The organism is Rhodococcus sp. D-46 (genome assembly GCF_011290655.1).
Lineage (GTDB): Bacteria > Actinomycetota > Actinomycetes > Mycobacteriales > Mycobacteriaceae > Rhodococcus_F > Rhodococcus_F qingshengii.
In genome coordinates, this window is sequence record NZ_JAANTF010000002.1 from 172,391 (window position 1) to 229,563 (window position 57,173).

A 57,173-nucleotide genomic window follows, 5' to 3' on the forward strand; every position below is an offset into this window, starting at 1 on the left:
CGCCCAGTCATACGACAACTCCCCCGCAGTGCGGTCGAAGCATCAGCCACCCTCGGTTGGACAAGGACGTGTTCGAGGTTACAAAGCTCCCGCTACTTCGGCTCGGCGGCTTCCCGCCAGGCGGACACATACCAAGAACTTCGGGGTCCTGGTGACACCTGGCACCCCACTCCCCCTGATTTCGCACCGTGCAACCTGCGAATCGGCCTACTGATGCAAGGGAGTTCCGACGTAGTTCTCGGCGATCAGCGTTCGTCCTGCCACGGAACGCGTGACCATGTCCAACTCGGCCAACTGTCGGCGATGCCCGAAACCGCTGTCGTCTGGCAAGCGATGGAGCATCGACGACATCCACCACGAGAAGTGCTGCGTCCGCCACACACGCGGCAACACCGTTTCGGTGTACCCGTCCAGCATCTTTCGGTCGGACGAGGTGAAGAAACCGTCCATTGCCTTCGCCAGTGCGTAGACGTCGGCGATCGCGAGATTCATTCCCTTCGCGCCGGTCGGCGGCACGGTGTGCGCCGCATCCCCGGCAAGAAACAGGTTGCCGTGCTGCATCGGCTCACACACGAAGCTGCGGAACTGGAGGATCGACTTCTGAAAGATCCTGCCGTCCTTGATCTCCGCCCCCTCACCGTCGACGCGCATGTGCAGCTCGTCCCAGATTCGATCGTCGGACCAGTTGTCCACGGAGTCGTCCGGATCGACCTGAAGGTAATGACGCTGTACCTCGGGCGTCCGTGTGCTGATCAGTGCAAACCCGCGCTCATGGTTGGCATAGATCAGTTCTTCGGACGACGGCGGCGCCTCGGCCAGGATGCCGAACCACGCGAAGGGATACTGGCGGAAATGATCTGTTCGGATCGACGGTTCGGGAATCAGCTTTCGCGTTCCGGTGCGTGAACCGTCGCAACCGGCCACCAGGGCGCACTCGAGCTTCTGATCATTTCCGTCCGAGTCGACAAAAGTGATACTCGGGCGATCCGATTCGTGATCGTGTACTTGCGCGTCGGACACTCCGAATCGAATGTCCCCGCCGTCAGCGAGACGCCGCGCGATCAGATCCTTGAGCACCTCGTGTTGCGGATAAACCGTGACTGCTCGCCCGTCGGTCAGTTCGTCGAACGCGATTCGGTGCCCTCGTCCACCGAATCGCAACTCGATTCCGTGATGTTCGAGGCCCTCCCGCTTCAGTCGATCACCGAGTCCGGTCTCGACCATGAGATCAACCGTGTTCTGTTCGAGCACGCCGGCACGAATGGTGCCTTCTACCTCTTCGCGGGTGCGGCATTCCAGGACAACCGAATCGATTCCCTTCAGATGCAACAGATGCGAGAGCATCAACCCGGCGGGACCACCACCGACGATTCCGACCTGGGTGCGTGAAGAAGACATACAGAGAGCTCCTGAGGTGAATGACGATTGAGACCACCCTCGACCACGATCACTCCTCTGAACAGCTGCAATTTCACTCAGTGAAAGACCGAAACGAGCTATCGAAACCCACCGCTACCAAGCCCGCGTGATATTCCACGGGCGGCCGCGACCAACGCCGGCAGTAAAGGAGCCGGATCCTGCTCCACCGGAACAACTGTCGAGACCGCTGCCACGACACTGCCCCCGGCTTCGCGGACAGGAGCGGCGACGGCAAGGGTTCCGACGTTCAGATACTCACGACAGACCACGAATCCGGCGCGCCTGATCTCGTCGAGAGTTGCTCGCAAAATCCGCTCGGAAGTAATGGTTTTGGGAGTGAACGACTCGAGGCCGGCGCGAAGGACGTCGTCGAGAAGCTCGGTTCCGCCGTGCGCGAGGAGAATCAATCCACCGCTGGACGCGTGCAACGGCAATCTTCCGCCGGCACGGCCGACCACGGTGACGGCGCTACGCGAGGACAAGCGCTCGAGGTACAGAGCCTCGGTGCCCTCACGAACGACCAACTGCACGTTCTCTCGGGTGACCTCGTACAGGTCCTCGAGGAACGGCAACGCCACCTGCCGTAGGCCGTGAGCGCCGGGAGCAAGAGCGCCGATCTCCCACAACCGGACTCCGACCTGGTACTTGCCGTCACTCCGACGCTCGAGTGCGCCCTCAGCCACCAACTGCCCACACAGTCGGTGGACGGTGGGCAGAGGCAAGCCGCTGCGACGACTGATCTCCGACTGCGTCAACCGCGGCGATTTCGCGTCGAAGGCACCGAGCACGATAAATGCCCGGCCGATCAACGAACGCTCGCCTGATGCCATTCACACAGTGTGACTGACATCAGGCGAAACGTGTTCAGGCGGTGCGGAGCTACGCGGAGTGCGCCAACTCCGGTTCGCGTTCGGTCACCGGCGGCGTGGCCTCGATCTTCATCGGCTCCTGCGCGTAGTGGAAGTGCGGACGACGGTGACCGATAAACGAACCGAACCACGACATCACAGCGACATACCGGTTGCGGAAGCCCACCAGATACATCACGTGCACGGCCAGCCACATGAACCAGGCGATCGTGCCCTTGAACTCGACCTTGCGGACGCGACACACAGCGCTGAATCGGCTGATGATCGACATGCTGCCCTTGTCGAAGTACTTGAAAGGCGTTCCGGCCTTGACCTTTCCGTTCACAGTCTTCGCTGCGTGACGGCCACCCTGCATTGCAACGGGCGACTGACCCGGCAGACCGTTCAGCGAAGTCATGTCGCCGATGGCAAAGACGTTGGCAAACCCGCCGACGGTCAAGTCCGGATTGATGAGCAGACGACCTGCACGGTCACTCTCACAACCGGTCGCCTCGCCGAGCACTGCTGCGAAGTCGTTGGCGCGAACACCGGCCGACCAGATGACGGTCTCGGCGTCGATGCGCTTCTCTTCCTTGGTCTTTGCCGAAGAGACGGTGACACCGTGCTCGTCGATGGCGGTGACCATGGTGTTGAGAACAACCTCGACACCCGACTTCTCGAGCGAGGCCTGTGTGTACTCACTGAGCTTGCCGCCGAAGGCCGGAAGCGCAACGCCCGCGCCCTCGACCATGGTGACCGTGACCTCGTCGGCGCTGATGTTGTTAATGGACTTGGCGAAGTAGCGACGCGCCAGTTCCTTGATCTGTCCGGCGAGCTCGACGCCGGTCGCGCCTGCACCGACGACAACGAAGCTGAGCAGGTTGCGGCGAACCAGCGCGTCGTTGGTGGTGTGAGCCTCTTCGAAGCAACGCAGGATCTGCTTACGCAGGACCTCGGCATCCTCGACGGTCTTGAGCTTGTAGGTGACCTTTTCGAACTCGTCATGACCGAAGTACGCCTGGGTGGCACCGGTGGCTGCGATGAGCGAGCGGTATCCGAGAGTGTGGCGGGTGCCCGAAGCCTCGTAGACGACGGTGTTCTCTTCGGCGTTGACCTCGACGACGCGACCGAGACGCACGTCGGCGTTGGGGTACTTCTGCAGGATCGTGCGGATGGGCGGAGCAACTTCGCCTGCCGACAGAACACCAGTCGCCACCTGGTAGAGCAGCGGCTGGAAGAGGTGCTCGGTGGTGGCGGAGATGAGGACGAACGGCGTCTTGGACTTCGCGAGGGTCTTGGCCGCGGCGAGGGCTCCGAATCCCGAACCGACGATGACTACCTGAGTCTGCTCGTGTCCAGTCGCGTCGATGTCAGCGCGACCCGCAGCTGTTCTATCCACAACAAATCTCCTCAACCAAATTGAAAGTATGACTATTACGGTATGGACTGATCATGGGTCGGGTCCAGCTAGCTGGAGTATTCGCAAGACTGTTATCTCGATTGCTCATAAGTAAGCTGTCCTCATGGACTTCCGCCAACTCAAGTACTTCCTCGTCGTGAGCGAGGAACTGAGCTTCAGTCGCGCTGCCGAGCGCTGCTTCATCTCGCAGTCGGCGATCAGCCATCAGGTCGCCCGACTGGAGAAGGAGCTTGGCGCGACACTCTTCGAACGCTCGACCCGAGCCGTTCGCCTTGCCCCGGCAGGATCGCGACTCGTGCCCATCGCGCAGCAAGTCCTCAGCCTCGAAACGATGGCCTACTCCGTCGCACGGGACCCACGAGCCCGGATCCGGATCACCGGAAACATGAGCTTCGCCGCTCAGACGCTGGACGCCATCGCACACGTGCGCGAACTTCATCCGGACCTGGACGTCGAGTTCGTCATCAAGAGTTTTGCCCACCGCATGGACGCCGTGGCCTCCGGTGACGCCGACATCGCGCTGATTCGCGGCGGCGTCGACCGCCCCGGACTCGAACCCTTGGACCTCGGCGTCGAAGATCTCCTGGTCGTCATGTCGAGCCGGCACCCCCTGGCCGGCCAGCAAAGCGTCGACCTCAATGATCTGGCCGCATACCCCCTGCTCCTGCCGCCGCGCCAAAGCCAGGTGCTCATTCACAAGGTGGTCGAGGACGCGTTCCGCGAGATAGATCGACGCGTCCAACTGGGCCCTGCAATTCCGAGCGATCACACAGCCACGCTGGACGTGATCACCAACCCGCGCGCCTGGACCCTGCTGTATTCGATCACCGCAGGCGAATCTCCACGCGCCGGCATCAGCTTCATGCGAGAATCGAACGGCCGCTTGCGAATTCCCGTCTCGGGAGTGACCCGCAGCGGCGCCACCCACTCGACCGAGTTCGCCGATCTGATCCAAGCGCTCAAGGACGCCATGAATCCGTCTTTCACTGAGTGAAAGTGCGATGGCGATCAACTCCCCTCACGGAGCAACGTGCTCCACAACCATGTGATGCGGCGCGCGGTTGCATCCCTTTACCGAGGAGCGGCCATGACGCGTTTGCTGAGCGAACCTGTGTGGGAATCGAAGATCTTCGACGGCGAATGGGTTCGCGGTAGCGCCGACGATCGCATTGTCGTCGAGCCGGCCACCGGCAAGCAGTTGACGACGGTCGGCATGGCAACACCAGACGACGTAGCAGCCGCTGCAACAAAAGCTACTGCCGCTCAGAAGGATTGGGCAGCAAGGCCGTACACCGAACGAGCCGCCGTTCTACGCCGCGCCGGTCAACTGTTCGAGCGGTACGCCGACGAAATCGGCGAATGGGTAATCCGCGAGGCCGGCAGCATTCCCGCCAAAGCCGGACTGGAAACCCACACCGCTGCCGAAGAGTGCTACAACGCAGCAGCTTTGGCCGCACACCCCGTCGGCGAGGTGCTGCGCTCGGAGCAACCGCGGCTGAGCTTCTCTCGTCGCGTCCCCGTCGGCACCGTCGGCGTCATCGCACCGTTCAACTTCCCGATCATTCTGTCGATCCGTGCAGTCGCTCCCGCACTGGCACTGGGTAATTCGGTGATCCTCAAGCCTGATCCGCGCACGGCGATCTGTGGCGGTGTGGTTCTTGCCCGCATCTTCGAAGAAGCCGGTCTGCCTGCCGGAGTGTTCGGCATGCTGCCGGGTGGCGCTGACGCCGGTGAGGCAATCGTGGTTCATCCGAGCGTTCGCGTCATCGCATTCACCGGGTCGACCCGGGCAGGACGCGCTGTCGGTGAACTGGCGGGCCGCCATCTCAAACGAGCACACCTCGAACTCGGGGGAAACAACGCACTGATCGTCATGGACGACGTCGACCTCGAAAAGGCCGCATCTGTAGGCGCTTTCGGATCCTTCATGCACCAGGGGCAGATCTGCATGACCACCGGCCGCCAGCTCGTCCACGAAAGTATCGCCGCCGACTACACCGCACTCCTTGCCGAACACGCCGACAAGCTTCCGGTAGGCGACCCGTTCACCGGTCAGGTCGCACTCGGACCCATCATCGACGCCGGACAACGCGACCACATCCACTCCCTGGTCACCGGAAGCATCGCGGCCGGAGCAAAACTGGCGGCCGGCGGCACCTACGAGGATCTCTTCTACCGGCCCACCGTGCTGGCCGACACCCCACTCACCGCGCCGGCATTCGCCGACGAAGTCTTCGGGCCAGTCGCACCGGTCACCTCCTTCGCCACCGTCGAACAAGCCGTCGCCATAGCCAACGATTCCGAGTACGGACTGTCACTGGGCATTCTGACCTCCGACGCCATGCGAGGGCTCGAGCTCGCCCAACAAATCCCCACCGGCCTCGTACACATCAACGATCAGACCGTCGGCGACGAAGCAGTCATCCCGTTCGGCGGTATGGCGTCTTCGGGTAACGGTGGCCGCGTCGGCGGTATCGGCGCAAACCTCGACGCCTTCACCGAAACGCAGTGGGTGACTGCGCAGAGCGCACTCCCGGTCTACCCCTTCTAGTCCGGAACACGCCGAGTTGGTCCTGAATACACCGAACTGACCCCAGGGGCTCACTGACCAGCATTGACGGGATCGATCTCGCGGACTTACCATCCAGAGAAAATTACTTCGGCACATTAAGCAATTTCTCTTGTAATTCCCGAGAAGGACCCACTTGACGAATTCAGTGACGACCGACAGCGCTGCGCAGCCAACGGTCCACGACACCCCGGATGTATCCGTCGTAACATCGCCGCGCCGCGAGGCCGTCATCATCGGGGCGCTCAGCCTGGCCGCGATGATCGTCTCGATGATGCAGACACTGCCCGTCCCGATTTTGGGGCGTATTCAGTCCGATCTGGGCGCATCCGCGGCCGGCATCAGTTGGGTGACGACGGCGACGTTGCTGTCGGCCGCCGTTTTCACTCCCCTGTTGGGCCGCTACGGCGATCAGCACGGCAAGAAGCGCACGCTGGTCGGCGTTCTGGTCGTCATGGTCATCGGTTCGATCGTCGCCGCACTGGCACACAATCTGCCACTTCTCATCCTCGGACGCGTCCTCCAGGGGACCGCCACCGCCATCTTCCCGCTGGCTCTGTCGGTCCTGCGCGAAGAGGTCCGCCCACACAAGCTTCCCGGCGCGATGGCATTGGTCAGCGGAACTCTCGCATTCGGCAGCGGGCTCGCCCTCGTAGCCACCGGACTTCTCACATCGGCTCCGGATGCCGACTACCGCAACGCCTTCTGGATGGCCACCGGGTTCGCGTTGCTTGCCCTCGTCGCCGTAATCACGCTGGTTCCGGCAACCAAGCACAAGAGCGGCGGGCGCGTCGACGTCATCGGCGCGCTGAGCCTGGGCGCTGCACTCCTTCTGCTCCTGTTGTCGATTTCGCAAGGCCACCAATGGGGTTGGTTCTCACCCGTGACCATCGGTGTTTTCCTGGGCTCGATCGTGATGTTCGCAGTCTGGGTCTGGATCGAGAAGATCGTCGACGAACCACTGGTCGACATGCGAATGTTCGTCCACCGGCCCGTGATGATGGCGAATCTGGCGGGGGTCATGCTGGGCTTCGGAATGTTCGCCAACTTCCTGGGCATCTCCTATCTCGTGCAGCTTCCCCACGCCCTCACGGGATACGGATTCGAAGCCAGCATTCTGCGTGCGTCGGTGGAATTCCTGCTGCCGGGTGCGATTGCCTCGCTGATCGCAGCACCGATCGGTGGGCGGCTCATCAGAGTGCGTGGGCCACGCTTCGTCCTGGGACTCACCGCCATCTGTGGTGCGGTGCCGTTCGCCTGGCTCGCGTACGACCACACGCACACCGCGTCGGTCATCGGTGCCGGCATCGTGATCGGCGCCGCCGTGAGCCTGGGCTACGCGGCCATGCCCGCGATCATCATGTCGAGCGTTCCGCGACACCAGAGCGGAATAGCCAACGGCATCAACTCGATCTCCCGTTCCACCGGCAGCGCCATGGGCAGTGCAGTGGTGACTACGATTCTCGCCTCGATGACCATCGCGAACCTGCCAGAGGGCGTATCCGCTCTGCCCAGCGAATCCGCCTTCACCGTCACCTTCGTCACTGCCGCCGTAGCTTTCGCTCTGGTCGGCCTGGTGGGTTGGTCAGGCCTCCCCAAGAGTGCGTCGACGTCTGTCAACGGCAGCGCGTGAACAGGCCTGCTCCGAACAGCTCCGCATTCACGAGATGCCCATGCGTGTGAGCATTGTGCGAGGATCGGCGGGAGGTAGCAGGTCTCGAAGCTGAGCGGCTCGGCGGTCGGTGAACTGCCGACACGCGTCGTCGTCGGAGAACACCCAGAAGTCCCCACGCGCTATTGCTTCGGTCATGTGCTCGGCGGCATCGAGCGGGTCGAGTCCGGATTCGACGTTCGCCTGTTGCATTGCATCGAAGACAGCGTTTGCCGTGACGTTCGTAGTCGGCGCGTCACGCTGGGCCGCACGAAAGATCTCACTCCGGATCGAGTGTGGAACAACAGCACTGACCTGAATCGGAGAGTCGACCAACGACAGATCTTGGTGCAAGCTCTCGGTCATCGCCAGCACCGCGAACTTACTGACGATGTACGGTCCTTGCACCGCGGCGCTGTTGATCCCGCCGACAGAAGACAGATTGGCCACACACGCCGGCTTACCCACCTTCAACATCAATGGCACGAAAGCACGAAGGCAATAGAAGACGCCGTCGACGTTGATCTCCATCAACCGTCTCCACCGCGCACCACTGACTTCCCACAGCAACCCGGCCGTCTCCACTCCGGCATTGTTGACCAGCAACTCGACGCTGCCGTGACGATCGAACACATTGTCCGCCATCCTCTTCACGGCATCGGCATCCGCTACGTCCACTCCATGAACGTCAGCTCTCCCACCGGCCGTGCGAATGTCCTCGGCGACGAGCGACGCACGCGCCTCGTCGATGTCGGCAACGACCACCGTCATTCCCAGCCGCGCAAGGTGACGGGCGAACCCTGCACCGATACCGGCCCCCGCACCGGTCACGACGGCCGTGCCGGTACCGAACCGGCGTTCAGCGTGGGACATCTCCACTCCTCGGGTTGTGTCGCCGAAACTATTGCTCGACAAAGACTTCAGATTCCTTCGGGCAGAATGTTGGGATTGCACCACGTCGGTGGCTCACGTCTGGGCATCAGCCCTTGCCCGTCGAGCGCCTTCACGACCAGATCCTGATACCAGGGAAAATGAAGACTGAACGCTAAAAGGCCGGTCCGCTCGGCCGCGGGAAGAGAACACATGGCCAGTACCGTCTCGGCAAGATACTCGACGGGCTCGGTTTCGTATCCATCCGGAATGAGTGCGTCGGCGCCGGGAGTCGAGATCGCAGTGGAAGGCCCCACCGAGTTGACCGCGATATTGTCGTCCAGCACCTCCGCGGCGAGGCCCTGTGTGAACCTGTGCAGTGCTGCCTTCATCGACGCGTAAATCACGTCACCCGACGTCTTGTTGTAGTCGCGGAAGGGCCTGATCGGATTCAGTCCCGTCGAGGAACCGATGTTCACGATCCAGCCTGCGCCGCGCTCTCGCATGTAGGGGATGGCTGCCTTCGACAGGGCGAACGGCGCGCGAATGTAGTGGTCGAGGGTCCGATCGAACGTCGCCAGCGACATCTTCTCGATCGGCGCGTAGTCGGCAAACCCGGCATTGTTCACGAGGATGTCGATACCTCCGGTCCGCGAGACGACCTTCTCGATCAATCCGTCGCGAGCCTCGGAATCCTCGAGATCGGCCGGAATGGCAAGTGCACGACCGTGTTGCGACTCGATCATCTCGACGGTCTCGGACAACGTACCGCCGATGACGACATTACTGTCGGCACGGACTGCCGCGGTAGGCCGAGTCGACCGTGCGGTGACGACCACGGTTGCCCCCTCTGCCGCCAGTCGCCTGGCGATCGCCCTGCCGATGCCTCGACTGCTCCCGGTCACCAGCGCGGTCTTCCCTACCAGCGAGTGATTCAACTGCTCCTCCAAGGCTCTTCCACTTCACGACATCGAACACATGACGTATGTGTTCGACCTGAGTTCGACTGCATTTCACGCAATCGTTGTCCGCCATGTTGCATCATCCGATTCTGTTGCACAGCAACGATTCCCGCCTGACGGGAGGTGTCGAAATGCCGGGCACATGACCAAATCCGCTATCTCCCGCTGTGTGAGATCGAAAGCATCACAACGGGTTAGGGGAAAGTAATCTTCACCAATGGCAGATGAAACGCTCTACGTGATCGATCGGATAGTCACGAAACCGGGATGCGGTCGACAGTTCGTCGACGCGCTACTCGACCAGTATTTGCCGAGTGCACAGCGTCGCGGCATGACACTCGCCGACGTACTCGTCAGCCCTCCGTTGTGGTGCGATCAAGACCCGAACACCTTGACCGTCACCTGGACGGTCGACGGCACGGCCGGCTGGTGGTCGATGACGCGCCAGGGCCGCAGAGACTCCACCCTCAGGCAGTGGTGGGATGCAATGGCTCCGCTCATAATCGAACGGAGTCGCTCCATGGCCGCCGCAGCAAAGGACATCGAAGGACTGAGCAATGTATAACGTGACAAGAGTCGTGCACGCCGCCAACGGGGCGGGCGCCGACGAGTGGACCGCTGCAGTGAAGAACATTGCCGCAGTTGCCGAATCGTCGAACGCGCTGCGTCGTCTCGTCTGTACGACACTTCCCGGCGTCATCAACGGCGGAGATCTGATCGTCCATCTTCAGTTCGAAGACGAGATGGCTTGGCAGACAGCCCGAGATGCGGTCGACGACAGCCTGCGCTGCGCCGCCGTCGACCACTTCCACGGTGCCGAGTACTCGCCCGGGACCACGGGACGTTCCGGCGCCGAAGCCGCCGGTCAGGTGTACCGAGCGCTGTTCATCCGGGTATCCCCCAGCACACCCCAGGACGTACTCGAGGAATTCGAACGGGATCTGCTCAGGATGCCTACCCATATCTCGTCGATCTGCGCCTGGCGTCTCAGCCGAGTCGACGCAGCGACCGGGCACACACCATGGACTCATGTCTGGGAGCAGGAGTTCACCGATCTCGGCTCACTGCAGACCCAGTACCTCGATCATCCGATTCACTGGGCAGTGGTGGACCGGTGGTTCGACCCCGAATGTCCCGAGGCCGTGGTCCACGACAGAATCTGTCACACGTTCGGCAATCTCACCGAGAGACTCCTGACAGTGAAGTGATCTGCCTACTCGATACCGAGCGCCTCGCGCGTCATCGCCCAAAGCTTCTGTCGCGCAGGCTCGGTCAGCGACAAAGACGGGATAGTGAGGAAGCCGTGGAACAATCCTTCGAAGCGATGATGGCGCACCGAAACGCCAGCCGTCGCGAGCATCTGCGCATACGCGTCACCTGACGAACACGGCGGATCGAGTTCGGCTGTCACGACGACAGCAGACGGAAGACCGGCGAGCGTCTCCGCACGCGTAGGAATCACACGGGCGTCGTCGCGACCTTCAGGCGCGTATTGCTGCCAGTACCATTCCATCGCTGCGGCTGTGTTGTAGTGACCCGTGCCGTAGAGCCGGTACGACTCGGTTTCGAAGTCGTCGTCGATCACTGGGTAGATGAGAACCTGAAGGGCGATTTCCGGACCACCCCGATCCCGAGCGGCAATAGCCACAGTCGCCGCGAGGTTCCCTCCCGCACTGTCGCCCACAAGTGCGATTTTACCTGCGTCGGAACCGTATTCGGCAGCATGCTTGCTGGCCCACGCCACCGCGGCGTAGACGTCGTCGTGGGCTGCCGGTGCCGGATGCTCCGGCGCCAACCGATAGTCGACGGCAACCACTACTGCGCCGACTCCCTGCGCCATCGATCGACAGAATTCGTCGTGACTGTCCAGATCGCAGAACACGAAACCGCCCCCGTGAGCGAAGACCACGAGAGGAACGTCGTTCGAGGTTCCATGCGGACGAAAGACGCGAATTGCCAGATCTCCACCGGGACCGTCGATTACGTGATTCTCGACTGAAAGCATGTCGGGAAGACCCGTCAGCGGCGCACGTCGGTTCCGAATCAGAGTTCGTAGCTCCGACGGCGGGACACTGGTGACATCCGGGAATCCAGCGTTGAGGGTTGCGAGCATCGTGGTGACTTCCGCTTGAATCGTCATATCGTCTCCTGGTCTCTCAGCCCGGCGGGTGGCGCTACGTCTGCGCCGGCATCCGCGTTTGTCCACTTGGCGTGTGATCACGTCAACGTAGATCGCCCACCACCAAGCAAGGAACCCGCTCTCCCGATCAGTGGTCCGTTTCCGCCGACGAGCACCGGAGGCGTCCGATCCACAGGGTGGCCTTCTTCACAAAGCAGAAAAAACATGTCATCATTCCTAATCGAAATAGCCTTGTCCAGGGCAGTTGTCCAACTTGACTACGGGATAGCAGAGGGAACACATGTCGCTCCAGCTCGAGGTCGATCCCGCAACGCCGAACGCCTTCCTCGACCGAGTCTCTCTGCTACTGGATGCGTTCGGCGGTCGAGATCGTCTCACCCTCGCCGAGATTGTCCGACGAACCGGGCTTCCAAGGTCTTCAGCCCACCGCATACTCGACCATCTGGTCCAACTTCGGTGGCTGCACCGCAGCGGCCGCGATTACACGCTCGGGTTGCGGCTCGTGGAACTCGGCTCGTTGGCCGTGTACCAGGACAGACTTCACTCAGCTGCGCATCCGCACCTGTACGAATTGCACCGGCGTACCGGACTGATCGTCGAGATGACGATTCTCGACGGCTCAAATGTGGTGTGCCGCGCCCACATGGCAGGTCGTTTCGCCAGCATGATTCCGAATCGGATCGGTTTCAGCACGCGCGCAGACGGAACTCTCGTCGGCAGGGTCCTCCACACCTTCAACAACGAGCGAGGAGAGGCGGCCGACGAGGTCCGAAAAACCGGCGTGGGATACGGCCGTGACACGCCGATCGACGGATTCGGCACGATCGCCACTCCGATCGGCCCGATCGGCGTCGCGACCTCCGCGCTGTCGATCTGCGGACCGCTCCGACAAATGCCGCTCGACGAGCGGAACTCGCCTCTCACCGGGCTTCTTCGGGAAACAGCCGCTTCCCTGTGGCGAAATGCGGGCGTCCGGACCACCGAAAGCATGCGAGCTCAGTAGGCACGAAGACTAGGCACGAAGACTAAGCACGAAGACTGGGCACGAAAACCTCGACAGCACAATTCTATTGGCGTGGGGCAGAATCTGGAGAGTTGTACCTCCGCACGCTCAGATCAACTTCCAACTACCGGCATTGACGGGCTGCGGCAAGCCGAGAGCGTTGGCGTCGCCTTGCGCGAATCGAGCGGCGGCCTCATCGATGTCATCGAGCAACTGAGCGGCGAGGTCGATCTCCATCTGAAAATGGCGGCCTATCCATCGCAGACTCATCTCGGTAAATGCCCAGGCGGGTTCATTCTCCGAGTTATCGGCGTGTTCGATTGCCTTGAGCTTCTTTGCCTCGAGGTTGTCGATGTGATCGAGCACTATCGACTTGAGCTGATCGGGGTCGTTGAGGTGGCCGACCCACAGTCTCAACATCACTCCATGTTTGAGAACGGGGGTTTCGATCTCCGATCGGCGTGACCATGATCTGAGAGCCTCGATACCGGATTCGGTTATCGTGAACACTCGTCGACGACGCCCACCTGATTCCGAAACCTCCCGCGAACTGACGAATCCCAGCGTTTCCAGCTTTTTGAGCTCGGTATAGACCTGGCTCACCGACGGGCTCCAGTAATAGAACCCGATGCTCCAGTCGGCCCAGCTTTTCAGATCGCTGCCACTGAGTTCTTCTCCGAATGTGAGCATTCCCAGCACTGCCCAACTTGTCGCGGGCAATGCCGGGTAACACGCAGTTGCGGGATCAGGCACCGGCCCAGACTAACAAGACGTCGACCATCTGACACCGACTTGCCCACCGAGTGGTCTGTTCACGAATTCGTGCAATCAGAAAAGGTTCAATCGCAGTTCGGAGACACCGCGGATAAAGGCCGTGCCACCCCACGTCACTCCACCGTCGACGAGCTCGGTATTCGGCGCTTTGTCGATCAACGCATTCAGGATGGTCTTGATCTCCAGCCGGGCCAACCACGCACCGAGGCAAGCGTGCGCACCGTGACCGAACGTGATGTGGTCCCGGACATTTGACCTCGACCAGTCCAATCTGTCCGCGTTCGGACCGAATCGAGTTTCATCGCGGTTTGCCGACGCCAGCCACGTCACAATGTGATTTCCGGCCGGAATCACCGCATCTCCCACCGCGTAATCCTCGGGAGCAATGCGAATCATCAACTGCGCCGTCGGCTCATAGCGCAGGACTTCTTCTACCGCGTGATCGAGCAGTGCCCTGTCGTCGACGAGTCGTTCCCACTGATCACGATGGCCCATAAGTGCATTCATGGTGAGACCGACCTGATTGACTGTGGTGTCCAGTCCGGCGATGACCAAAGTCTGCACGGTAGCGGCAACTTGATCCGGCCCGATTATCTCGCCTTCGTCGCCGGCGGAGATGAAGTCCGACAGGATGTCGTCGCCAAGATTGTTGCGCTTCCAAGCGATAACGTCCTGAAGGTGTGCCGAGAAATCACGCTGAGCGGAAATGTAGTCGCTGGTCTGCTCGGCAGTCAGAAACGGATCGAGTAGGTTGAGTCCCTTACGGGTCCACTCGAACATCGTATCGGTGTCGGCAGGTACGGGGATACCGAAAATTTCGCAGACAAGGCGAATCGGTAGCGGATGAGCAACTTCCGTCACCAGCTCGATCTCGGAGCCCCGTCCATGATCGGCAAGCAACTCGTCGACGATTTCCTTCGCCCGCGCGTCGTAACGCTTGATTGCCCTGGGCGTGAACGGGCGCGCCAGTAGCTTGCGCAATGCCAGATGGTCCGGTGGATCCAGCTTCGACAACGATGGGCGCAACAAGTAGGCGTCGCTACCACCGGCCGCCTTGATCCGCATATTGCGCGGTGCCTCGAGTGCATACTGTTCCGACGAACTCAGCGACTTGTCCGCCAGTGCGCGTTTCACGTCGTCGTAGGCGAAAAGCATGTATACGCCATTCGAATGCTGTTGTACCGGAGCAACTTCTCGCGCAATCGCGTACCGCGCGTACGGATCGGACAGGAAGCCTGGCTCCGTTGGATCGACCAATCCCGTTCTGAGCCAATCCGTTGTGTCATGAACCGCACGCTCCGAACCCACCGGCGAAGTCATAGTCAACCTCTCGTCCTCGACAAAATCACTCACACAAGATCTGGCAGATCATTGACGCCCTCGTAAAAATCCACAGCCGAATACCACTGGTGACGAGCGTCAGCGCTGCGCTGAACTGAACTGAACTGAACTGAACTGCGCAGAGCTTCACAGTCGGACTACGAGGCAACCAACAAACCGCCCGCTGTATGGGAAATGAAGTCGCGCTCCGGACGTCGGGTTGCCACATTCTCACTGAGCGGGCGGGAAGGTGCGCTCGTTGCTGCTCGAGGACAGAATTCCCAGACGTCTTCGCCGTGAATCAGTAAGGCGGCGAGATCAATTCCGGGCAATCGTCCCGAGAAGTGATGCGAACCGGTGTCGAAGCAGATTGGAAATTGCGCATGACCGAATATGTGAACCGCGCTGTGCGAGTCGTTCGAGCTCCCCGCGGCTTGCCTGTCGTAGAAGATTTTCGGATCGACGAGGTTCCGATCCGGCCGCCCGCGGACGGCGAAGTTCTGTTCCGCGCCCACTATCTTTCGATCGATCCGGCGATACGAAGACGCCTACCGTCCACCAGCTCTGCCCCCGGGCCGTTGGGAGCTGTTGCCGGTATCGGCGACGTCGTCTTGGCTGGCGTGGTGCCTGCGCACTCCGGTTTGGACGGCATCGCAGTCGGCGAAGTGATTTCTTCGCGGCATCCTGACTTTGCGGCAGGTGATTTGGTTCGAGGCGGCACGCACTGGCAGGTTTATCACACAATCAAAGGCGCTGCCCTGGACCGCATACCGAGGGAGAATCGAGCTTCCCTAGGAGATGAACTCGGAATTCTAGGACAGCCAGGATTTGTCGCACACTGCGGAATGCGGTTGGTCGCCGACGTCCGAGAGCGAGACACAGTCGTGGTTTCGGCGGCCGGCGGAGCAGTCGGCATGGTTGCAGGCCAAATCGCGAAGCTGGCGGGCGCCCGGGTGATCGGAATCGCCGGGGGTGAGAAGACCGAATACGTTGTGGAGGAATTGGGGTTCGACGCCTGCATAGATAGGAAGACGGCGAACATCGGCGAGCAGTTGGACGAATTGTGTCCGAAGGGCGTCGACGTCTATTTCGACAACGTCGGAGGCTCGATCACGCGAGCGGTTTTCGATCGCATGGCCGATTTCGGAAGGGTCGTCGTGTGCGGAATGATCAGCGAATACAACCAGGATGAAAGCGAAGTCGGGCCTCCCCTACGCCCTGTACTACGCAAACGTCTACGCATCGAAGGGTTCGTCTGCTACGACCACTACGACCGGTACCCGGAGTACCGGGCGTGGGCGTCCGCTCGAATCGCCGAAGGTGGACTGCGCTACCGCAACGATGTCACCGAGGGCATCGAAAATGCCCCAGCGGCCTTGATCGGGCAGCTTTCGGGCCACAACCGGGGGAAGCAGTTGGTGATGATTTGACAAAGGGAGACCACACGTCGTTGTGTGGTCTCCCTTTTCGATTCGTTCAGCCGATCAGGCGTCAGCCTCTGGGCCGAGCATCTACCTTGTCGTCATCGTCGTCGCGCTCGCCGGTTGCGAGCTGGACGCCGGATTTCTCGATGCTGCCGTCAGCACCTGACTTCTCGAGGTCGATCGGTGCATCACCGGTCGCAACCTCTTCGGCCTCAGGCTCTTCCGGTAGCGGCTTCTTGAGACTCAGGATGATCGAGCCTGCCAACACCACGATGATCACCGCGAGGCTGACCAGTGAGGGAATCTCGGGGATCGACGTGCTGATCACCTTGTGGCTGGCCTGCATGATCAGCTTCACGCCGATGAAGGCGAGGATGATCGACAGACCCTTGGACAGGTAGTGGAACTTCTCGAGCAGGCCCGAGAGCAGGAAGTACAGGGCACGCAGACCCAAGATCGCAAACGCGTTGCTGGAGTAGACGATGAATGGATCGTCACTCACTGCCAGCACTGCCGGGACGCTGTCGACTGCGAACACGAGGTCGGCAGCTTCGATGGCGACGACGACGGCGAACAGTGGTGTTGCGACGCGCTTTCCGGCTTCCTTGACGAAGAACTTGGTTCCTGCGTATTCCTCACGGACCGGCATGATCTTGCGCAGCAAGCGAACCGCCAGCGAGGTTCCCGGATCGAAGTTCTCGTCGTCGTCCTTGAGCAGCTTGTAGGCGCTGTAGAGCAGGATGGCGGCGAAGACGAACAGAACGGCCGTGAACTTGCTGACCACGGCAACGCCGGCGGCGAGGAAGATACCGCGGAAGATCAGGGCGCCGATGACACCGAAGAACAACACGCGGTGCTGGTATTCACGGGGCACCTTGAAGTAACCGAAGATCAGGGCGAACACGAAGAGGTTGTCGACGGAGAGGCTCTTCTCCAACAGCCAGGCCGTGGTGAACTCGACGCCCGAGTTCACCCCCAAGGTCAGGGTGACGACCACCGCGAATACGAGAGACAAACCGACCCAGAGTGCACTCCACCAGGCCGCTTCCTTGAAGCCGATGACGTGCGCGCCGCGGTGGGCGAGCAGGTCGATGAGCAACATGACGACGATGACTGCGGCGAACGCGGCCCACGCCCACATGGGAACGTTCATCGCTGACCACCTACCCGAATGGCACTGATGACTGCGGTCACGGGGAGCTCCTTCACTGGGTTCGGACGGCCGTCTCGCCGTCTTCTCCAGTGTTCCTTGCCGACTTCTATCCATCCCGGTCGAAATATCGACGACTTTCACACCTGAAGTTGCCGAAACCATGCAATCTGAGGGTGTTGCGTCCGAAACCGCCGCTGGACGGCATCTTGTTCTAGCCTGGCAAGCATGAGCACCTCGTTGTACTACTCCGCCGTCCGCACCACACCGCTGACCGACGACGAGAAGGCCGAAGTCGACCGACTCATCGCCGTCCACAACGACGAATTTCCGTTCGACTACGAGGTCCTGGACCTCTATCCGTCGGATATCCCCAACACTCTGCTCAACGGTTCGACAAAGATCTCGAGCGACCCGACCGAGGTAATCCCTTCGCTCGTCTACTGGTTCAACGCTCTGACCGAACTCCGGCGAGCGGTGCCCGACGCAGACTGGGACGTTTCACTCGACGACACCCCCGCCGATTGGGATGACAGCTCCGGCTATTCGCTCCCCGGGCTCGACGACATGCAGTAGCGAGTCACGGGTTCGCCAGGAGGGCGGCTCCGTAGCTCTCCAGCGCGATGAGCGCCAACTCTGTTGGCAGCCGACGCTGGTCCACGCTGCGGTCTAACAGCTTTTCGGCCTGATCGAGTCGATACCGCACGGTGTTCTTGTGCAGACCGAGCGCCACGGCGGTAGCGGCTGCAGTGCAATTGTTCTCGTAATAGACCCGAACGGTGTCACGGATACGCGTCGTGACACCGTCCGCGCCGGCGAGGCCTTTCAATTCCCGTGCCACCAACGCACGCAGTTCGTCCAGATCTTCGGTGAGCAGACAGGGAACCTGAACATCTTCGTAGACGGTGACCCCCGGTGAACCCGTCGAACGGACCGCGATGCGCTGCGCGGCGAGAGCCTCGCGGTGACTGCGCGCGAATCCTTCCATTCCGTAACCGCTGGCCCCCACCGCGACACGGAGGTCCGAATTCCGAGCACGATCGAGCGCCGCCCACTCATGGTCGTCGAAATGCGCGACCCACGACCACACCTCGCGCGCCCCCGAAGGCAGCGTCAGCACGCGCTCGGCATTCGACTCGTCCACAAAGGAACGCGCATACGAGTCCAATCGGGCCAATACGTCGGCGGCCGGATCGGTGTCGTCCGTCCAGAGAACAAACGCAGTGTGGTGGCGCCGCATCGGGTAGTCGAGAATCTGCGACACCTCATCGGAGTGAAGTGCTTCGCCTGCGACAATCGCGTGCACCGTCTCGGACCGACGCGCAAAAGCGCCGCGCGCCAAGCTCTCACGCTCCTTCGCATACGTTGCCACCAACAATTCGGTGGTCACTTCCAGCCATCTCATCGCCGAACCCCACACTCGGACCAGAAGTGCGCGCTTGAGTTCCGGACCGATCGGAAGTGCTTCTATCGACTCGTCGACGAAGCCCAGCATCGCGAGGCGTCCGGCACCGTAGATCTTGAGCAGGACTCGAAGATCCATACCGCGCCTGGCAACGGTGAGTGCAAGCGCAACCGACTCCGGCGGCGGCGTGACCTCCTGGGAACCGCCCGCGATCGCGGCCACGATGACGCGAAGCTGCGCCGCAGTGCTCGCATCCACATCGCGTCGTAGCTCCCGATCACCCGCCACTTCAGGATTGGCCACCGCAATGGCGTCGTCGATGCGTTGAACGAAACCGTCGATCACCTCCGGCTGGAGATAGATGGGCGCGAGATTTGCAATCCAGCCGTCCAACTCCGATGTGTCCATGGCGCCTCCCCGGCTTGTCATCCTGATTGTGACTTAGTCACAAATCTATCGTCTCACTTCGGCCAATAAGCCCTAGCAACCCGGTTTCGACTGGTCCACAATCACATCTCACTGCAGATTCATCTCACTGCAACCAACCCCTATCTTTGGAGACGCTGGAGTAAATGAACAAACCTTTCGACGGTCAGGTAGTGGTCATCACCGGCGGCGCCCGGGGCATCGGATACGCCACCGCGAAGCGGCTGATCAGCCTGGGTGCGACGGTCGCGATCGGCGACATCGACGAAGCCACTCTCGCGCGAGCAGCCAAGGATTTGGGCATCCGCACGTTCGGGCGCCTCGACGTCACCGACCCCGCCTCGTTCTTCGACTTCCTCGACACCGTCGAAGGTGAACTCGGCCCGATCGACGTGCTGGTCAACAATGCGGGCATCATGCCGGTCGGACGGATCGTCGACGAGGACGACTCCGTGACCAGACGCATCATCGAGATCGACGTCCTCGGCGTGATCACGGGAACCAAGCTCGCATTGCGACGGATGCTTCCGCGCGGACGTGGACACGTCATCAACATCGCTTCGCTTGCAGGCGAACTCCCGTGCCCCGGTTTGTCGACGTACTGCGGCGCCAAGCATGCGGTGTTGGGCTTCACCGATTCTGTCCGCAAGGAAGTTCGTGGCACCGGAGTTCACATCTCGTCCGTGCTGCCGACGCTCACCAACACCCAACTCACCTCGGGCACTTCGGGAATGAAGGGATTCCGAGAGGTTCAGCCGGAGGAAATCGCCGAAGCCGTCGTCGGCTTGATCACCAAACCGCGTCCACGCGTACGTATTACGCGGGTGTCCGGGCTGCTCGTGCAGGCACAGGGCTTCTTCCCCCGGCGGCCGTACGAGGCATTGAGCCGACTGTTCGGCGTCGAGACGCAGTTTCTCGGCGACGTCGACACCGCGGCACGTGCTGCCTACGAAGAACGCGCCCGCGCAAGCTGATCAGGTCAGCTCGGTGGCCGGCCAGTCGAGCAGCTTCGCACCCAGTACGGCAGCGTGGAGCGCGAAGCTGTCGTTGGGATCGTTGACGTTCTGACCGGTGAGTTCACGGATGCGGTCCAACCGGTACGTCACGGCGCGGACGGACAAATGCAGGTCTCGGGCGGTCTTAGCCGTATTGCCGCCGGCGGAAAAGTACGCGAGCAGTGTGTCGATCATCGGTCCAGCGCCACCACGCGCCTCGAGCAGCGGTGTGAGAAGGGTGTGGATCAGGTCGGTGACCGCCGGTCTGTCGTTGACCAGAACCCGGTAGACCAGCAGGTCACGAGCATCGATGATCGGTGCGGTCAACGACAGGCGCTGCGCCAGGTCCAGTGCGTCCAGCGCCTCCCGGTACGACGCCACCACGCCCGAAGCGGTGGTTCGAGGGCGCCCGACAGCGATCTGCCACGTGCCGTCCAAAGGACGCCGCTGCAACTGCACTCGCCCGTCGTCATCGGTCCCCGGCCCGAGAGCCGACCGAATCCCTGCCAGCACGTGGTCGACGGCATCGCGATCCGGCGCCGCGAAAACGACCACCAGTTTGCCGCTCTTGCTGGCGACCAACGCATCGGCGTCACCCTTGCTACCCAGAACGGCACGTTCGACGGCGCGCACCAAAGGGTTGTCGTCGGTGAACTCACGGGCGGCGGTCACTACCGCCACGGCATGCGGACCACTGAGGTGGAGACCGAATCCTGAAGCGCGATCCAACAATCCGACGACGTCAGCGCCGCCGGTCAACAAGTCGTCGACGAACTCGCGGCGTGCCGATACCTGCGAGCGAACCAGAGAACGCCTGGCCAACTGAAACCCTTCGGCCAGTTCGGCGACGGCATCGTCGACGGCACGCAGCATCACTTCGCCGGCCGCGACGACGGCATTCGGATCCGATTGTGCCGCAATAACAGCAGGCAGTTCACGCCACAGACGCCAGGCCGAGGAGAGATACAGATCGAGCAGGGCTCGCAGGGCCACACCCTGCTGCGCTGCTTCTTCCCCGCGAGCGCGGAAGCGGTGCAGCTGACGACGCTGCAGCGGCTTCCCCTCGCATACGGCGACACTGAGCACGTCCAGGAAATCACCCAGCAGTTCGACGGGCAGGCCACCGGCGTCATCGGCCCCCGCCGCGGCAACCCGGCGTATGGCGTCGTCAGGTACCCCGGTTCGGCTCACCCTCGCATTCTCTCACTGCCGGCAGCATTGCCTGGCGTCACGAAAGGCGCATCGAACCCGTGTCGATGTACCGCTGATGGAACGAGAATGCCTCGCCCAGGATGTGCGGCGTCTGCCCCGCACCCGGTTGAGCGTCGGCGCGAGCGATGTAGTCGTGGAGCAGTGGCCGGAACTCCGGGTGAGCACACTTGTCGACGATCAGGCGCGCGCGTCGCCGCGGCGACAGACCGCGCAGATCCGCCAACCCCTGCTCGGTCACCAACACCTGAGTGTCGTGCTCGGTGTGGTCGACGTGCGGAACCATCGGCACGATCGCCGAGATCTCACCGCCGCGGGCCGTCGACGGGCTCAGGAACATGGACACGCAGCCGTTGCGGGCGAAGTCCCCCGAGCCGCCGATTCCGTTCATGATCTTCGTCCCCATGACGTGCGTCGAGTTCACGTTGCCGTAGATGTCGGCCTCGAGCATGCCGTTCATGGCGATGATTCCGAGTCTGCGCACCACCTCCGGGTGGTTGCTGATCTCCTGCGGACGGAGCGTGATGTGGTGGCGGTAGAAGTCGATGTTCGCGGTCAGTTCTTCGATGCCCTCTTCGGTGAGCGCCAAAGCCGTCGACGACGCATGCGCGACGGTTCCGTCCTTGATCAGCTTCAGCATCCCGTCCTGGATGACCTCGGAGTAGCAGGTCAGGCCGCGATACGGCCCCCGATCGAGCCCTCCGAGCACCGCGTTGGCGACATTGCCGATGCCCGCCTGCAGCGGAAGCAACGTATCGGCCGGCATCCGTCCGGCGCGCACCTCGAAGTCGAAGAATTCCAGGACGTGGCCGGCGATCGCCTCACTGACGGCATCGGGTGCAGTGAGAGGGCTCGCGCTGTCACGGCAGTTGGTCTCGACAACGGCCACAACCTTCGTGGGATCCACTCGGAACGTGGTCTGGCCGATCCGGTCCTCGACACGAATGATCTCGAGCGGCTTGCGATGCGGCGGCAGCGCGGTGCCGTAATAGACGTCGTGAATACCTTCCATCGCCTCGGGCACCCACGAGTTGACTTCGAGGATGACCCTGTCGGCGACGTCCAGCCAGGTCTTGTTGTTGCCAATCGACGCGGAGGGAATCAGTTCCCCTGATTCGGTGATACCGGCGACCTCGACCACCGCGACGTCTACGTTGCCGTAGTAGCCCTCCCACACCTGCTGAGCCACGTGGGAGAGATGGATGTCCACGTAGTCCATACGACCGTCGTTGATCCGGCGACGTGCGGTGGCCTCGGACTGATACGGCATGCGCAGCGCGATTCCGTCGACCTCCGCGAGCAGCCTTTCGGTCTCGGTGGACACAGAAGCGCCGGTCAGGAGATTGATCGTGAAGTTCGATCCGTTGCCGCGGGTCCGGTGAATGCGCTCGGCCAGGGCCGGAATGACAACCTTGGGTGTACCGGCGCTTGCGAAACCGCTGATCGCGACGGTGTCGCCCGGGTTGATGAACTTCACGGCGTCGGACGCGGACATCACCTTCGACGCAAACGCTGTGGCGCGAATGCGGTTGGAGGTGGCGTTGTGTCCGGTCTCACCGAAGGTTGAACTCACGGCACCAGGATAAACAGGGCACGTCGAAGCGATTTACGGGGATAACCCAGACAGAATCGCTCCGACGTGCTATGAGCACCGATCAGTTGACGACGCCGTACACGCCTTCGCCGACCAGGCTCGCAATTCGATATTTCTGGATCTTGCCCGACCCTGTCAGTGGGAACGCCTCCGCGCTGAACCACTCCTTGGGCGCCTTGTGGCGCGCCAGTCGCTCGGTGCAGAACTCGACCAGCTCGGCGGCGGTCGGTTGGTCGGACTCGTCCTTCCAGCGGATGACGGCGACAACTCGCTCACCCCACACCTCGTCGGGCACACCCACGACCGCCACGTCGAGAATCTTCGGATGTGTGAAGATCACGGACTCGACCTCACGCGGATAGATGTTCTCACCGCCGCGGATGATCATGTCCTTGAGGCGGCCGGTAACCCGGACGTATCCACGTTCGTCCATCGTCCCCAAATCGCCGGTATGCAACCAACCGTCCTTGTCCACGGTGTCGGCCGAAGCCTCCGGATTACGGAAGTACTCGGTCATGACGAGGTACCCGCGCGCGCAGATCTCGCCTTGTTCGCCGAGCGGCACGCTGTCCCCGGTCACGACGTCGGAGATCTTCACTTCGACCTGCGGCAACGCGAGTCCGACCGTCTCCGACTTGTCCTCGGGGGTGTCGGCCGGGCTGGTCTGTGTGATGACGGGGCTGGCCTCGGTTTGTCCGTAGACGATGCTGAACCCCGCCCCGAAGGCCGACTCCACCGTGCTGACGAGTTCGGGCGGGACCGACGACCCGCCGGATACGACCACCGAACAGGCCGAAAAGTCGCGACTCGCGAAGCTGGCGTCGTTGATCATCGCGATCAGCATCGTCGGCACTCCACTGACCACGTCAGCGTGAAAGCGTTCCGCCGCATCGAGAACCGCAGTCGGATCGAAGTACTGGATCAGGCCGATCGACATTCTTCGCTGCGCGGCGCCGAGAACCAGGATGCCGCACCCGGCGGTGTGGAACAGCGGCATGGCCGACACAACCGAACCCCGCTCAGGGAATCGGCCTCTCCGACTCACAAAATCGGCATTGTTGACCAATCCGCGGTGATGCAACAGAGCACCTTTGGGAACTCCGGTGGTTCCCGACGTGTACTGGATCTGCGCATTGTCGTCAGGCGAGACTTCCGGCAGAGCGCCCCGTTCGCCCGCCCAACCTCGAACCTGGCGATCCCACTCCTCGAAGTTGACTGCGAGAACTTCTTCTCCCGAAATCGAAATCGCCTCGGATGCAACCGCTGCCATATCGCCACCGCGAAACTTTCCGGTGTGGAAGAGCCCCCGAGACTGGGACTGCGACAAGACGTACGCCAGCTCCTCCGCACCCAACGCAGGATTGGCGGTCACCAGAACCATCCCGGCGAGCGCGGCGCCGTTTGCAGAATCATCCATTCCGGAACGTTCGGAGCCCAGACAGTGATCCGATCTCCGCAGTCGAATTGAGACAAGAGGTAGTGCGCACACCCCTCTGCTTCGTCGAGAAGCTCCGCGAAGGTCCACGTGCGATCGGTTTCAGCCGCCCCGGAAAGCGAATGCGATTGCGTCGGAACCACTTCTCTGATTGCAATCAGATTCGGCGAGTCCGCGGCGCACTCTCGCAGCAGCCCACCCACCGTTTGCTCCTCTATCGGGTCAGACACGTCAGCGGGGAAGTACGACGTTTCGAGAACACTGCTCATCTCACATCCACTTTCTATCGAGGAGGGGTGTCGGACGCGGGGAGCGGCCCGCCTCCGTCTGGAATCTTGCGTCCGGAATCGCGGTACTGAACCGCGGCATGGAATCCGTCGCGCTCGGCAAAATCCTTGAACCAGCGCCCCTCCGGGGAGTGACGCGTAATTCCGTCGAACAGGGTTGCCAGTACCTGGGTGCCTTGCAATCCCATGTTGTCGTACGCCTGGTTGATCATCATCTTCTGCATGGCCAACTGATTGAGCGGAACACCGGCGATGCGATCCGCCAACGCTTCCACCGCCGAGTCCAATTCGTCGGCCGGCACCGCTTCGAGCGCCAATCCCCAGTCAGCCGCAGTGACACCGTCAATGGTGTCTCCCGTCAACAGCATTCGCTTGGCACGCTGGGCGCCGAGCCGGTACACCCACATCGCCGTCGTCGGGCAACCCCACACACGCGCAGGCGGGTATCCGATGCGAGCGTCGTCGGCCATGATCAGCATGTCGCAGGACAGCGCGATGTCACTTCCACCGGCAATCGCATATCCCTGAACCTTGCAGATCGTCGGCTTGAGCGATCGCCAGAGCGTGAAGAAGTCGTCGGTGTTCTGCTTCATCCCGCGAAAGTCCTTGATGGGGTCCCAGACCGGGCCCTGGTTCCACTTTCCGTCAAGGTCACCTTCGGCAAACTTCTTGAGGTCGTACCCGGCACAAAATGCCTTGCCCGCACCTTGCAAGACGATCACACGGACCTCGTCGTCGTCATTGGCTGCTGCCACCGCGTTTCGAATGTCAGACGGCATCCGGTCGTCGATCGCGTTGAGCCGATCGGGGCGGTTGAGCGTGATATACGCTTTACCGCCGGACGTCTCGTACTTCAGGGTCGCAAAATCCGTCATCATCGGTCCTGTCGACAGAGCGCGCCTCGCTCGGAACGAGTTACGCTAGTTCTGGGTGAGGAGCAGGCGAACGATGCCTGCCCATTGACTGATCGAACGACGCGCAGACGCGTCGCTCTTCTGCACTGCCCGGGACAGCGCCAAACCACGGAGCATCAGCACCGTCAGATCTGCAATCTGCGAATAGTTCTCGGAAGCAACAATTTCGGGACCGAAAGCGTCGTGGACAACTCGCCGCAGATCCCGTCCGGCGATTCGCTCCGATTCCCGGAGCACCTCGGCCAACACCGGATCCGTCCGCGCTGCGGACCACAGTTCGAGTTCCGCTTGAAATGGCGGCTGAGTCAACGCCGAATACAGAGCGGAGATCGAGTTCTCGATCGTGTCAACCGACGAATCCTGCCGAGACATGGCAGCTCTTACCGCCACCTCGTTCCGTACGACGATGTTCGACACCAACGCCGCAGTGAGCTCCTGCATGTTCGGAAAGTGGTGCAGCAGAGCGCCCCGACTGACTCCGGCAGCGGTTTGCACCGACTGCGCCGTCAGAGATGAATAACCGTCCGCTATCAGTAAATCCGTTGCCGCATCGAGAATCCGGTGGCGCGTCGCTTCGCGCTGCGCATCGCGCAGGGTCACGGTCTCACCTCCAACTTCTCGAGTGGCATGGCTCACAGTTTCACAGTCCATTCAGACTGTCAATGGCCGAAAGCCTCCGGCGTACTCTCGATGCACCGGCCCTTCGGACTGATCGGAGCAACACGTGACGACCTCACCGCCGACCGTCTCGCTGACGCTCGACCAACTTGCTTCACGCGCTGCTTCCCTGATCACCGACGACGGTCGGAGAATCCTCGGCATCACGGGCGCACCGGGAGCCGGAAAATCGACGGCGTCACAGGCAATTGTGCGGAAATTGGGTTCTCGTTGCTCCATCGTCGAGATGGACGGTTTTCATCTTGCCAATCGGGAACTCGACCGACTCGGCAGGCATGAACGCAAAGGCGCACCGGACACCTTCGACGTCGACGGCTACGCGGCTCTACTACGCCGACTCCGAGCCTCGAACTCGACGGTCTATGCTCCGGCCTTCGATCGCGAGTTCGACGAATCAATAGGCAGCACAACGGCTGTCGACCCATGTACACCGCTGATAGTCACCGAGGGGAACTATCTCCTCCTACCCAGTGGTGGATGGCAGGAAGTGCGAGCAGCACTCGACGAGGTCTGGTATCTCGACGTTCCGGAGGAAACTCGGACGAAGCGCTTGGTGAAACGCCACAGCCGCTTCGGAAAGAGTTCCGAAGCGGCTGCAGAGTGGGTGAAACGGGTAGATCAGCCGAACGCCGAGTTGATCAGCGCAGTGAGGCCACGCGCGGATCTGATCGTCAGAATCGAACGGTCCGAGCCTCACTGATGTCAGCTGAAAACCTAAGAACCGCCGCCGGTTCCGAGAAAAGTGGCCAGCCCGGCAACTCCGGCGATTCCGCCGAATATCGCCGCCAATGCACCGGCGACGGTGATAACGCTGTCGAGCGCTTTGAGATCGGTGTCGGATGAACCCATGGCAGTCTCCTGGAGTCAGAATTGAAAGTGGGGTTGAATGTGCGCCGAAGTGCGCAATGTTGCACACGTCACTTTACCGGCATTCGCGACCCGGATCAACGAAAATTCTCTCCAAATATGTTGCACTGCAACATATTCAAACAGCATCTTGCAGGTCCACCGAGGCACGACGACGGCCACCTGCCCGCAGCGCGGGCAGATGGCCGTCGTTGGATATTGCCGAGGAGTCAGACGCTCGTCACATGCATGACGTGCTTGGCCCTCGTGTACTCCGCCAGTGCGAGCTCCGACAGATCCTTGCCGTAACCCGACCCAGCGAAGCCACCGTGAGGCATCTCAGCGGCGAGCATTCCGTGGGCTCCCACCCAGACGCAGCCGAAGTCCAGTTCAGCCGTCATCCTCATCGCGGTGCCGTGGTCGGACGTCCACACGCTCGACGCGAGAGCGTACTTGGTCCCGTTCGCAAGTTCGATCGCTTCAGCCTCGGTGGAGAACGTCTGTACGGTGACAACCGGCCCGAATATCTCTTCCTGGACCAGCTCATCTTCCTGCTGCACCCCGGAAATAACAGTCGGCAGATAGAAAAACCCTGGTCCAGCTGGCTTTCCCCCGCCAATACATACGTTCGTATTTGCTGAGCGTCTCTCTACCAACTCCGCCACTCGATCACGGTGAGCGCGGCTGACCAGGGGGCCGAGACAATCACCCGATTCCGGTCCGCCCAACCTCAAGTCCGCGGCCGCAGCCGTCAACTTCTCGGTGAACTCCTCCGCAACCTCCTCTTGAACGAGAATCCTCGTCGCAGCGGTGCAATCTTGACCGCTGTTGTAAAAGGCCCCGGCAACAATCCCCGCGACTGCGCCGTCGAGGTCCGCGTCGGCGAAAACAACGGCGGGTGCCTTGCCTCCGAGTTCGAGATGCAACAGCTTGACGTCTTCCGATGCGGCCTTTGCGACCGAAATCCCCGCTCTCGTCGATCCCGTCAGCGCAATCATCCGAGGAACCGGATGAGCGACGAGCGCGGCTCCGGTATCGCGATCGCCGCACACTACGTTCAACACCCCGGGCGGATAGATCTGCGCTGCAAGCACTCCCAGCATCACCGCAGTTTCCGGCGTCTCCTCGGCCGGCTTGAGCACGAGGGTGTTTCCCGTCGCGAGTGCCGGCGCGATCTTCCAGATCGCCATCATCAACGGGTAGTTCCAAGGAGCGATCGCACCGATCACGCCAATGGGTTCACGTCTGACATAAGACGTAGCACCCTCCGTATACTCCATTGCGGCAACGCCCGGCAGAGAGCGGGCAATACCCGCGAAGTACCGCAGAAAGTCAACACACTGCGGGATCTCGTCGTCTCGCACCTGCCTGAGAGGCTTGCCGGTACTGCGGCATTCGACCTCGAGGAAATATTTCGCGTTTGCTTCCAGCGCGTCCGCGAGGGCCAGCAGCAACTCCTGACGGCGCGCAGGGGTGGACCGGCGCCAGGACCGCGCAGCCTTCTCGGACGAACGGCAGGCTCGGTCGACGTCATCGGCGGAACCGACGGCAGCACGGGCGTATACATTGTCGGTCACCGGATCGACCAGCACGGAAAGTCTACCTGCCGGGCTCTCGCACGTTCCGTTGACCACGTGACCAAACGCTGCGACAGTCATCGAAGTTTCCACCGTCATGAGCGCGATCCGGGGAGCGCGACGAAGAACTTCTTCGACGGCTCAACCGTCTCCCAGGTACCGCGAAACGACTGCGGCACGAAAAATGCTTCCCCAGAAGAGAATTCGCGACGGTTTCCATCGAGGTCGATCAGCGCCACCCGGCCGCTGATCATGATGCAGACCTCGTCGTACGGATACGGGTCGCACAAGAGCGTGCCGAACGTGGCGCAAGGGACATTTTCGTCCTCACTCCCGGAATGCATTCGGAGTGGACCCGCGCAACGACTTTCGCTTACTTCGAGTGGTGCCGCGCCCGAGGCGTGGCACCACGCACCAGCGAGGAATTGACGTCGTTTCCGGGCGCCAGCACCGTCGGAGGCCTCATCGGGGCCGCGTATGCGGCCACCCGCGAGGCCCTCGACTCCTCGACTCCGCCTGACGCGATCCTGTCGTTGATTCTCGGTTGCGCCCCGGCAGCGGCGCGAGCGGCCCTCGATCTCGGGCTGTCGATTCCGGGTGACGTCTTGATTGCACAGGACAGTGACGAACCCGCCCTGCTGGTTTCCCAGCCCCCGATCACTGCCTTCGACTTCTTCCCCCAAGAACAGGCGGCAGCGGCCGTAGATGCACTGTTGGCTCTGGTCAACGGTGACGAACCCCCAGTTCAGAGCTATACGCGTAGCGAACTCCGCGTGCGAGCGAGCACGGCCCATTCGCTCACACCATAAATTCACCTGGCACCGATAGACTGATTTCCGAATTATCGTCCGTCGCCTGCCGAGAGGAATCAGGTCATCGCGCACCGCTCCCGCGACCGCTTGGCCGGGTATCTCGCCGTAGTGCTGGTCTGTGCACTCGCCCTCCTCGCATCTGTCAGCAGTGCGACCGGCCTCGACCGCGACGTCGCTCCGGTCCGCATCGCCTACGCCGCGGCCGCAGACACTTTCGGCGATCTGTACCTTCCAGAAGGATCGGACGGTGACCTGCCGGTCGTCGTACTCATTCACGGCGGTGGATGGGCCCAGAAGAGCAATCTCGAATACGCGGGCGCGTGGGCAAAAACCCTGACCCCGTACGGAATTGCGGTCTGGAACATCGAATACAGACGCGTCGGCGGTCAGGGTGGTTGGCCGACCACGCTCTCCGATACCGTTACGGCCACCAACGCTCTGGCCGGCATCGTTCAGGAAAAGGCCTCCGGGCGACTGGATTTGAGCCGTGTACACATCGCCGGCTACTCCGCGGGTGGACAACTTGCCGCCTGGGTCGCATCGCGATCCCAACAGGGTGCAGACGCCCCGGAACCAAACCTCTCGGTGCCGGTTCGCTCGACGACGATCATGGCCGGCGTCTTCGACATGACGCTCGCCGCAACCGCGGGCAAAGATCGATTTGTTCGAAATCTTCTGGGCGGCATGCCTACCGATCATCCCGATCGCTACCGCATCGCATCACCGATCGAGCACCTCCCCACCGGCCTCCCCGTCACGGTGATCCACGGACTCGGAGACAAGGTCGTGTCGGTCGAACAGAGTCGGCGCTATGCCCGTGCCGCCCGAGCAGCAGGCGACGTGGTCGATCTGATCGAACTTCCCGGCGTCGGCCACGGCGAGTTCGGCAACCCGACGACCGACGCCTGGGCTACCACCAAGCAAGCAATAATCGGCCACATAAATGCCTCTTGAGCAGGTAATACGGGCCACAGTGCTCTCAGCCGCTCGAAATAGAATTAGCTGAAACTCAATCGATGACGTACGGTGGGGTTATCAGAGGGCAGCCGTCAGTCAGGCAGCCGGTCGCTTCGCCCGGAACAACAGTTCCAGTATTCGTTCCAGGGGCAGACTTCCAGTTCGGTGCAAATCCGCGCCTTTGATCACTACGCACTTTCATCAGTCCCGCAGATTGTTGACCAGGCCGAAGGCTCCGACGGAGTCCGCCGCCAATCGCGTACCGACTGCACCAGTATCAACATGCGCTACACACCGCACGGGCCCAAAGACCCTGCGGTTCAAAGGAATACCTTGATCAACACCATGATTCACCCCGACGACACGAACAACCAGACGAACAGCAACTCGACGAACGGTCTACGGATCCCGACTACTTCGGGCCGGATCCGCGAGCGCGGTATCGAAATCGTCTGCACCCTCTACCGTTGCAGCACCGACGAAGCCGCCGAGCTGTTGCTCCGACATTCTCAGACCAACAACCTCAAGGTCACCAGCCTGATCAAAGCGCTTGTCGCCCTGATCGACGAAGACACGTCCGGCACTGGTTACGGAAGCAGTAACACGCTGGCGTCTCACTTCTGGCTGCGTGAGATCAGAAATCTCAGCCAGGCCCACCGACGCAGCGATCATTTTCATCGCCATCTCGTCGGCGCGTAACCGGCGCTGAACGACAACTGACCTGAAACGACAGCTGGGGCAGTACACGGAAATCGTGTACTGCCCCAGCTGTCGTGTTTTCAGTTGTCAGGCGGAAGCCGACTCTCGGCAGTCAGGCGGAAGCCGACTCTCGGCAATCAGGCGGAAGCCGATTCCTTGTTCAGTCCCTGCTGAGCACTGTCGGTATCGGTCGCCTCGTCCACGTGCTGCGGAGCGAAGAGCAGGCACACGATGCTCAGGATGCACATGCCGATCAGCAGTGCGATGACCGGCCAGATGCTGCCGGTTGCCTTGTACATCAGCGTCGACACCAGCGGTGACAGTCCGCCGAAGATAGCGCCTGCACCTTGGTACGCCAACGAGATGCTCGTGTAGCGGGCCTGCGGCTTGAACATCTGTGACAGAACAGCGGCGATCGGACCGTACGTGGCCGCCAGCACCAGTCGCATGACAGCGAAGGTCAGGAAGATCAGGAACACTGATCCGGATTTCAGCACCAGGAACTGCGGCGCTGCGAGAATCGCGACTGCCGCAAGGCCCCAGATGACGACGCGGACGCGTCCCACCTTGTCGCCGAGCCACGCCACGCCGAGAGTCGCGATCAATTCGACCACTGCAGCGACACTGAGCGCATTGAGAATCAACGTCTCCGACAATCCGACATCGGGGTCGGTTGCGTATGCCGTGATGAAGGTCGTCACGAGGTAGTAGCCGCCGACTGCGACGGGCAGAATGCCGATGCCCAGGATGATCGGGCGCCAGTTGGTCACCAGCGCGTACTTGAGCGGGAGCATTTCCGGTACGTCCGCGGACTTCACCTCGGATTCGAAAACCGGGGACTCTTCGACCTTCAGGCGAACGACCAAGCCGACGAGGATCAGCAGCGCCGAGCAGAGGAACGGCAGACGCCAAGCCCACTCGCGCAGAGCGTCGTCGCCGAAGGTGGAGAGAATGCTGAAGAAACCTGTGGCCAGGAGCGCGCCGGCCGGGTTGCCCAGCTGAGCGAAACCGCCGTAGAAGGTCTTCTTGTCCTCGGGTGCATGCTCGACGGCCATCAGGACCGCGCCGCCCCATTCGCCGCCGACGGCAAAGCCCTGGACGAAGCGGAGCAGTACCAGCAGTAACGGCGCCCAGAACCCGATCGACGCGTAAGTGGGCAACATGCCGATGAGGAACGTGCCTGCACCCATCAGCGTCAAAGTCACAACCAATGCGGTGCGTCGGCCCATCTTGTCACCGACATGGCCAAACACGATTCCGCCGAGCGGGCGAGCGAAGAAACCGACGGCGTATGTCGCGAACGCCGCCGCAACGCCGGTCAGGCGGTCGGTTCCGGGTGGGAAGAAGATGTCACCGAACACCAGGGCGGCTGCCGTGGCATACACGTAGAAGTCGTACCACTCGATAGTTGTACCGACGAAGGCTGCAAATCCCGCCTTGCGGGCCTTCACGATCTGTTGCTCTCGGTTCATTACTTTTCCTCGGTGGTCGAAGTGCTCGACAATAGGTGGTTATGACCTGAATGTGCGAGTTCGCCGTCGATCCAGGTCTCTCGGACCTCGATCTGCGCAATCGCGTCGGCCGGAACCTCGAGGGGATCCGCGCCCAGAATGACGAAGTCGGCCCGCTTGCCGACCGAGATGCTGCCCAGCTCTGCTTCGCGGCCCAGCGCACGCGCACCGTTGAGGGTGTGAGCCTGCAATGCCTGGTCGGCGGTGATGCGGAGTGCATCGGAGCCGAGCTGATGGCCCTGACGCGTCACACGAGTAACGGCTGCCTGAATTGCTTCGAGCGGCTTCGGCTCTGCGACGGGGGCGTCGGAGCTGATGGTCACGGGAACTTCGGCAGCGATGAACTCGCCGAGCGGGTTGAACCGCTCGCCCGGAGTGCCGATCGCAGCGGTGACGCCCTCGCCCCAGTTGTAGTAGTGCTGTGGCTGGTTCACCGGGTAGACACCGGCCAGGTTCATCCTTGCGATCTGCTCGGCCGTCGGGAGTCCGCAATGCTCGATGCGGTGACGAGCGTCGGCGTCGGGGTGAGCCTTCTGCGCAGCTTCGATGGCATCGAGCACCATGTCGATGGCGGTCGGTGACTGAGCGTGCGTGGCGGTCTGCAGACCCACCGAATGTGCCTTGGCAATCAGCTCCGAGTAGTCCGCCGGCTCGTGGTAGAGCTGCCCGGTGCGGCACGGGTCGCCCACGTAGCCGTCGGGGAAGTATGCGGTCCAGCCGCCGAGTGTGCCGTCGGCGTAGAACTTGATGCCGCCGAACGCGAGCCGCGAATTGCCGAAGGCGCCGTGCATTCCCGTGTCGATGACGTGATCGAGGAGGTGGCTGAGCATGTACATGCTGACGCGGGTCTTGAGCTGATCCTGCTCGGCCAGACGCAGGTACATGTCGAATTCACGCCGGGTCACCTGGCAGTCACCGATGGTGGTGACGCCACCGGCCAGGAACTTGTCCTGAGCGACCGACAGCTGGCGAAGGTGCTCTTCCGGCTCGTCCTCGAGATGGAAGTTGGGGCCGTGATGGCCGACCTTCACTCCGTTGACGCCGGTGAGAATGTTGCACGCGGCGTCGGAGAGCTCACCGGTGAGTTCGCCGTCTTCATCTCGGAAGAACTCGCCACCGGCCGGATTCTCGGTGCTCGCGTCGATACCGTGCTTGTCGAAAGTGAAGGAGTTGACGACGCCGCCGTGACCGCTCGCGTTCATGAGGTAGACCTCGCGATCGGTGGCCACCTGATCGAGCTCTTCCTTGAGCGGGTGACGCCCTTCGATCAGGTTGCGGTGCTCGTAGCCGTATCCGCGAATCGGGACGCCCGCAGGTGCTGTGAGCGCCGCTTCCTGAAGTAGCGCAATGATTCCGGGGATGGAATGTGCCTTCTCCGGCCCACAGTCCACCCAGCTGAGCATCTGCCCGTACATCAACGGGTGTGCATGTGGATCGACGAAGCCGGGGACGACGGTGGCGCCGTCGAGTTCGACCACCGCGGTTGTGCGAGTGCTCAGCCGACGCGCCTCGGTGCGGCATTCCTCGAGCGTTCCCACCGCTGCAAAGCGGTTTCCGAACACCAGGAACGCTTCGGCTCCCACCGTGCTGTCGTCAACGGTGTGGATCTTGGCGCCGGTGAAGATCGTGCCGGTGGCGTCGAGAGGCGAGGCTTCGTGCGTGTGCAACTTGCGCATGGTGGTCCTTCGTCGAGATGGTGGTGCAGGTCACTGCGTGTTGAGCGAAAACTACGCCCTGACCTGGAGCTATGCAATGCATCAAAGTTTCAGACCAGGCGGTATACAACTTTTTTGTATGAGTTTTCGAGCATTTCTGCACTTATCCACATCATCCATGGCCACATGCGACTGTTCTAATAGGAAGCTCATACAGAAAAATCTCTGGAAAAGTTGGGGCAACCATGACGCTCGATCTCGATTCCAAGCTCATTGCCGCACTTCAGCGCAACGGGCGAGCGACGTACCGCGAACTGTCCGTGGCGGTCGACGCCCCACGAGCGGCGGTGTCCACCAGAGTGCAGGCGCTACTCGACTCGGGAACGGTGTCCGTAGTGGCCGTCGCGCACCCCGAACTTCTCGGGTTGAAGGCGCTTGCACACGTCTCGATCGCAGTGTCCGGACCGATGACCCCGGTACTGGACGCGTTGATCGCATCCGAGGCCGCCGTCTACATCTCGGCAGTCAGCGGGCAGTACAACGTGATTGCGGAACTTCGGGTGCCCAGTCACGACGATCTGTACCGTGCCATCGCCGAACTCCGCTCACAACGTGGCGTTCGATCCGTGAGCACGCTGGTCTACGTCGACGTCATCAAGGGAATCTTCATGCCCGAGACCGCTTTACAAGCCGATATCCGACTCGACTCGACAGATGTCGCGTTGATCGAACTGCTCGAGCGCAACGGGCGAATGCCCTTTCTCGAGCTGGCCGAACACACCGGACTGTCGCCGAGCGCCGTGCGCAACCGGGTCAATCATCTGATCGCGAGCACGGCACTGCGCGTCGGCGCTGTCGTCAAGCGGCGAGGTGGTGGCCGAACGCTGGCGATGGGCATCGGCGTCAATCTGGGCTCACGGGACGACAACGCGGTATCGGAGATCGAGTCGCTGCCCGGAATCGAATTCCTCGCCCGGACCCTCGGACGATACGACGTGATCGCGACGGTTGCCGCCAACTCCTCGAGCGACCTGCATGCGCTGTCCGAACGAATCCGCGGGATCGACGGTGTCAGCGGCTTGGAATCTTGGGCACATCTCGAGGTATTCAAGGAGCACTACGCCCGCAGCCTGGACGTACGCGGGTAATTTCCGAGTCATTGACCCACTTGGTCGGGCACGCTAACCTCGATCAAGTCATTGACCCACTTATCCGAGGTGACATACATGGCCGATTCCGGACGCAAGGTAGACATCGTCGCCGCGGCGATCGAGGAGGCGATCTCGACCGGTCGATGGCCCGTCGGATCGAAACTCCCGCCGGAGACCGCATTGGTCGAAGAATTGGGAGTCGCCCGAAACACCATGCGCGAAGCGGTACGGGCGCTTGCCCACGCCGGAGTTCTGTCCGTACGCCACGGTGGCGGCGTGTACGTCATGGCGGCGTCGCCGGTCGAAGGATTACTCGGGCGCAGGCTCGCCAGAGGTGACGTTCTCGACGTACTGAGCCTGCGACGCGGACTCGAGGTCGAAGCCGCGCGACTTGCAGCGCAGCGCCACACCCCCGAAGATCTCGCGCGGATACATGCAGCCTGGAATGCCCACCCCGGTCACGTCGGCGGCTTCACTGTCGAAGCCGGCATGGCCTTGCACCTTTCGATCGTCGAGGCGTCCCACAATTCCGCACTGATCGACGTCTACCGGGGAGTCCTTGCTGCCGTGACGGATTCGCTGTCCGCCGTCAGTGTCGGTCCAGGTTTCCACGTCGACGAGCACCGACCCTTGATCGCTGCCATCGAGGAACGCAACCCCGGCGAAGCAGCGCGTGCGGCAGGCGCAGCGCTCGATACGGTCATCGACGCAGTCGAAAGGAGCTTGTCGTGAATCGGGGAAACTGGAACGGTGCGGCATATTCCCCTCTTGCCGAACAACTCTCACCTGCATCGACAGAGGCGCTGCGCTCGATCGGGCACGTGAGCACGGCGTACGACGTCTGCGCTGGAACGGGGAACTTTACGCTCCCGGCGGCCCAGTCCGGGATCGCGGTCCACGCACTCGACCTCTCCGCCAGCCAGCTGGAGGTCGCGCGCGAACGCTGGATTCCTCGCCCCGGAACTACCGAACCCACTTTCACGATCGGCGATGCACAGTCTCTGCCGTGGTCGGATTCGAGCGCCGACGCCTGTGTCAGCATCTTCGGGATCATCTTCTGTCCCAACCCTGCGATCGCCCTCGCAGAGATGATGCGGGTGACCCGCCCGGGTGGAAGCATTTGTGTCGCAACGTGGTCGGAGAACGGGTGGGCAGCAGCACTCCGAAGGGAGGCCGCCTCTGCGTGGAATGGCATCACACCACTACCGACGACATGGTCGAGCCCGAGCGAATTCGAGAAGGCAGCAGCTGGATTGGAGTCGGTGAGCTCGGCCTCGCACCTGCTCGAGTGGCAACTACCAGCCGGTTCGGATCCCGTCGAGGAACTGTGCGACCAGGCGCCGGCGTTGAAGAACTTTCGCGAGGCGGTTCGAGGCGCAGGGAATTGGGCTTCGATGTCAGCGCACCTCCGCTCGACGCTCGCACCCTGTCTCAGGTCGAGCGCGGCCGGCCCCGTCGCCACCAGCGAATACGTCCTCCACACGGGCACTGTCCCGAACTCTGACACCGCGCTCTTCCGAACGCGCGGGTAACCCTCTTTGCCGGATACGGTCTCTTCACCGTCCACCGAACCGAAGAGGCCCGCTTGATGTCTGAATCGAACTCCCTACCTGAATTGAAGCAAGCATCGCAGCAAGCATCGAAACAAACCTTGTCCATGTCCGTCCTCATGACGCCGGACATGTCAAACTTCTCGGGCAACGTGCACGGCGGAACGATTCTGAAGTTTCTCGACCAGGTTGCCTATGCGTGCGCGAGTCGATATGCCCAGACCTACGTCGTGACTCTGTCGGTGGATCGTGTGGTGTTCCGCGAACCGGTGCATGTCGGCGAACTCGTCACGTTCAGCGCTTCCGTCAATTACACCGGGCGCACCTCGATGGAAATCGGAATTCGAGTCGAAACCGAAGACATTCTTCTCGGAAAATCTCGACACACCAATAGTTGCTATTTCACGATGGTGGCGATGGGAAGCGACGGGAAACCGGCTGAGGTACCCCAACTCCGACCGACCGGAACAATCGCCAGGCAGCGTTTCGAGGCCGGGCGTCGGCGTCGTGAACTGCGCAGAGAGAACGAGCTTCGTGAACAGTCCATCCGGGCCGCAGTTCGGGACTTAACGCCCGAACACGATGACTGAATCCAGTCATATTTAAGTTATAACCTTATGCATTAAGCTGATCGAGTGACTTCGAAGGCACGGGAAAAGTATGACGTTGTGATTGTCGGCGCGAGCATCGCGGGATGCGCGGCCGCAATCATGTACGCCCAGCAAGGTCTGCGGATAGCGCTTCTCGACGCTCGCTCCGACATCCGGGCGCACAAAGTCCTGTGCACTCACCACCTGCAACCGTGCGGTGCCCCGATCTTGCAACGACTCGGCGCCACGGAAAAACTGCTCGCCCTGGGAATGGTGGAAACCGTTCCGACATTCTGGACCCCGTGGGGAAGAATCACCCCTGATGCCGCAGAGAACTCACCGCCACCTGGGTTCAACGTCCGAAGGGAAACTCTCGACCCCCTACTGCGCCAACTCGCGAACGACTACCCGAACGTCGACCTTCTTCTCGGGCATCGCGTTTCCGGACTACTGACCGAGAACGGCACTACTGCAGGCGTCTACGGCACCGAACAGGGTTCGGTCTTCACTGTCGAAGCACGATTGACCGTCGGAGCGGACGGCAAGGATTCGACCGTCGCACGATCCGCTCGTTGCGACTCCGTGACTGCATCCAACGGGCGTTTCAGCTATTTCGCCCAACTCTCCGGACTTGAACGACCCGGCGGAGAAACGTCATTGTCGTGGTTCATGGATCCCGACGTCGCCTATCTGCTCCCCAACGACGGCGGAATCAGCGTGCTGGTGGTCTTCCCTGCCCTCGACAAGCTCGGCTCGTTCGCTGACGACCTGTCTACTGCTTTCCTCGAGTACGCCAACGCATTACCCGGCGCTCCGCTTGTTCGGCGAGAGCACATCGTCGGGAAGATCGTTGGTACCAAACACTTCTCCACAACCCTCACCGAACCCGTAGGTAACGGGTTCGCACTCATCGGCGACGCTGCGGCAACCAACGACCCGTTGTGGGGTATCGGATGCTCGTGGGCACTCGAGACCGCTCAGATGCTGGTCGATGCGACCGCGCACATGCTGACGGAGACGCCGGCAGACACACTCGACTCACATCGGAACGTGAACGCTGCATTGACCGAATACCGTAGCGCCAGAGCGAGTATGACGAATCACATCGACTACATGAGTGGTTACGCCGGTGGGCGAAAGTTCACCGCGATCGAACGTCTGCTCATCTCCGCGGCCACCCACGACCACGACGAAGCCCGAAGGTTCTACTTGTTCGGTTCCCGGTTGATACCGGCCGAACAGTATCTCTCGACTCGCTCGGTCGCGCGGGCAGCACAAAAACATCTCAGGCACCGTCTGCGTCGTAGATCTGTGGCCGGGACGTAATCTGACAAGCGTTTTTTCGGCGCCGGCAACGGGGAACCCTCCGATCGCAACCGAGCCGGAGGAGCGACCATGCGTGCACACATCGCCATTCCGAGTGAATCGACTTGTCACAGGTACGTAGTCGCCGTCGCCAGCTCCACCTTCGCCGAATCGGTCATCTGGTGCGACGGCCCCGCGTTCGACGCAGTACTCGTTCTGGGCAGCGAGATTCCGCAGCACAGTGGCCACCGAGCCGTACTCGCCTGGAATCACTACTTCGGGTGGGCGCTCGGCGTGGAAACCACACCGGATGCGTCGTTCGCCGTTGTCGAATGCCTCGGTATCGGGAGAATGCCGGATCCTGAACTGTGCGCCGACCGCGCTGTCGAGTTGATTGCCCAGGCGGGTAGTTAAGGAACTCGTCGCGCGGCGCACAATCCGGCGGGCATAAGATCGAGCGCGAGTTTCGCACGCCCGACGAAAGAGAGCCCGACATGGACCCGCTGAACAGGCCTGCCGGTCAGCTGGCTCTCGAGAACGAACCGGACGGCAGGGCGACTTTGCGGGCGCGTCAGACGCCGCGCAGTGAGCGTCGCAAGATCGGGAAAGGCCTGCGCAAGCGAGTGGCGCGATCGTCGCTCGGCGACTGGACGCCCCCATCCGATCGACGTGACCCGGTCGATCAGGTCAACACGGCACACGAGGGAAGACTCGACTGGTTGGTTCCGATCCGTGTGGGGCGAATGGTCGCTTCGCCATACGGATTCCTGCGCGGTACCGCCGGATTGATGGCAGAGGACATGGCGCAGCTGCCGTCCACCGGCATCACTCCCGTCATCTGTGGAGATGCGCACGTCGGAAACTTCGGGTTCTACGGATCTCCGGAACGCGAACTTGTCATAGACCTCAACGATTTCGACGAAGCACATCCCGGCCCCTGGGAATGGGATCTACGAAGGCTGGCTGCGAGCATCTGGGTGGCCGGTCGACAGAACGGTCTCACCGAAGCTCAATGCGAAACAGCAACAACCTCGTGTGTGTCCGCGTATCGCCTCCACTTGGCGAAGCTCTCCGAGCGTCCGCTGTTCGATCGCTCCTTCGACCGGGTCGATCTCGACGGACTCACCGACCACGTCACCGATCCTGGGTTGCTGGCCGAGATCAGGCGCGCCGCGGAGCGCGCCCGGCGGCGTACGAGTGACCATGCGGTGCCGCGGTTCACCGTCGAGGATCACGGACGGCGCCAGTTGGTCGAGAACCCGCCGCTCACAACACGACTCACGCCGCAGGACACCGACTTCCTCCTGGAGGGTCTGGACGAGTATCTCGAAACCCTTGCACCACACTGGCGCCGAGTCGTCTCGGGATACAACGTCATCGACGTCGCGCACCGGGTTGTCGGAGTCGGGAGTGTCGCTCTGCGCGCCTATGTGGCCCTGTGCGAAGGGAGCATCCCGGACGACGTCATCTTCTTGCAGCTCAAGCAGGCTCGCCGATCCGTCGTTGCACCCTTCGTGCACGGTGACTCGGCCTGGCACGACCACCAAGGACGACGCGTCGCGGAATACCAGCAGGCTCTCCAGACAGTCAGCGATCCACTGCTCGGGTGGTGCACCGTGGACGACCGCCAGTACTACGTCCGTCAGTTCCGGAACATGAAAGGTTCTGTGGACCTGAACAATATCGATGCAGCAGCCTTGACCGACTATGTCGCGATCTGCGGTCGCCTACTGGCCAAGGGACACGCACGAACCAGTGGCGCGTCACTGATTTCCGGTTACCTGGGAACCTCGGACACGGTCGACACCGCCCTCACCCGGTTTGCTCGGCTCTACGCCGATCAGACCGAACGTGACCACGACGCTCTGTGCCGGGCGGTGTCGGCCGGCACGATCGCCGCGGAGCCGGGAATCTGATCCCTCACGCCGCGACAATCCTGCCCTGCTCGAACTTCACTCCACCCCAGATTCCGGTCTGACCAGTGGCAGAGGCGAATTCACGACACGAAGCCACAATCGGGCACCTGTTGCACACGTCGGTCGCGTAGTCGTATCCCTCGGACGGAAAGGGAAACCACCGGTCCGGCTCGGGGTCTCCTCGGCATTCCGCCTGCCACCACGTCCGGTCGTCCGAGATCGGCAAAAGCTCAGCCAAATTGGAGATTTCGTCAGCGCACATCACTGGCTCCCTTCGACTGGCACGTCCGACTCAATTCGCGCCAGATCTTCTGCTGCACTTTCTCGATGCGCCGAGGTGCCTTCGGCTCCCACAGCAGCCGCATACCGGCCTCGGCCGGAGTGCGATCCGCCTTGCGCTGATTGCAGGAACTGCAGCACGCCACCAGATTTCCCCACGTGTTGGGCCCGTTACGGCTCCGCGGCTGGACATGGTCGATGGTCGTTGCCCGGGCGGCGCAGTACGCACATTGACGACCGTCCCGGTCGAAGACACCGGCAAAAGTGGCCCGACTGGAATCGGTGACCGTCACCCGGTGAGCAACGTACACGTACTCGGCGAGCAGGATCGTCCTCGGCAGTGGGATTTCGACGTGCTTGGAGCGCACCGGAAATATCGGGGTCACGTCTTCGGTGGACTGCGCGGAACCGGTGGCGATCAGGACGACCGCACGATCGGCGCTCACTTCACCGAGGTACTCGTACGTGGCGTTGAGTACCCGGACGGGGCGGTTCATCCAACTGTGAGCAAGTGCGCGGTTCGGGTTCCGCATGAGAGTTCTCAGTTCGTGTCGAGGAGTGAAACTCCTGGACACGAAGACGGGTCAGGAGCAAATGCAAGAAATGGGGAACGGCATATATCCAGCGCCGCTCTGTTCCCCGAATGCGGGATGGGAAATACCGCGGGGTGAGTGCCCGCGCAGGTGCAACGCTTGCTTCCAGTCGCGCATGCCTGTCCCCTTCCACTTCTTGTTCTCGTCACCGGCTATTGCCGACGCTCATCATCACACGGAAGGCATCCTCAGCGATATCGATTTATCAGGCCGGAAGAGCCGTCCTGGAAATACCGCGGTTTGACGCCGGAACACGCGGCTTGATCGAATGAGCCATGACTTCGTCGTACATCGACCTACGCTCGGACACCGTCACCAAGCCCGATGCGGAGATGCGGAAGGCGATGGCCGACGCCGAGGTCGGTGACGACGTCCTCGATCACGACCCGACCATGGCGGCGCTCGAGGAAGAGGTGGCGCACACTCTGGGTTTACCGGCGGCACTGTGGGTGCCGAGCGGATCGATGGGCAACCTAATTGCGCTGATGCTGCACCTTCACCGCGGCGATCAGTTCCTGGCACCGGAACACTCTCACGTCTTGGGCTCCGAATTGGGCACCGCTGCCTGGCTCGCCCAGGGAATGCCGATGGCGTTGCCGCACGACGGCGGACCCGGACGTCCCACCCCCGAGACTGTTGTGAAGGCGGCGGGCTCCCCCGGCCCGTACTTCGCGTTGAACACCACGCTGCTCTGTCTCGAGAACACTCATAACTTCGCCGGCGGTGCCGTCATGAATCCGACCGAATGGACGAAGCTGGTCGACGCAGCGCGATCACGCGGCTTGAAGATTCACCTCGACGGCGCCCGTCTCTGGAATGCCGCTGCTGCACTCGATGTTTCGCCCACCGAATTGACTTCCGGCGCCGATACCGTTCAGGTGTGCCTGAGTAAGGGACTCGGTGCGCCGGTCGGCTCGATACTCGCCGCATCACCCGAATTGATCACCGAAGCCCGAAGGATCCGCAAGATGCTCGGCGGCGGCGTTCGTCAGGGCGGAGTGCTGGCCGCAGCCGGCATCGTCGCGTTGCGCTCACAAGCTCGCCTCTCCGACGATCACGACAACGCGCAGCGCCTCGCGTCGGGGCTTCGTGAACGCGGTTGGGCCGTCGACGAACCTGCCACCAACATCGTTCTGGCCGCGACAGCTGATCCGTCGGTCACCGTTGCTCAGCTCGCCGGTGTCGATGTCGGCGCGGTCACCGTTGCCGGGAAGGTTCGGTTCGTGACGCATCGCGACGTGAGCACTGCCGACATCGACGCGGTTCTGTCCAGAGTAACCTTCTGAACTACGCCACCAGGGGTTGAACCTCCTGCGCGACAAAGCGAATGAACTCGCGGACATCCGGCTCGTCAACAGTCGGTTGGAGTACCACGGTGGTTGCACCTGCTGCAACCCATCGCCGTGCTGCTGCCGCGACTTCGGCCGCGTTGCCCACGGCAATCGCATCCTCCGGCGACTCGCTACCGGACGCTGCGGCCTCGGCAAGGGCGCGCTCACGACCGCCGGAACCGAAAGCACAGATGACGTAGACGACGACCTCGTGATCCGACGCCCCGATGTGAGCGATCGCCCGACGCACGCCGTCCGGGGTCGTCCCACCCGAGAGCACGGTGCCCTGCGCCAACTCGCCACTGAGCGCCAAAGTCTTTGGCCCCGTGGCGCCGACGAGCAACTGCGGCACCGTCTCCGGTGGCCACGCCAGCGTGACGTCCGTGAGATTCACGTATCGACCGGACACCGTCACCGACTCACCGCCCAGTAGCCGCTCGACTGCTCCGAACTGCTCCCGCAGGAGGGTCAACGGCGATTCGGCTTTGGCCCCGATCTGCCGCATCCAACTCTGAACGCCGTGACCGAAGCCAACCCGTAGTCGATCCGGATGAACTCTGGCCAGCGCTGAAATCTCCATCGCCGTGATCGCGGTGTTGCGCATCGGGGTCGGCAGCACACCGATCGCCACACCCACGCGATCGGTCTCAGCCAATACAGTTGCAGCAGTGGCTATTCCTCCGCCGAAGAAGCAGTCTTCCCACAACCAGACCTCGTCGATACCGACTTCGTCTGCATACCTGGCATGTCGAACCAGATCTTCCGGAGATTGCTCCGGGCGCACGACGACGGCAATCCGTGCGGCGCTCATGCCGTCACCAGAAACGCGGCGATCTCGTCGGCGGTTCGACGGCCCTGTTCGCGGCCGAGTTCGGCTGCGGGGCGCCTGGTTGTCGGTGAAAGCGAGTTCGTTCCGATCGCTTCGACGACGGCGTCGTCGGCGAAGACAGGCAGCACGGGCAAGGGCGTCATCACGTCGATTTCCTCTCGTAGACTGCCGCCCAGAAGATTCGGGGCGGGGTCGGCTGCGGGTGAAAGAACCACGACCACATCGCAGTCGGCAGCCAGATGAACATTCGAGCCACTCGCCATTCCGCCGTCCATGTACCGCTCGCCCTCGATCACGACTACCGGCCACACCCCTGGTACGGCGCAACTTGCTCCGACTGCGTCGATCAGTTCTACGCCGTCAGCGTTGCCGAACACCCTCAACTCACCGGTCTGTGCGTTGATCGCCGGGATGCGCAACTCCCGGTCGGGCCACAACCGATTGGGCAGCCTCGCCTCGATGACCGCGCGACGCACGGCAGGTTCGACGGTATCGGCTCTCATCGCTGCTTCGCCGAGCAAACGGAGCTGCTCGGCCCGGTCCTGCGATCCTGCGATCGCGTCGACGAACATCTGACCGAGTACCTCGACATCGACCTTCGGGTCGAGCTCCCCGGTGGCCTCCGCTGTTTGTGCGTCGAAAAGCTCTTGCAGTGTCACGCCGCTCGCTATCTGAGCGCTCACCGTGGAACCTGCGGAAGTGCCGATCAACACGTCCGCCGTCAGCAGCGCAGCGGCAGTGTCCGGTGATTTGTCCTGAAGGCCCAACAGAAAACCTGTTTCCCAGGCGATTCCCGCAACGCCGCCACCGGCAAGTACCAACCCCAATTTCACGCCGTCCACCTCTCGTCGATCGTGATCCGTGCCCGAAGTCGACGTTAGACCTACTCTGAAGTGATGTTCATGCGCAGCGCAAAGACATTTGTTCCCGACGCACTCCGTGGGTTGATCGCATCCACCGACGACATCGCGTGGAATCCCGACCCTGGGTACCTCACACGCGCAAGGCCACTTCCCCGTGGACGGGTCGCGCTCGTCTCCGGCGGCGGTTCAGGCCACGAACCCATGCACGCCGGATTCATCGGCGAAGGAATGCTCACAGCCGTCTGCCCCGGATTGGTCTTCAGCTCACCCAATGCACTTCAGATCCACGAGGGATCCAAGGCTGCCGACGCCGGCGGCGGCGTCCTTCACATCGTGAAGAACTACACCGGCGACGTGATGAACTTCGGTATCGCCCGAGAGTTGCTACGCGAGGACAAGATCGATACGGACGTCGTCCTGGTCGACGACGACGTCGCGACCGAACGCGCAGACGGCAGCGGTCCGGGACGACGCGGTACTGCGGCAACCATCGTGGTGGAGAAGGTCTGCGGCGCATCCGCCGCCCGCGGCGACGACCTGGCCGAGGTGACCCGGATCGGACAACACGTCGCGCACTCCGCTCGGAGCATGGCCGTCGCCCTTCGCCCATGCACTTTGCCGGGGGCTGACGAGCCGTCGTTCGACTTGCCGGCGGGTCAGGTGGAACTCGGTATCGGCATCCACGGCGAACGCGGCACAGAACGCGTGGACGCCCTGCCCGCACCGGAATTGGTGCGGCGGCTGACGGACCCGATCATCAAGTCCCTGAGTCTCGCCGAAGGCGACCGCGTCATCGCCGTCGTCAACGGTCTCGGCGCCACCCACCCGCTGGAGTTGCAACTTCTGTTCGCCGAACTCGGAGATTATCTGGACGAACAGGGAATTCACATCGAGCGGACACTGATCGGAACCTTCGTCACTGCATTGAACATGGCAGGCGCGTCCATCACCCTTGTTCGCACAGACAAAGAAATCCTCGAATTATGGGACGCACCAACAAAAGCGCCCGCCTGGCCGAATGCTATAGCGCGTGAGTACACCGGCATGGGCACGCGCGAATCTTTCGGTCCCACATTCACACCCGACACCTCACGCACCGCCGAAAGCAGCTTCGTCGGAAGCTGGATTGCGGACTGGGCCGAGAAGGTACTGGATCAGGAACCGGCACTGACCGATCTCGACCGACGAGCGGGCGACGGCGATTTCGGGACCAACATGGTGGCCGCACTGGATCAACTCGACATCTCGGCGATCCGTGACACGTACTCCACCGCAACGATATTCGATGCAGTCTCACAGGCGTACCTTGGCCACGCCGGTGGCACCTCCGGCGCATTGTTCGGCATCTGGTTCCGGCATTTCTTCCGCGTGGCCGCAGACTCGGCGGACTCCGAACTCGACCTCGGCGCGATCGCGGCTGCAGCGCGAGCGGGACTCGACAACATCACCTCGCTCGGCGGCGCACGCGTCGGCGACAAGACGATGGTCGACGCGATAGTTCCGGCGGTCGAGTCGTTGGAGCAATCCGTGAGCTCGGAAGCCGATCGAGATGCTGCGCTGGCGAGCGCAGCGGAAGCCGCAGCGGCCGGGGCGGAGTCGACCGAAACCATGCTCGCGAACCGCGGACGTGCAAGTTATGTGGGCGAAGCCGCTCGCGGAGTAGTCGATCCGGGAGCGCTACTCATAGCGTGGTTCTTCGCCAGTGCAGTGGGTCACTAGCGAGCACTTCGGGGCTGTGACTAATCTGGCAGCCACAGCACATCGTTTGTGACGGCCCGTGGGCAAAAGCACCGGTCTCACACACCACACAGGAGCAGCCCATGCTGAGCACCATGCAAGACGCCCCCCTCTCCATTGCTCAACTTCTCCGCCACGGTGCCTCCGTTCACGGCGCCTCCGAGGTTGTCACGTGGACCGAGTCCGGCCCGCGCCGTGTGTCCTACGCTGACGTCGGCAAGCGCTGTGCTCAGCTCGCGCACGCCCTGCGCGGGCTCGGCGTCGAGGGCGACGAGCGAGTCGCCACGTTCATGTGGAACAACTCCGAGCACCTCGAGGCGTACCTGGCGATCCCCTCGATGGGCGCTGTGCTCCACACCCTGAACATTCGTCTGTTCCCCGAGCAGTTGATCCATGTCGCCAATCACGCCGAGGACCGCGTGATCATCGTCGACCCGTCCCTGATTCCGCTTCTCTCTCCGCAGCTTCCGTCGCTGACCACCGTCAAACACATCGTCGTCACCGGCTCCTCCACTGCAGGACTCGAAGCTCCCGAGGGAGTGCAGGTTCACACCTACGAGGGCTTGATCGCCGATCAGCCCACCGAGTTCGACTGGCCCGAGGTCGACGAACTGAGCGCTGCCGCAATGTGTTACACGTCCGGCACCACGGGTGACCCCAAGGGCGTCGTCTACTCCCACCGTTCGATCTACCTGCACTCCATGCAGGTCTGCATGAGCGACGGCCCCAACCTCGCGCAGGGCGATCGTGCACTCGCCGTGGTGCCTCAGTTCCACGCCATGTCGTGGGGACTTCCCTACGCCGCATTCATGATCGGTGCTTCGCTGATCATGCCCGACCGCTTCCTCCAGCCTGCCCCGTTGGCTGCGATCATCGCCAGCGAGAAGCCGACGTTCGCCGCAGCCGTCCCCACCATCTGGCAGGGCCTGCACCTCTACCTCGAGCAGAACCCGCAGGACATCTCCTCGATGCGCGAGGTTCTGATCGGTGGGTCCGCGGTACCGCCGGCCCTCATGCACGCATTCGAAGCCGACCACAACGTCTCCGTCCTGCACGCCTGGGGCATGACCGAAACCTCCCCACTCGGATCCGTCGCCCGCCCGCCGGCCGGTGTCACCGGCGACGCGATGTGGAAGTACCGCTACTCTCAGGGCCGCTTCCCGGCATCCGTCGAGGCACGTCTCATCGACGATGACGGCAAAGTTGTTGCACACGACGGCGTTTCCGTCGGCGAGCTCGAAGTGCGCGGCCCCTGGATCACCGGGTCGTACTACGGCGTCGATGCGGAAGACAAGTTCAACGACGGCTGGCTCAAGACCGGTGACGTCGGATCCATCACGGCCGACGGCTTCCTGAGCCTGTCCGACCGCTCCAAGGACATCATCAAGTCCGGCGGCGAATGGATCTCCTCGGTCGACCTCGAGAACGCCGTCATGGGTCACCCTGACGTCACCGAAGCTGCCGTCATCGGCGTGCCGGACGAGAAGTGGGACGAGCGCCCGTTGGTTGCGGTTGTTCTTCGCGCTGGTTCCGAAACCACCATGTCCGAACTGCAACAGTACCTTTCGGACAAGGTTGCCAAGTGGCAGCTGCCCGAGAACTGGGCCGTGGTCCAGGAAGTCCCGAAGACGAGCGTCGGCAAGTTCGACAAGAAACGCCTTCGCGCCGACTACCACGAGGGCGGACTCGAAGTTACGCGACTCTGACACCGAGTGAATGCCGAAGTATGAATACTGAAGGTGGGCAACAGGTTTTCACCTGTTGCCCACCTTCGTTCACGAGCGATGCACTTTACGGCCGATAGCCGACCGTGTGAAAAGCGATATCGACGTACTTCTCCGCCAATTGCGACGGTGACATCGGACCGCCGGTCTGGAACCAACGCGGCAGTGACTGCGCCATACCGAGTATTGCCCGGACGGTCTCTTCGGTATCGGTGACCGCGAAATCTCCCGATGCCACACCGTCGTCGACGATCCTGCGCATCAGCAACTCGAGCCGCTTACGACTGGCGGCGTATCGACTTCGGCTTTCCGGTGAGACATGCCGAATCTCGGTGTCCAACGCAGCATGCCGCGACCGGTGGGTCATATAGAGAACTATCGCCTCCACCACCAAGGCGAAGCGTCGTACCGGATTTTCGCCGGCCTCCGCTTCTGCCGCTTCGGTTCTGGTATTCAGCTCACTCATCGAGACCTCGAACAAAGCGACGAGAATTGCCTCTTTGTTCGCGTGGTGATAGTAGAGCGCGGGAACGGTTACCCCGACATGATTGGCAATCTGGCGCACCGTCGTGCCGTGGTAACCATTCTCGTCGAAAAGCTCGAGCGAAGCCATCAGGATGTCGGTCATCACCAGCGGCGGGAAGGACCTCCAGTCCACTGCCACCGAGCTCACCGACTCCACCTCGCCAGTCATGTGATAGCCGAAATTATCGCGGTGCCATACGGATTGCACCGTCGAGGCGGATCGTCTCACCATTGAGCATGGGGTTGGAAACGATGTGCGCAGCAAGCGCGCCGTACTCGCTGGGATCACCCAGGCGAGAGGGGTGAGGCACCTGCTGACCCAACGACGCCTGGGCTGCTTCGGGCAGTCCGGCCAGCAACGGGGTCTTGAACAAGCCTGGTGCAATGGTGTTGACGCGGATCAGCAGCGACGCGAGGTCACGGGCGATGGGAAGCGTCATACCGACGACGCCGCCCTTCGACGCGGAGTACGCAGCCTGCCCGATCTGGCCGTCATACGCTGCGACCGAAGCGGTGTTGATGATGACACCGCGTTCACCGTCGATCGGCTCGGTCTTCGAAATACGTTCCGCAGCAAGACGAAGGACGTTGAAGGTGCCGATCAGATTGACGTCGATGACCTTCTTGAACGCGTCGAGCGGGAAAGCGCCCTTCTTGCTGACCGTCTTGACTGCGTTGCCGATTCCGGCGCAGTTGACTGCCACGCGCAGGGGTCCGAGGGACTCGGCCACGTCGAGTGCCGCGGTGACCGCAGCCTCGTCGGTGACGTCTGCCGCCGCGAAGCGGACCCGGTCGCCAAGTTCCTTGGCGATGGCTTCACCGTTGGACGACGGAAGGTCGATAATGACGACGCTGGCACCGTCGGCAAGAAGGGCTTTGGTCGTAGCCAGGCCGAGGCCGGATGCTCCACCGGTGACGACGGCGACGCTGTCGTTGACGATCATGAGAGTTCCTTTCGAAAGGTTATGTGTTTCAGATGCGTTCGATGATTGTGGCGTTGGCCATGCCGGCGCCCTCGCACATGGTCTGCAATCCGTAGCGTCCGCCGGTGGCCTCGAGGTGGTTGACCATCGTGGTCAGCAGACGAGTACCCGAGGACCCCAGGGCATGGCCGAGTGCAATCGCGCCGCCCCACGGGTTGAGCTTTGCCGGGTCGGCGCCGAACTCGTGAGCCCAGGCGAGTGGAACGGGAGCGAAGGCTTCGTTGACCTCGTAGGTGTCGATGTCGTCGATGCTCAGACCCGCGCGAGCGAGCACCTTGTGGGTGGCTGGGATGGGTGCGGTGAGCATGAAGATCGGGTCATCGCCCGCAACGGAGAAGGAGTGGAAACGAGCTCGCGGCGTCAGCCCCAGCTTCGACGCCATTTCTTCGCTCATGATCAGTGCTGCGGACGCGCCGTCGGTGAGCGGCGACGAGTTACCGGGAGTGATCGACCACTGCGCCTCGGGGAAGCGCTGCGCGTACTTCTCCGAGTAGAACGACGGCTTCAAGCCGGCGAGTCCCTCGGCGGTAGTAGACGCGCGAACCGTCTCGTCGACGGTATGCGAGACGGTCTCACCGGCGGCGTTGGTCACCGAGATCGGCAGAATCTCCTTGTCGAAGAGCCCCTTCGCCGCTGCCTCTGCTGCCCGCTGGTGGGACTGCGCGGAGAATGCGTCGAGAGCGTCGCGGTCAAGCTTCCACTTGGCGGCGATCAATTCTGCGGAGATGCCCTGGTTGACCAGGCCTTCGGGGTAGCGAGCAGCGACGCCCGGACCGGAAGCGTCCTTCCCCATCGTCGTGGTACCCATCGGGACACGACTCATGGATTCGACGCCTGCCGCGATCACGATGTCGTAGGCCCCGGCGATCACGCCCTGCGCCGCAAAGTGCGCAGCTTGCTGACTTGATCCGCACTGGCGATCGATCGTGGTGGCGGGTACCGACTCGGGGAATCCGGCCGAGAGGACCGCGCTGCGGGTGATGTTGAGTGCCTGCTCACCGGCCTGTCCGACGCAACCGCCGATCACGTCGTCCACCAGGGCGGGGTCGAGGCCGTTTCGCGAGGTGATGGAACGCAGAACGTGGGCCATCAGTTCGACAGGGTGCGTCCCGGACAGTGCGCCGCCCGGCTTTCCCTTGCCGGACGCGATCCGGACTACATCGACGATCACTGCCTTGGTCATCTTCGTTCCCTTCGAGGACGTGCATTGCTGGGGCGGTCCGGCACCCGAGTTTCGTGGCGCCGGGTACCGGACCGAGATCGAGGGAGCACCCTGACTTAGCGCTCGCTAAAGAACTACCACCGACTTGATCCTCTCGTCAAGAGGGGGCCTCCGAACTCGAAACAAATGCGGCCGACTAAAAGCTGGGCGATCAGTGACCTCGCCTGGCCCACGCCATTCATTAGTACTTTCGAATGATAGGTTTTCAATCTTCGCCCGAAATGTCCGGAATCGGATAACCTTCCGCCACAAGCAATCCAAGCCACAGGGGATTCGGGGCGTGGCACCAATCGATGACAACCGCAGGGGGACTGACCGGGAGGTTTGGCGTGGACCTGCGATACGTTGCCTTCACGCGTGCCGACCCGCATTTCTACGACCGAATCAGAACGGTCACCCGACCAGATACATCAACTGACCAGCACTTTATCCCCGCGAAGTCGGTGGATTGGTCGCTCTGGCGGCGCGGTCCCCAAAGTGGACCGTGGAACTACTTCCAACCGCCCGACGGTCTGCTGCCAGAACAAGGATGGAAGATTCACTGCTCCGCTACCCAAGCCAACGCGCAGGAGCTGCTCGATACCGTTTCCGTGTATTGCGGTCACAATCATGTGCCGTTCAAATTTCTTCGGACGGCAGCAGACCTCATGTTGTCCAACAGCAAGCAGGCCAATCGAACTTCCAGCGGAAAATTCATCACGATCTATCCGGCGGATGGTGTTGCCACACAACGTGTCATCACCGAACTGGACAAGCTTGTCACCGGTGCCGACGGGCCGTACATCCTCAGCGATGTGCGATGGAACCGGGGACCGCTCTACTTACGGTACGGCGCGTATCTGCCCATGCAGACCTACGATTCATTCGGCGATCGCGTCCCCGCAATTCGGCGTCCTGACGGATCGCTCGAACCCGATGTGCGCGGCACTTCCTTCAGAACTCCGGACTGGGTACAAATCCCGGACTTCGTTCGCGCGCAGCAAGACAAGCTGAAATCACATGACGAATTCCCCTATTCGATCAATGAAGCCCTGCACTTCAGCAACAGCGGGGGGATCTACTCCGCATTCGACGACGCCGGCATCGATCTGGTCATCAAAGAAGGCCGTCCCTTTACCGCCCCGGACGCAAACGGCCGGTACGCAATCGACCGCATCCGTAACGAGTACGACAAGTTGACTCACCTTGCCGACAACCCGTACACACCTTCTGCGATCAGCTTGTTCGAGCGCGAGGGACACCACTTCCTTGTCACCGAGCGCGCTGCCGGCACTCCCCTGAATCAGGAAGTTGCGCTCCGCCACCCACTGATACGCGCGGACCAGACACTCAGTTCCCGAACGGAATACAGAACCTGGGCACTCGACATTGCACAACAGTTGACTACCGCAGTCGAGAGCTTCCACAACGCCGGAATCGTTCATGCCGATCTTCACCCTGGCAACGTCATGTGCTCACCGTCCGGTATTCGGATCATCGACTTCGAGATGGCCCACAACATCGACGAGCATCCGCCCCGGTCCACCGGGGCTCCCGGGTACAGAGCACCTCGACAGTTGACAGGAATCGCGGCGGATCGATACTCGTTGGGATGCATCGAGCTGGGACTCTTTGTCCCACTTACTACATTGTTCCCTCTCGATTGCAACAAGATTCCCGAACTCATCGACTATGCGGTGTCTCGATTCGATCTTCCTCGTGCCTTCGGTGCCTCGCTCTATTCGATGCTCGACGTACAGGCGCCGGAGCCGGAGAATCGCCCGCATCGTTGGGACACGTCGCCCGGGGAAAACCTGCAACGGGCGGCCGCTCTATTGCGCTGCGGCATCCTCGCCTCGCTGGATCTGTCCCGCCCTGATCGACTCTTTCCCGGTGACATCGCCCAGTTCGAAGTGAACGGCTACGGCATTGCGCACGGCTCGTGCGGAAACCTGCTCGCCGATGAGCTTCCCGCAGACACCTTGGAGTCAGTTCTGAAATGGACTGAACATCAGGTTGATTCGGATACTCAACCAAAGTTCGGCTTCTTCGACGGGCTCGCGGGTGCGGTGCATACCTTTCGGCAACTAGGGCGAGACTCGACTGCCGACAGATGGGTCGAGACTTTGTGCAAAGCTCCACTCGACGAGCTCGACTCCAGCCTCTTCGACGGCCTTTCCGGCATCGGTTGCCTCCTACTCGAGGAATCGGTTTCACGGCCGATGGTGTCACCCACTCTCGCCGTCGTGACTGAAACTCTGCGCGAACGAATTTCAGCTGCTTGCGCGCATGTCCGCAACACCGACGGGGCGTCTTGGGCAGTGGCCGGCCGAGGTGGGCTGATGCGGGGACCGAGCGGACAAGCGCTGTTCTGGACTCGCCACTACGAACTGAGCGGTGATCCTCGGTCGCTGGAACACGCACACCAGCTCGTCGACATCGATTTGTCTGTGATGTCGATGTGCCCTGACGGGTCGATGCAGCTGAGAGAGGAGCGCCGGACGATGCCGTATCTCGGATCCGGGTCTGTCGGTGTGGGCCTGGTACTTCTACAACTTCTGCGCCATGTCGACGAACCGCGTTACGCAGCTGCGGTGCGTGCGATATCCCGCGCCGCCACAGTCGAATTCACTGCCCAAGCCGGACTACTCAACGGGCGAGCCGGGCTGATTCTGTTCCTCAGCGAACTCTCCAAGACTCCATACGCCGGCGCCGATTGTGAACAGACGCTTGCACAGCAGTTTCAGCTTCTGGGCTTGCACAGCCTCAATCACGCAGGAGGCCTGCACTTTCCAGGTGAACAGAACCTGAGACTCTCGACAGACTGGGCAACCGGATCTGCGGGAATACTGGCATTGCTCCGTCATGCCGGATTGCCAACTGTCCGACAGTCGTTTCCACTGATGTGCGCGTCGAATTGCCACATCTCCTAGTTGTTCGGAAAGTTATCACCTCGGAAGATTGGAGCACAGAAGCATCAGGCCGAAAACCTGAAATGGAATCAGCACCGCAAGACAATTCGATCGATCAAATCCATCGGTAAACGTGCCGATCAACAAAGGAAATGACAATGGACGCTATTCTCTCCCTTCAAGATCTGTCAGTCGCCGCCGGCAACGTCGGAGATGCCGGCCAACTCGAGCAGAATGCGGCAATCAGTTCGCTCAGTTTCTTCTGCCTCTGACCTCAGGCCGATACCTCGGAGCAAGTCCGGGGTATCGGCTTTTACAATCCATATCGAAAAGAAAATACGGGTCGCCGCGTCGACTATCGACGAAGCGACCCGTATTGCAATGTCATTCCGCGCTGAACGAGGGAATCATCATGCTTCCCATCACTGCCAAGCCGCTGACATCTCGAAGCGAACCCAGAGCATTACTCAAGAAAGAAAAAAGCATCAGATACTCACCTCCTTAAGCTGCGAGTTGGCGGATCGGAAGGTCATCCCTGCACCCACCCGTCGCTCGACAATGCAGTCAGCATCTCGAAGAAGCTGACGTGGATCGCTGAGAGTGACCCGGTGAAAAGACCAAAAACATCTTCCAAGGAACCCATTTTCGCCCTCCCTAATCTATTTGAACGGATTGAACGGGACGTCGAGGCCGAAGTCCACGGAGAGCGCGAAAGGCATTGTGATGATGGACTTGAAAGCAGTCAGCATCATGGGCAAGAGCGCCGAAACCGAACCCAGATCAGATGAATTCATCTCACATCCTCCTATTCGCTCGAGATTCCGACGAGTCCGTCGATGACAACTCCACCGGCATCGATTGACCCGTAGGCGAAATTCAGAATCGCCTGCAAGAACGGAACTAACATTTCCCACTCCTTCGCAACGGACATTCGCATGTCGTCGGTACTATTATCCGTCGCCCGTATTGCGGGATCTGGGGCCGAGCGATCACGATGTGGATGTAACCGTAGACAAAATCCTAGAACATGTGCCAGTTTTTGCGCTTTATTTCAAAGATCCCACCTTAAGTAGGATATTAGACGATTTACTCATAGGTGAACTCGTACTTAAGTCCTACACAAAATGTCGAAATCTGGCGGTTCCGCGTGGCAGGCCCGTTACAGAATGAACGGTATCGTTTCATCATGGAACGCATCCACACTTCACCGAGCTGCATTCGCCGATGATCTACGCGACCTGGCGGCAATGCCGAGGGCAGATCGTATGGTCACTGGCGATGATATTCCTCCTGATCCTGACAGCCGCACTTTCAGGCTGGTTCGTTCAGCGTTCGGGCGAGAGTTGGGACTTCGGCGACATCTGCTCACGCTGGTACGACGGAGGTGGCAGTTGCCGTGCCGACACCGCTCTCACCTTGACGACGCTTCTCGTACTCCTACTACCGTTCGCCTCAGGAATGCTGGTCGGCGTCACCACATTCGCCCGAGACTTCGAGCAGGGTCCCGAAAACCTCGATTTTCTCGAGTCCACCAGCCTTGTTCGATGGTATTTCTTGCGGGTCCTGGTGGTCTTCGTTCCCATCACCCTTGCGATGGCAGTCCTGGGCCTGGTGCTCGGCTGGACCCAGACGCTTGGCCGGGGACAGGCGGCAACAAATGAGGCCACCTCGTTTTCCTTGATGGAGTTCCCCAATTTTCAGACGACGGGAATCGTCGTCGGCGCCTACACCTTTTTAGCAATGACTACCGGCAGCGCAGCCGCATTGCTCATCCGCAACACCGCCTTCGCGATGGTCATGACTCTTCTCGCGTTCTTGATCGTGCCCGTCGCACTGAGCGCGACGATGCGCGAGCATTACTTGGCCCCCGACACTGAAGTGCAACCCATCGACGGACTGGCACGTGCAGCGGAATATGCACCGTCGCCGTATGAAAATCTCGACTCGAGGTGGGTCATCGATGCCGGCTTCGCCGATACGGATGGCAACATGATCGACGCCGATTACACAATGTGCTGGGGCTCAGACAATTCCGATCGCAAGCAGCAAGACCTCGAGGTCGACAACTGCCTTCGAGAACAGGGAATCGATCACTATGCCGTGATCTATCACCCACAGAGCCGGTACTGGCAATTTCAGTTCATCGAGACTGCCGTGATGCTGTTGTGCTCCGGGTTGATGGTGGCGCTCGCACTCGTCGGCGCACGTGGACGACGTCGGCGACCCGCCTATAACCGACTGTCCGAAATGTCGAAATCGATTTGATAGCAGCAATTTTCGATCCACATTCTCTTGTGTTCGAAACTTTGTTCGATTATGCTTTCGGCATGGACAGTCGGGATGCGTGGCAGCTGGATGGCGAGGGCCTCAAGGGGGAGGTTCTGGATCTGGTGCGTGTCCGGCACGAGTTGCAGTCGCGGTTGGTGTTGCTGATCGTGGAGATGTTTTCCCGTGAGGTTCTCGGCGGGAAGGGTTTTCGGGCGATCGCGCAGTGGTTGCATGGTTCGACGAATTTGGAGATCGGTGAGTGCAGTCTGCTGGTCGGGTTGGCGCGGTTGTTGATGCTCGAACCTGTTGTCGCGGATGCGTTTCATCGCGGTGACGTGGATGCGTTGAAAGCCCGTCAGGTGGCGTCGTTTTGTCAGCATCCGCCGAAGAACATGACCCTGGCGGATGTGGACAAGGCTCGCGGGATTCTGTTGGGGTTGGCGTCGAAGAACATCGCGGATTGCGATGCGGTGCGGGCGGCGATTCGGCGGATCGAGAAGCAGTACGGCAAGCGCGAGGACGGCGTCCCGGTCGGCGAGGATTCCGAACGTAACGAGTTCTACGCCTCGAAAGGCTTGTACGGGCGGGTCACTGTGAAGGGTGATCTGGATGCGATCAACGGGGCCCGGTTGATCACGTTGTTGTCGAGCCTGTCGGCTCCGACGCCGGAGAAGGACGGCGTGAAGGACACCCGTACGCCGGCATTACGGCGTGCGGACGGGTTTTGCGAGTTGTTGCGCCGGTACGAGCGGGCGGGGTTGGGTCCGATCGAAGGCGGGGTGAAACCGCACATCACCGTTACCGCGTCCGCGAAAGACATGACCGACCTCAAGGCGTTGAAAGACCTCCTGCCGTCCACCGAAGAA

Annotated in this window: 55 protein-coding genes (1 of these 55 cut by a window edge); 26 read left to right on the forward strand and 29 right to left on the reverse strand. The window is 61.6% G+C overall.

Going from position 1 to position 57,173, the window contains the following annotated elements:
- Window positions 1-207 precede the first annotated feature (207 nt).
- From G9U53_RS05480 to G9U53_RS05490, 3 genes are all read right to left on the reverse strand, one after another.
- A complete protein-coding gene (locus tag G9U53_RS05480; RefSeq protein WP_007730544.1) occupies window positions 208-1,398 on the reverse strand; it encodes a 4-hydroxybenzoate 3-monooxygenase in 1,191 nt (396 codons plus the stop codon).
- 98 nt (window positions 1,399-1,496) lie between these two features.
- Window positions 1,497-2,249: an IclR family transcriptional regulator gene (locus G9U53_RS05485; protein ID WP_003943227.1), complete on the reverse strand. Its 753-nt coding sequence runs from the start codon at window positions 2,247-2,249 to the stop codon at window positions 1,497-1,499.
- Between the two features lie 49 nt (window positions 2,250-2,298).
- A complete protein-coding gene (locus G9U53_RS05490) occupies window positions 2,299-3,666 on the reverse strand; it encodes an NAD(P)/FAD-dependent oxidoreductase (RefSeq protein ID WP_003942969.1) in 1,368 nt (455 codons plus the stop codon).
- Window positions 3,667-3,790: 124 nt separating this feature from the next.
- On the opposite strand from G9U53_RS05490, the gene G9U53_RS05495 reads away from it, so the two are divergent.
- The 3 genes from G9U53_RS05495 (at window position 3,791) to G9U53_RS05505 (ending at window position 7,889) form a co-directional block, all read left to right on the forward strand.
- The gene (locus G9U53_RS05495; protein ID WP_058038355.1) at window positions 3,791-4,681 is read left to right on the forward strand and encodes a LysR family transcriptional regulator; all 891 of its coding nucleotides are present in this window, start codon (window positions 3,791-3,793) and stop codon (window positions 4,679-4,681) included.
- Between the two features lie 93 nt (window positions 4,682-4,774).
- Window positions 4,775-6,238, forward strand: coding sequence for a benzaldehyde dehydrogenase (locus tag G9U53_RS05500; RefSeq protein WP_118604653.1), 1,464 nt, complete (start codon window positions 4,775-4,777; stop codon window positions 6,236-6,238).
- A gap of 154 nt (window positions 6,239-6,392) precedes the next feature.
- A complete protein-coding gene (locus G9U53_RS05505) occupies window positions 6,393-7,889 on the forward strand; it encodes an MFS transporter (protein ID WP_207624036.1) in 1,497 nt (498 codons plus the stop codon).
- A gap of 27 nt (window positions 7,890-7,916) precedes the next feature.
- Here G9U53_RS05505 and G9U53_RS05510 read toward each other — a convergent pair whose 3' ends face one another.
- On the reverse strand, window positions 7,917-8,780 hold the full coding sequence (locus tag G9U53_RS05510) for an SDR family NAD(P)-dependent oxidoreductase (protein ID WP_064075097.1): 864 nt from the start codon (window positions 8,778-8,780) through the stop codon (window positions 7,917-7,919).
- Window positions 8,781-8,827: 47 nt separating this feature from the next.
- Window positions 8,828-9,715, reverse strand: coding sequence for an SDR family NAD(P)-dependent oxidoreductase (locus G9U53_RS05515; protein WP_165638556.1), 888 nt, complete (start codon window positions 9,713-9,715; stop codon window positions 8,828-8,830).
- 241 nt (window positions 9,716-9,956) lie between these two features.
- Here G9U53_RS05515 and G9U53_RS05520 point away from each other — a divergent pair, with 241 nt between their 5' ends.
- Both G9U53_RS05520 and G9U53_RS05525 read left to right on the forward strand, forming a co-directional pair.
- Window positions 9,957-10,304 (forward strand): hypothetical protein, encoded by a 348-nt coding sequence (locus G9U53_RS05520; protein WP_007730530.1) that lies wholly within the window; start codon window positions 9,957-9,959, stop codon window positions 10,302-10,304.
- Window positions 10,297-10,947 carry a Dabb family protein gene (locus G9U53_RS05525; protein WP_165638424.1) on the forward strand — a complete coding sequence of 217 codons (651 nt, stop codon included), beginning with the start codon at window positions 10,297-10,299 and terminating at the stop codon, window positions 10,945-10,947. Before G9U53_RS05520 ends, G9U53_RS05525 begins: the two co-directional genes overlap by 8 nt.
- Before the next feature lie 5 nt (window positions 10,948-10,952).
- On the opposite strand, the gene G9U53_RS05530 is transcribed toward G9U53_RS05525, so the two are convergent.
- Window positions 10,953-11,879 (reverse strand): alpha/beta hydrolase, encoded by a 927-nt coding sequence (locus tag G9U53_RS05530; protein ID WP_165638425.1) that lies wholly within the window; start codon window positions 11,877-11,879, stop codon window positions 10,953-10,955.
- Between the two features lie 280 nt (window positions 11,880-12,159).
- Between G9U53_RS05530 and G9U53_RS05535 the strand changes: the two genes are divergently transcribed.
- Entirely contained in the window at window positions 12,160-12,882 is a 723-nt protein-coding gene (locus G9U53_RS05535) for a helix-turn-helix domain-containing protein (RefSeq protein WP_007730520.1), read from the forward strand.
- A 108-nt stretch (window positions 12,883-12,990) separates the two neighbouring features.
- On the opposite strand, the gene G9U53_RS05540 is transcribed toward G9U53_RS05535, so the two are convergent.
- Together G9U53_RS05540 and G9U53_RS05545 are read right to left on the reverse strand one after the other, a co-directional pair.
- Window positions 12,991-13,572 carry a PadR family transcriptional regulator gene (locus tag G9U53_RS05540; protein ID WP_050656919.1) on the reverse strand — a complete coding sequence of 194 codons (582 nt, stop codon included), beginning with the start codon at window positions 13,570-13,572 and terminating at the stop codon, window positions 12,991-12,993.
- Window positions 13,573-13,710: 138 nt separating this feature from the next.
- On the reverse strand, window positions 13,711-14,976 hold the full coding sequence (locus tag G9U53_RS05545; protein WP_042451552.1) for a cytochrome P450: 1,266 nt from the start codon (window positions 14,974-14,976) through the stop codon (window positions 13,711-13,713).
- A 383-nt stretch (window positions 14,977-15,359) separates the two neighbouring features.
- Between G9U53_RS05545 and G9U53_RS05550 the strand changes: the two genes are divergently transcribed.
- Window positions 15,360-16,406, forward strand: coding sequence for an NADP-dependent oxidoreductase (locus G9U53_RS05550; protein ID WP_030536117.1), 1,047 nt, complete (start codon window positions 15,360-15,362; stop codon window positions 16,404-16,406).
- 61 nt (window positions 16,407-16,467) lie between these two features.
- On the opposite strand, the gene G9U53_RS05555 is transcribed toward G9U53_RS05550, so the two are convergent.
- A complete protein-coding gene (locus G9U53_RS05555; RefSeq protein ID WP_003942925.1) occupies window positions 16,468-17,553 on the reverse strand; it encodes a TerC family protein in 1,086 nt (361 codons plus the stop codon).
- 225 nt (window positions 17,554-17,778) lie between these two features.
- Between G9U53_RS05555 and G9U53_RS05560 the strand changes: the two genes are divergently transcribed.
- On the forward strand, window positions 17,779-18,126 hold the full coding sequence (locus G9U53_RS05560; RefSeq protein ID WP_003943172.1) for a hypothetical protein: 348 nt from the start codon (window positions 17,779-17,781) through the stop codon (window positions 18,124-18,126).
- 4 nt (window positions 18,127-18,130) lie between these two features.
- On the opposite strand, the gene G9U53_RS05565 is transcribed toward G9U53_RS05560, so the two are convergent.
- Window positions 18,131-19,363: a helix-turn-helix domain-containing protein gene (locus tag G9U53_RS05565; RefSeq protein WP_042451555.1), complete on the reverse strand. Its 1,233-nt coding sequence runs from the start codon at window positions 19,361-19,363 to the stop codon at window positions 18,131-18,133.
- Between the two features lie 164 nt (window positions 19,364-19,527).
- On the opposite strand from G9U53_RS05565, the gene G9U53_RS05570 reads away from it, so the two are divergent.
- Window positions 19,528-20,355, forward strand: a complete 828-nt coding sequence (locus G9U53_RS05570; protein WP_003942902.1) for an SDR family oxidoreductase — start codon at window positions 19,528-19,530, stop codon at window positions 20,353-20,355.
- Here G9U53_RS05570 and G9U53_RS05575 read toward each other — a convergent pair whose 3' ends face one another.
- The 6 genes from G9U53_RS05575 to G9U53_RS05595 all read right to left on the reverse strand — a co-directional run bounded on the left by G9U53_RS05575 (window position 20,356) and on the right by G9U53_RS05595 (window position 26,415).
- Window positions 20,356-21,567, reverse strand: a complete 1,212-nt coding sequence (locus G9U53_RS05575) for a helix-turn-helix domain-containing protein (RefSeq protein ID WP_042921490.1) — start codon at window positions 21,565-21,567, stop codon at window positions 20,356-20,358.
- Between the two features lie 37 nt (window positions 21,568-21,604).
- Complete coding sequence (locus tag G9U53_RS05580) at window positions 21,605-23,158, reverse strand: acetyl-CoA hydrolase/transferase family protein (protein WP_165638426.1); 1,554 nt, start codon at window positions 23,156-23,158, stop codon at window positions 21,605-21,607.
- Window positions 23,159-23,240: 82 nt separating this feature from the next.
- Entirely contained in the window at window positions 23,241-24,596 is a 1,356-nt protein-coding gene (locus tag G9U53_RS05585; RefSeq protein WP_242692430.1) for an AMP-binding protein, read from the reverse strand.
- The gene (locus G9U53_RS33435) at window positions 24,548-24,883 is read right to left on the reverse strand and encodes an AMP-binding protein (RefSeq protein WP_233405596.1); all 336 of its coding nucleotides are present in this window, start codon (window positions 24,881-24,883) and stop codon (window positions 24,548-24,550) included. The genes G9U53_RS05585 and G9U53_RS33435 overlap by 49 nt, the downstream gene beginning before the upstream one ends.
- A gap of 14 nt (window positions 24,884-24,897) precedes the next feature.
- Window positions 24,898-25,776 carry a crotonase/enoyl-CoA hydratase family protein gene (locus G9U53_RS05590; protein ID WP_223304467.1) on the reverse strand — a complete coding sequence of 293 codons (879 nt, stop codon included), beginning with the start codon at window positions 25,774-25,776 and terminating at the stop codon, window positions 24,898-24,900.
- Between the two features lie 45 nt (window positions 25,777-25,821).
- Window positions 25,822-26,415, reverse strand: coding sequence for a TetR/AcrR family transcriptional regulator (locus G9U53_RS05595; protein ID WP_063316011.1), 594 nt, complete (start codon window positions 26,413-26,415; stop codon window positions 25,822-25,824).
- A gap of 124 nt (window positions 26,416-26,539) precedes the next feature.
- On the opposite strand from G9U53_RS05595, the gene G9U53_RS05600 reads away from it, so the two are divergent.
- Complete coding sequence (locus G9U53_RS05600) at window positions 26,540-27,193, forward strand: nucleoside/nucleotide kinase family protein (RefSeq protein WP_063315526.1); 654 nt, start codon at window positions 26,540-26,542, stop codon at window positions 27,191-27,193.
- A gap of 14 nt (window positions 27,194-27,207) precedes the next feature.
- Here G9U53_RS05600 and G9U53_RS33870 read toward each other — a convergent pair whose 3' ends face one another.
- From G9U53_RS33870 to G9U53_RS33875, 3 genes are all read right to left on the reverse strand, one after another.
- A complete protein-coding gene (locus tag G9U53_RS33870; protein WP_003942853.1) occupies window positions 27,208-27,342 on the reverse strand; it encodes a hypothetical protein in 135 nt (44 codons plus the stop codon).
- A 227-nt stretch (window positions 27,343-27,569) separates the two neighbouring features.
- On the reverse strand, window positions 27,570-28,997 hold the full coding sequence (locus tag G9U53_RS05605) for an aminobutyraldehyde dehydrogenase (protein ID WP_165638427.1): 1,428 nt from the start codon (window positions 28,995-28,997) through the stop codon (window positions 27,570-27,572).
- A gap of 14 nt (window positions 28,998-29,011) precedes the next feature.
- The gene (locus G9U53_RS33875) at window positions 29,012-29,260 is read right to left on the reverse strand and encodes a cupin domain-containing protein (RefSeq protein WP_278251715.1); all 249 of its coding nucleotides are present in this window, start codon (window positions 29,258-29,260) and stop codon (window positions 29,012-29,014) included.
- Here G9U53_RS33875 and G9U53_RS05615 point away from each other — a divergent pair.
- The 3 genes from G9U53_RS05615 (at window position 29,255) to G9U53_RS05625 (ending at window position 31,384) form a co-directional block, all read left to right on the forward strand.
- A complete protein-coding gene (locus G9U53_RS05615; RefSeq protein WP_242430662.1) occupies window positions 29,255-29,725 on the forward strand; it encodes a substrate-binding domain-containing protein in 471 nt (156 codons plus the stop codon). The two genes, G9U53_RS33875 and G9U53_RS05615, sit on opposite strands and share 6 nt — an antisense overlap.
- Before the next feature lie 90 nt (window positions 29,726-29,815).
- Window positions 29,816-30,682: an alpha/beta fold hydrolase gene (locus G9U53_RS05620; RefSeq protein WP_030536126.1), complete on the forward strand. Its 867-nt coding sequence runs from the start codon at window positions 29,816-29,818 to the stop codon at window positions 30,680-30,682.
- A gap of 336 nt (window positions 30,683-31,018) precedes the next feature.
- Window positions 31,019-31,384 carry a hypothetical protein gene (locus G9U53_RS05625; protein ID WP_007730475.1) on the forward strand — a complete coding sequence of 122 codons (366 nt, stop codon included), beginning with the start codon at window positions 31,019-31,021 and terminating at the stop codon, window positions 31,382-31,384.
- Between the two features lie 137 nt (window positions 31,385-31,521).
- On the opposite strand, the gene G9U53_RS05630 is transcribed toward G9U53_RS05625, so the two are convergent.
- Window positions 31,522-32,856, reverse strand: coding sequence for an MFS transporter (locus tag G9U53_RS05630; RefSeq protein WP_050656991.1), 1,335 nt, complete (start codon window positions 32,854-32,856; stop codon window positions 31,522-31,524).
- A complete protein-coding gene (locus tag G9U53_RS05635) occupies window positions 32,856-34,571 on the reverse strand; it encodes an amidohydrolase (RefSeq protein WP_030536127.1) in 1,716 nt (571 codons plus the stop codon). The genes G9U53_RS05630 and G9U53_RS05635 overlap by 1 nt, the downstream gene beginning before the upstream one ends.
- Before the next feature lie 224 nt (window positions 34,572-34,795).
- Between G9U53_RS05635 and G9U53_RS05640 the strand changes: the two genes are divergently transcribed.
- From G9U53_RS05640 to G9U53_RS05670, 7 genes are all read left to right on the forward strand, one after another.
- The gene (locus G9U53_RS05640) at window positions 34,796-35,698 is read left to right on the forward strand and encodes an Lrp/AsnC family transcriptional regulator (protein WP_125052243.1); all 903 of its coding nucleotides are present in this window, start codon (window positions 34,796-34,798) and stop codon (window positions 35,696-35,698) included.
- A gap of 78 nt (window positions 35,699-35,776) precedes the next feature.
- Window positions 35,777-36,433, forward strand: a complete 657-nt coding sequence (locus G9U53_RS05645) for a FadR/GntR family transcriptional regulator (RefSeq protein WP_125052245.1) — start codon at window positions 35,777-35,779, stop codon at window positions 36,431-36,433.
- A complete protein-coding gene (locus G9U53_RS05650) occupies window positions 36,430-37,233 on the forward strand; it encodes a class I SAM-dependent methyltransferase (RefSeq protein WP_030536129.1) in 804 nt (267 codons plus the stop codon). Before G9U53_RS05645 ends, G9U53_RS05650 begins: the two co-directional genes overlap by 4 nt.
- A gap of 125 nt (window positions 37,234-37,358) precedes the next feature.
- Entirely contained in the window at window positions 37,359-37,841 is a 483-nt protein-coding gene (locus tag G9U53_RS05655) for an acyl-CoA thioesterase (protein ID WP_030536130.1), read from the forward strand.
- A 45-nt stretch (window positions 37,842-37,886) separates the two neighbouring features.
- Entirely contained in the window at window positions 37,887-39,167 is a 1,281-nt protein-coding gene (locus G9U53_RS05660) for an NAD(P)/FAD-dependent oxidoreductase (protein ID WP_347570803.1), read from the forward strand.
- Between the two features lie 69 nt (window positions 39,168-39,236).
- Window positions 39,237-39,560 (forward strand): DUF6292 family protein, encoded by a 324-nt coding sequence (locus tag G9U53_RS05665; protein WP_003942947.1) that lies wholly within the window; start codon window positions 39,237-39,239, stop codon window positions 39,558-39,560.
- An 80-nt stretch (window positions 39,561-39,640) separates the two neighbouring features.
- Window positions 39,641-41,062 (forward strand): DUF2252 domain-containing protein, encoded by a 1,422-nt coding sequence (locus G9U53_RS05670; RefSeq protein WP_030536132.1) that lies wholly within the window; start codon window positions 39,641-39,643, stop codon window positions 41,060-41,062.
- A 4-nt stretch (window positions 41,063-41,066) separates the two neighbouring features.
- Here the strand turns inward: G9U53_RS05670 and G9U53_RS05675 are convergent, their stop codons facing one another.
- Both G9U53_RS05675 and G9U53_RS05680 read right to left on the reverse strand, forming a co-directional pair.
- Window positions 41,067-41,324 carry a WhiB family transcriptional regulator gene (locus G9U53_RS05675; RefSeq protein WP_007730463.1) on the reverse strand — a complete coding sequence of 86 codons (258 nt, stop codon included), beginning with the start codon at window positions 41,322-41,324 and terminating at the stop codon, window positions 41,067-41,069.
- Complete coding sequence (locus G9U53_RS05680) at window positions 41,314-41,874, reverse strand: HNH endonuclease (protein WP_165638428.1); 561 nt, start codon at window positions 41,872-41,874, stop codon at window positions 41,314-41,316. The genes G9U53_RS05675 and G9U53_RS05680 overlap by 11 nt, the downstream gene beginning before the upstream one ends.
- A gap of 335 nt (window positions 41,875-42,209) precedes the next feature.
- Between G9U53_RS05680 and G9U53_RS05685 the strand changes: the two genes are divergently transcribed.
- Window positions 42,210-43,220: a GntG family PLP-dependent aldolase gene (locus G9U53_RS05685; RefSeq protein ID WP_165638429.1), complete on the forward strand. Its 1,011-nt coding sequence runs from the start codon at window positions 42,210-42,212 to the stop codon at window positions 43,218-43,220.
- A gap of 1 nt (window position 43,221) precedes the next feature.
- On the opposite strand, the gene G9U53_RS05690 is transcribed toward G9U53_RS05685, so the two are convergent.
- Both G9U53_RS05690 and G9U53_RS05695 read right to left on the reverse strand, forming a co-directional pair.
- Window positions 43,222-44,076: an LLM class flavin-dependent oxidoreductase gene (locus G9U53_RS05690; RefSeq protein ID WP_047269366.1), complete on the reverse strand. Its 855-nt coding sequence runs from the start codon at window positions 44,074-44,076 to the stop codon at window positions 43,222-43,224.
- Entirely contained in the window at window positions 44,073-44,936 is an 864-nt protein-coding gene (locus tag G9U53_RS05695) for a patatin-like phospholipase family protein (protein ID WP_058038372.1), read from the reverse strand. Before G9U53_RS05695 ends, G9U53_RS05690 begins: the two co-directional genes overlap by 4 nt.
- Before the next feature lie 54 nt (window positions 44,937-44,990).
- Between G9U53_RS05695 and G9U53_RS05700 the strand changes: the two genes are divergently transcribed.
- Window positions 44,991-46,676, forward strand: a complete 1,686-nt coding sequence (locus G9U53_RS05700; protein ID WP_165638430.1) for a dihydroxyacetone kinase family protein — start codon at window positions 44,991-44,993, stop codon at window positions 46,674-46,676.
- Between the two features lie 101 nt (window positions 46,677-46,777).
- Complete coding sequence (locus G9U53_RS05705) at window positions 46,778-48,400, forward strand: long-chain fatty acid--CoA ligase (protein WP_003943212.1); 1,623 nt, start codon at window positions 46,778-46,780, stop codon at window positions 48,398-48,400.
- Between the two features lie 85 nt (window positions 48,401-48,485).
- Here G9U53_RS05705 and G9U53_RS05710 read toward each other — a convergent pair whose 3' ends face one another.
- The 3 genes from G9U53_RS05710 to G9U53_RS05720 are packed head-to-tail and all read right to left on the reverse strand — an operon-like array spanning window position 48,486 to window position 51,109.
- Window positions 48,486-49,112 (reverse strand): TetR/AcrR family transcriptional regulator, encoded by a 627-nt coding sequence (locus G9U53_RS05710; protein ID WP_065455052.1) that lies wholly within the window; start codon window positions 49,110-49,112, stop codon window positions 48,486-48,488.
- Between the two features lie 13 nt (window positions 49,113-49,125).
- Window positions 49,126-49,887 carry a 3-hydroxyacyl-CoA dehydrogenase gene (locus tag G9U53_RS05715; protein ID WP_003942978.1) on the reverse strand — a complete coding sequence of 254 codons (762 nt, stop codon included), beginning with the start codon at window positions 49,885-49,887 and terminating at the stop codon, window positions 49,126-49,128.
- Window positions 49,888-49,915: 28 nt separating this feature from the next.
- Window positions 49,916-51,109 carry an acetyl-CoA C-acyltransferase gene (locus G9U53_RS05720; RefSeq protein WP_073513459.1) on the reverse strand — a complete coding sequence of 398 codons (1,194 nt, stop codon included), beginning with the start codon at window positions 51,107-51,109 and terminating at the stop codon, window positions 49,916-49,918.
- Between the two features lie 368 nt (window positions 51,110-51,477).
- Between G9U53_RS05720 and lanKC the strand changes: the two genes are divergently transcribed.
- On the forward strand, window positions 51,478-54,060 hold the full coding sequence (gene lanKC, locus G9U53_RS05725; protein ID WP_165638431.1) for a class III lanthionine synthetase LanKC: 2,583 nt from the start codon (window positions 51,478-51,480) through the stop codon (window positions 54,058-54,060).
- Between the two features lie 638 nt (window positions 54,061-54,698).
- On the opposite strand, the gene G9U53_RS33880 is transcribed toward lanKC, so the two are convergent.
- Window positions 54,699-54,833, reverse strand: a complete 135-nt coding sequence (locus tag G9U53_RS33880; RefSeq protein ID WP_256082940.1) for a hypothetical protein — start codon at window positions 54,831-54,833, stop codon at window positions 54,699-54,701.
- A gap of 484 nt (window positions 54,834-55,317) precedes the next feature.
- On the opposite strand from G9U53_RS33880, the gene G9U53_RS05730 reads away from it, so the two are divergent.
- The gene (locus tag G9U53_RS05730) at window positions 55,318-56,304 is read left to right on the forward strand and encodes a hypothetical protein (RefSeq protein ID WP_165638432.1); all 987 of its coding nucleotides are present in this window, start codon (window positions 55,318-55,320) and stop codon (window positions 56,302-56,304) included.
- Between the two features lie 62 nt (window positions 56,305-56,366).
- Window positions 56,367-57,173, forward strand: the 5' portion of a protein-coding gene (locus G9U53_RS05735) for an HNH endonuclease signature motif containing protein (RefSeq protein ID WP_165638433.1). 432 nt of this gene lie beyond the right edge of the window; the window shows 807 of its 1,239 coding nt (coding positions 1-807); the start codon lies at window positions 56,367-56,369; its stop codon lies beyond the right edge, outside the window.

Bases quoted from the DNA above. Each gene is read 5' to 3' on its own strand.
- G9U53_RS05630 (WP_050656991.1), bottom strand. From the start codon at position 32,856: ATGAACCGAGAGCAACAGATCGTGAAGGCCCGCAAGGCGGGATTTGCA.
- G9U53_RS05710 (WP_065455052.1), bottom strand. From the start codon at position 49,112: ATGACTGGCGAGGTGGAGTCGGTGAGCTCGGTGGCAGTGGACTGGAGG.
- G9U53_RS05480 (WP_007730544.1), bottom strand. From the start codon at position 1,398: ATGTCTTCTTCACGCACCCAGGTCGGAATCGTCGGTGGTGGTCCCGCC.
- G9U53_RS05525 (WP_165638424.1), top strand. From the start codon at position 10,297: ATGTATAACGTGACAAGAGTCGTGCACGCCGCCAACGGGGCGGGCGCC.
- G9U53_RS05685 (WP_165638429.1), top strand. From the start codon at position 42,210: ATGACTTCGTCGTACATCGACCTACGCTCGGACACCGTCACCAAGCCC.
- G9U53_RS05590 (WP_223304467.1), bottom strand. From the start codon at position 25,776: ATGACGGATTTTGCGACCCTGAAGTACGAGACGTCCGGCGGTAAAGCG.
- G9U53_RS05705 (WP_003943212.1), top strand. From the start codon at position 46,778: ATGCTGAGCACCATGCAAGACGCCCCCCTCTCCATTGCTCAACTTCTC.
- G9U53_RS05720 (WP_073513459.1), bottom strand. From the start codon at position 51,109: ATGACCAAGGCAGTGATCGTCGATGTAGTCCGGATCGCGTCCGGCAAG.
- G9U53_RS05675 (WP_007730463.1), bottom strand. From the start codon at position 41,324: ATGTGCGCTGACGAAATCTCCAATTTGGCTGAGCTTTTGCCGATCTCG.
- G9U53_RS05715 (WP_003942978.1), bottom strand. From the start codon at position 49,887: ATGATCGTCAACGACAGCGTCGCCGTCGTCACCGGTGGAGCATCCGGC.
- G9U53_RS05550 (WP_030536117.1), top strand. From the start codon at position 15,360: ATGACCGAATATGTGAACCGCGCTGTGCGAGTCGTTCGAGCTCCCCGC.
- G9U53_RS05690 (WP_047269366.1), bottom strand. From the start codon at position 44,076: ATGAGCGCCGCACGGATTGCCGTCGTCGTGCGCCCGGAGCAATCTCCG.
- G9U53_RS05555 (WP_003942925.1), bottom strand. From the start codon at position 17,553: ATGAACGTTCCCATGTGGGCGTGGGCCGCGTTCGCCGCAGTCATCGTC.
- G9U53_RS05485 (WP_003943227.1), bottom strand. From the start codon at position 2,249: ATGGCATCAGGCGAGCGTTCGTTGATCGGCCGGGCATTTATCGTGCTC.
- G9U53_RS05530 (WP_165638425.1), bottom strand. From the start codon at position 11,879: ATGACGATTCAAGCGGAAGTCACCACGATGCTCGCAACCCTCAACGCT.
- G9U53_RS05615 (WP_242430662.1), top strand. From the start codon at position 29,255: ATGCATTCGGAGTGGACCCGCGCAACGACTTTCGCTTACTTCGAGTGG.
- G9U53_RS05495 (WP_058038355.1), top strand. From the start codon at position 3,791: ATGGACTTCCGCCAACTCAAGTACTTCCTCGTCGTGAGCGAGGAACTG.
- G9U53_RS05730 (WP_165638432.1), top strand. From the start codon at position 55,318: ATGATATTCCTCCTGATCCTGACAGCCGCACTTTCAGGCTGGTTCGTT.
- G9U53_RS05535 (WP_007730520.1), top strand. From the start codon at position 12,160: ATGTCGCTCCAGCTCGAGGTCGATCCCGCAACGCCGAACGCCTTCCTC.
- G9U53_RS05635 (WP_030536127.1), bottom strand. From the start codon at position 34,571: ATGCGCAAGTTGCACACGCACGAAGCCTCGCCTCTCGACGCCACCGGC.
- G9U53_RS05520 (WP_007730530.1), top strand. From the start codon at position 9,957: ATGGCAGATGAAACGCTCTACGTGATCGATCGGATAGTCACGAAACCG.
- G9U53_RS33880 (WP_256082940.1), bottom strand. From the start codon at position 54,833: ATGAATTCATCTGATCTGGGTTCGGTTTCGGCGCTCTTGCCCATGATG.
- G9U53_RS05680 (WP_165638428.1), bottom strand. From the start codon at position 41,874: ATGCGGAACCCGAACCGCGCACTTGCTCACAGTTGGATGAACCGCCCC.
- G9U53_RS05510 (WP_064075097.1), bottom strand. From the start codon at position 8,780: ATGTCCCACGCTGAACGCCGGTTCGGTACCGGCACGGCCGTCGTGACC.
- G9U53_RS05570 (WP_003942902.1), top strand. From the start codon at position 19,528: ATGAACAAACCTTTCGACGGTCAGGTAGTGGTCATCACCGGCGGCGCC.
- G9U53_RS05560 (WP_003943172.1), top strand. From the start codon at position 17,779: ATGAGCACCTCGTTGTACTACTCCGCCGTCCGCACCACACCGCTGACC.
- G9U53_RS05585 (WP_242692430.1), bottom strand. From the start codon at position 24,596: ATGGATGATTCTGCAAACGGCGCCGCGCTCGCCGGGATGGTTCTGGTG.
- G9U53_RS05645 (WP_125052245.1), top strand. From the start codon at position 35,777: ATGGCCGATTCCGGACGCAAGGTAGACATCGTCGCCGCGGCGATCGAG.
- G9U53_RS05700 (WP_165638430.1), top strand. From the start codon at position 44,991: ATGTTCATGCGCAGCGCAAAGACATTTGTTCCCGACGCACTCCGTGGG.
- G9U53_RS33875 (WP_278251715.1), bottom strand. From the start codon at position 29,260: ATGCATTCCGGGAGTGAGGACGAAAATGTCCCTTGCGCCACGTTCGGC.
- G9U53_RS05655 (WP_030536130.1), top strand. From the start codon at position 37,359: ATGTCCGTCCTCATGACGCCGGACATGTCAAACTTCTCGGGCAACGTG.
- G9U53_RS05565 (WP_042451555.1), bottom strand. From the start codon at position 19,363: ATGGACACATCGGAGTTGGACGGCTGGATTGCAAATCTCGCGCCCATC.
- G9U53_RS05665 (WP_003942947.1), top strand. From the start codon at position 39,237: ATGCGTGCACACATCGCCATTCCGAGTGAATCGACTTGTCACAGGTAC.
- G9U53_RS33435 (WP_233405596.1), bottom strand. From the start codon at position 24,883: ATGAGCAGTGTTCTCGAAACGTCGTACTTCCCCGCTGACGTGTCTGAC.
- G9U53_RS05500 (WP_118604653.1), top strand. From the start codon at position 4,775: ATGACGCGTTTGCTGAGCGAACCTGTGTGGGAATCGAAGATCTTCGAC.
- G9U53_RS05670 (WP_030536132.1), top strand. From the start codon at position 39,641: ATGGACCCGCTGAACAGGCCTGCCGGTCAGCTGGCTCTCGAGAACGAA.
- G9U53_RS05605 (WP_165638427.1), bottom strand. From the start codon at position 28,997: ATGACTGTCGCAGCGTTTGGTCACGTGGTCAACGGAACGTGCGAGAGC.
- G9U53_RS05540 (WP_050656919.1), bottom strand. From the start codon at position 13,572: ATGCTCACATTCGGAGAAGAACTCAGTGGCAGCGATCTGAAAAGCTGG.
- G9U53_RS05545 (WP_042451552.1), bottom strand. From the start codon at position 14,976: ATGACTTCGCCGGTGGGTTCGGAGCGTGCGGTTCATGACACAACGGAT.
- G9U53_RS05640 (WP_125052243.1), top strand. From the start codon at position 34,796: ATGACGCTCGATCTCGATTCCAAGCTCATTGCCGCACTTCAGCGCAAC.
- G9U53_RS33870 (WP_003942853.1), bottom strand. From the start codon at position 27,342: ATGGGTTCATCCGACACCGATCTCAAAGCGCTCGACAGCGTTATCACC.